The organism is Lederbergia ruris, from assembly GCF_018332955.1.
Taxonomy (GTDB): Bacteria; Bacillota; Bacilli; order Bacillales; family Bacillaceae_C; genus Lederbergia; species Lederbergia ruris.
In genome coordinates, this window is sequence record NZ_BORB01000020.1 from 1 (window position 1) to 57,671 (window position 57,671).

55 protein-coding genes, 2 tRNA genes and 1 pseudogene (1 of these 58 running past the window's edge) are annotated in these 57,671 nt (G+C 39.9%); 35 read left to right on the forward strand and 23 right to left on the reverse strand.

Annotation, left to right across the window (positions count from 1 at the left end):
• The first annotated feature begins 130 nt into the window (after window positions 1-130).
• Window positions 131-490, forward strand: coding sequence for an HAD family hydrolase (locus KI363_RS12235; protein ID WP_191967382.1), 360 nt, complete (start codon window positions 131-133; stop codon window positions 488-490).
• Window positions 484-1,089 (forward strand): nucleotidyltransferase family protein, encoded by a 606-nt coding sequence (locus KI363_RS12240; RefSeq protein WP_212966463.1) that lies wholly within the window; start codon window positions 484-486, stop codon window positions 1,087-1,089. The genes KI363_RS12235 and KI363_RS12240 overlap by 7 nt, the downstream gene beginning before the upstream one ends.
• 189 nt (window positions 1,090-1,278) lie before the next feature.
• Here the strand turns inward: KI363_RS12240 and KI363_RS12245 are convergent, their stop codons facing one another.
• Window positions 1,279-1,818 carry a DUF6241 domain-containing protein gene (locus tag KI363_RS12245; protein WP_212966464.1) on the reverse strand — a complete coding sequence of 180 codons (540 nt, stop codon included), beginning with the start codon at window positions 1,816-1,818 and terminating at the stop codon, window positions 1,279-1,281.
• A gap of 175 nt (window positions 1,819-1,993) precedes the next feature.
• Between KI363_RS12245 and KI363_RS12250 the strand changes: the two genes are divergently transcribed.
• The 6 genes and pseudogenes from KI363_RS12250 (at window position 1,994) to KI363_RS12275 (ending at window position 6,477) form a co-directional block, all read left to right on the forward strand.
• Window positions 1,994-2,713: a YebC/PmpR family DNA-binding transcriptional regulator gene (locus KI363_RS12250; protein WP_212966465.1), complete on the forward strand. Its 720-nt coding sequence runs from the start codon at window positions 1,994-1,996 to the stop codon at window positions 2,711-2,713.
• A gap of 224 nt (window positions 2,714-2,937) precedes the next feature.
• Complete coding sequence (locus tag KI363_RS12255; protein ID WP_212966466.1) at window positions 2,938-4,176, forward strand: GTPase family protein; 1,239 nt, start codon at window positions 2,938-2,940, stop codon at window positions 4,174-4,176.
• A gap of 124 nt (window positions 4,177-4,300) precedes the next feature.
• Window positions 4,301-4,831 carry a hypothetical protein gene (locus KI363_RS12260; RefSeq protein WP_212966467.1) on the forward strand — a complete coding sequence of 177 codons (531 nt, stop codon included), beginning with the start codon at window positions 4,301-4,303 and terminating at the stop codon, window positions 4,829-4,831.
• 14 nt (window positions 4,832-4,845) lie between these two features.
• Window positions 4,846-5,067 (forward strand): annotated as a pseudogene (locus KI363_RS12265) (metallophosphoesterase family protein); the annotation flags it as partial.
• 39 nt (window positions 5,068-5,106) lie between these two features.
• A complete protein-coding gene (locus tag KI363_RS12270; protein WP_212966469.1) occupies window positions 5,107-5,793 on the forward strand; it encodes an RluA family pseudouridine synthase in 687 nt (228 codons plus the stop codon).
• Between the two features lie 261 nt (window positions 5,794-6,054).
• Entirely contained in the window at window positions 6,055-6,477 is a 423-nt protein-coding gene (locus KI363_RS12275; protein ID WP_212966470.1) for a YugN family protein, read from the forward strand.
• A gap of 65 nt (window positions 6,478-6,542) precedes the next feature.
• Here KI363_RS12275 and KI363_RS12280 read toward each other — a convergent pair whose 3' ends face one another.
• On the reverse strand, window positions 6,543-7,400 hold the full coding sequence (locus KI363_RS12280) for a M15 family metallopeptidase (RefSeq protein WP_212966471.1): 858 nt from the start codon (window positions 7,398-7,400) through the stop codon (window positions 6,543-6,545).
• Between the two features lie 396 nt (window positions 7,401-7,796).
• Here KI363_RS12280 and KI363_RS12285 point away from each other — a divergent pair, with 396 nt between their 5' ends.
• The 9 genes from KI363_RS12285 to KI363_RS12325 all read left to right on the forward strand — a co-directional run bounded on the left by KI363_RS12285 (window position 7,797) and on the right by KI363_RS12325 (window position 17,105).
• Entirely contained in the window at window positions 7,797-9,041 is a 1,245-nt protein-coding gene (locus tag KI363_RS12285) for an ABC transporter substrate-binding protein (RefSeq protein WP_212966472.1), read from the forward strand.
• A 101-nt stretch (window positions 9,042-9,142) separates the two neighbouring features.
• Window positions 9,143-10,042 (forward strand): carbohydrate ABC transporter permease, encoded by a 900-nt coding sequence (locus KI363_RS12290; RefSeq protein WP_158321370.1) that lies wholly within the window; start codon window positions 9,143-9,145, stop codon window positions 10,040-10,042.
• A complete protein-coding gene (locus tag KI363_RS12295; RefSeq protein WP_158321342.1) occupies window positions 10,042-10,878 on the forward strand; it encodes a carbohydrate ABC transporter permease in 837 nt (278 codons plus the stop codon). The genes KI363_RS12290 and KI363_RS12295 overlap by 1 nt, the downstream gene beginning before the upstream one ends.
• Before the next feature lie 17 nt (window positions 10,879-10,895).
• On the forward strand, window positions 10,896-11,708 hold the full coding sequence (locus KI363_RS12300; protein ID WP_212966473.1) for an inositol monophosphatase family protein: 813 nt from the start codon (window positions 10,896-10,898) through the stop codon (window positions 11,706-11,708).
• Window positions 11,709-11,730: 22 nt separating this feature from the next.
• Window positions 11,731-14,013, forward strand: coding sequence for a glycoside hydrolase family 65 protein (locus KI363_RS12305; protein ID WP_212966474.1), 2,283 nt, complete (start codon window positions 11,731-11,733; stop codon window positions 14,011-14,013).
• The gene (gene pgmB, locus KI363_RS12310) at window positions 14,014-14,661 is read left to right on the forward strand and encodes a beta-phosphoglucomutase (protein ID WP_212966475.1); all 648 of its coding nucleotides are present in this window, start codon (window positions 14,014-14,016) and stop codon (window positions 14,659-14,661) included.
• Window positions 14,662-14,683: 22 nt separating this feature from the next.
• The gene (locus tag KI363_RS12315) at window positions 14,684-15,496 is read left to right on the forward strand and encodes an alpha/beta hydrolase (RefSeq protein WP_212966476.1); all 813 of its coding nucleotides are present in this window, start codon (window positions 14,684-14,686) and stop codon (window positions 15,494-15,496) included.
• 252 nt (window positions 15,497-15,748) lie between these two features.
• Window positions 15,749-16,327, forward strand: coding sequence for an RNA polymerase sigma factor (locus KI363_RS12320; protein ID WP_191967381.1), 579 nt, complete (start codon window positions 15,749-15,751; stop codon window positions 16,325-16,327).
• Complete coding sequence (locus KI363_RS12325; RefSeq protein ID WP_212966477.1) at window positions 16,320-17,105, forward strand: DUF4367 domain-containing protein; 786 nt, start codon at window positions 16,320-16,322, stop codon at window positions 17,103-17,105. Before KI363_RS12320 ends, KI363_RS12325 begins: the two co-directional genes overlap by 8 nt.
• Before the next feature lie 163 nt (window positions 17,106-17,268).
• Here the strand turns inward: KI363_RS12325 and KI363_RS12330 are convergent, their stop codons facing one another.
• The 8 genes from KI363_RS12330 to KI363_RS12365 form a co-directional block, all read right to left on the reverse strand.
• A complete protein-coding gene (locus tag KI363_RS12330) occupies window positions 17,269-17,772 on the reverse strand; it encodes a DUF6147 family protein (protein WP_158321335.1) in 504 nt (167 codons plus the stop codon).
• A gap of 115 nt (window positions 17,773-17,887) precedes the next feature.
• Window positions 17,888-18,679: an arylamine N-acetyltransferase family protein gene (locus KI363_RS12335; RefSeq protein ID WP_158321334.1), complete on the reverse strand. Its 792-nt coding sequence runs from the start codon at window positions 18,677-18,679 to the stop codon at window positions 17,888-17,890.
• 135 nt (window positions 18,680-18,814) lie between these two features.
• The gene (locus KI363_RS12340) at window positions 18,815-19,636 is read right to left on the reverse strand and encodes a hypothetical protein (protein ID WP_212966478.1); all 822 of its coding nucleotides are present in this window, start codon (window positions 19,634-19,636) and stop codon (window positions 18,815-18,817) included.
• 228 nt (window positions 19,637-19,864) lie between these two features.
• Window positions 19,865-21,214 carry an MFS transporter gene (locus tag KI363_RS12345; RefSeq protein WP_212966479.1) on the reverse strand — a complete coding sequence of 450 codons (1,350 nt, stop codon included), beginning with the start codon at window positions 21,212-21,214 and terminating at the stop codon, window positions 19,865-19,867.
• A 303-nt stretch (window positions 21,215-21,517) separates the two neighbouring features.
• Window positions 21,518-21,721, reverse strand: coding sequence for a CLC_0170 family protein (locus tag KI363_RS12350; protein ID WP_212966480.1), 204 nt, complete (start codon window positions 21,719-21,721; stop codon window positions 21,518-21,520).
• A gap of 47 nt (window positions 21,722-21,768) precedes the next feature.
• The gene (locus KI363_RS12355; RefSeq protein WP_212966481.1) at window positions 21,769-22,980 is read right to left on the reverse strand and encodes a Ger(x)C family spore germination protein; all 1,212 of its coding nucleotides are present in this window, start codon (window positions 22,978-22,980) and stop codon (window positions 21,769-21,771) included.
• Window positions 22,977-24,083: a GerAB/ArcD/ProY family transporter gene (locus KI363_RS12360; RefSeq protein WP_212966482.1), complete on the reverse strand. Its 1,107-nt coding sequence runs from the start codon at window positions 24,081-24,083 to the stop codon at window positions 22,977-22,979. Before KI363_RS12360 ends, KI363_RS12355 begins: the two co-directional genes overlap by 4 nt.
• 15 nt (window positions 24,084-24,098) lie before the next feature.
• On the reverse strand, window positions 24,099-25,724 hold the full coding sequence (locus tag KI363_RS12365) for a spore germination protein (RefSeq protein ID WP_246516852.1): 1,626 nt from the start codon (window positions 25,722-25,724) through the stop codon (window positions 24,099-24,101).
• A gap of 236 nt (window positions 25,725-25,960) precedes the next feature.
• Between KI363_RS12365 and selD the strand changes: the two genes are divergently transcribed.
• From selD to mnmH, 3 genes are all read left to right on the forward strand, one after another.
• Window positions 25,961-27,013: a selenide, water dikinase SelD gene (gene selD, locus KI363_RS12370; protein WP_212966483.1), complete on the forward strand. Its 1,053-nt coding sequence runs from the start codon at window positions 25,961-25,963 to the stop codon at window positions 27,011-27,013.
• Between the two features lie 261 nt (window positions 27,014-27,274).
• The gene (locus KI363_RS12375; RefSeq protein ID WP_158321327.1) at window positions 27,275-29,482 is read left to right on the forward strand and encodes a YhgE/Pip domain-containing protein; all 2,208 of its coding nucleotides are present in this window, start codon (window positions 27,275-27,277) and stop codon (window positions 29,480-29,482) included.
• Window positions 29,483-29,514: 32 nt separating this feature from the next.
• Window positions 29,515-30,564 (forward strand): tRNA 2-selenouridine(34) synthase MnmH, encoded by a 1,050-nt coding sequence (mnmH, locus tag KI363_RS12380; protein WP_212966484.1) that lies wholly within the window; start codon window positions 29,515-29,517, stop codon window positions 30,562-30,564.
• 440 nt (window positions 30,565-31,004) lie between these two features.
• Here mnmH and KI363_RS12385 read toward each other — a convergent pair whose 3' ends face one another.
• Complete coding sequence (locus KI363_RS12385; RefSeq protein WP_158321325.1) at window positions 31,005-31,766, reverse strand: DeoR/GlpR family DNA-binding transcription regulator; 762 nt, start codon at window positions 31,764-31,766, stop codon at window positions 31,005-31,007.
• Between the two features lie 306 nt (window positions 31,767-32,072).
• Between KI363_RS12385 and KI363_RS12390 the strand changes: the two genes are divergently transcribed.
• Window positions 32,073-33,080 carry an alcohol dehydrogenase catalytic domain-containing protein gene (locus tag KI363_RS12390; RefSeq protein ID WP_212966504.1) on the forward strand — a complete coding sequence of 336 codons (1,008 nt, stop codon included), beginning with the start codon at window positions 32,073-32,075 and terminating at the stop codon, window positions 33,078-33,080.
• Between the two features lie 254 nt (window positions 33,081-33,334).
• Here KI363_RS12390 and KI363_RS12395 read toward each other — a convergent pair.
• The 3 genes from KI363_RS12395 to KI363_RS12405 all read right to left on the reverse strand — a co-directional run bounded on the left by KI363_RS12395 (window position 33,335) and on the right by KI363_RS12405 (window position 34,530).
• Window positions 33,335-33,424 (reverse strand) — tRNA-Ser (locus KI363_RS12395).
• Between the two features lie 11 nt (window positions 33,425-33,435).
• A tRNA-Thr gene (locus KI363_RS12400) sits at window positions 33,436-33,508 on the reverse strand.
• Between the two features lie 122 nt (window positions 33,509-33,630).
• Entirely contained in the window at window positions 33,631-34,530 is a 900-nt protein-coding gene (locus tag KI363_RS12405) for an EamA family transporter (protein ID WP_158321324.1), read from the reverse strand.
• A gap of 279 nt (window positions 34,531-34,809) precedes the next feature.
• Here KI363_RS12405 and KI363_RS12410 point away from each other — a divergent pair, with 279 nt between their 5' ends.
• The 3 genes from KI363_RS12410 (at window position 34,810) to KI363_RS12420 (ending at window position 38,855) form a co-directional block, all read left to right on the forward strand.
• Window positions 34,810-35,760, forward strand: a complete 951-nt coding sequence (locus KI363_RS12410) for a hypothetical protein (RefSeq protein WP_212966485.1) — start codon at window positions 34,810-34,812, stop codon at window positions 35,758-35,760.
• A gap of 127 nt (window positions 35,761-35,887) precedes the next feature.
• Window positions 35,888-37,570 (forward strand): hypothetical protein, encoded by a 1,683-nt coding sequence (locus KI363_RS12415; RefSeq protein WP_212966486.1) that lies wholly within the window; start codon window positions 35,888-35,890, stop codon window positions 37,568-37,570.
• Between the two features lie 475 nt (window positions 37,571-38,045).
• Window positions 38,046-38,855 carry a patatin-like phospholipase family protein gene (locus KI363_RS12420; protein ID WP_212966487.1) on the forward strand — a complete coding sequence of 270 codons (810 nt, stop codon included), beginning with the start codon at window positions 38,046-38,048 and terminating at the stop codon, window positions 38,853-38,855.
• A 45-nt stretch (window positions 38,856-38,900) separates the two neighbouring features.
• Here KI363_RS12420 and KI363_RS12425 read toward each other — a convergent pair whose 3' ends face one another.
• From KI363_RS12425 to KI363_RS12455, 7 genes are all read right to left on the reverse strand, one after another.
• Window positions 38,901-39,257 (reverse strand): Na+/H+ antiporter subunit G, encoded by a 357-nt coding sequence (locus tag KI363_RS12425; RefSeq protein ID WP_212966488.1) that lies wholly within the window; start codon window positions 39,255-39,257, stop codon window positions 38,901-38,903.
• Window positions 39,235-39,519 carry a Na(+)/H(+) antiporter subunit F1 gene (locus KI363_RS12430; RefSeq protein ID WP_158321319.1) on the reverse strand — a complete coding sequence of 95 codons (285 nt, stop codon included), beginning with the start codon at window positions 39,517-39,519 and terminating at the stop codon, window positions 39,235-39,237. Before KI363_RS12430 ends, KI363_RS12425 begins: the two co-directional genes overlap by 23 nt.
• Entirely contained in the window at window positions 39,519-40,001 is a 483-nt protein-coding gene (locus KI363_RS12435; protein ID WP_212966489.1) for a Na+/H+ antiporter subunit E, read from the reverse strand. Before KI363_RS12435 ends, KI363_RS12430 begins: the two co-directional genes overlap by 1 nt.
• A gap of 658 nt (window positions 40,002-40,659) precedes the next feature.
• Window positions 40,660-42,147 (reverse strand): Na+/H+ antiporter subunit D, encoded by a 1,488-nt coding sequence (locus tag KI363_RS12440; protein ID WP_212966490.1) that lies wholly within the window; start codon window positions 42,145-42,147, stop codon window positions 40,660-40,662.
• The gene (locus KI363_RS12445) at window positions 42,140-42,478 is read right to left on the reverse strand and encodes a Na(+)/H(+) antiporter subunit C (protein WP_158321316.1); all 339 of its coding nucleotides are present in this window, start codon (window positions 42,476-42,478) and stop codon (window positions 42,140-42,142) included. The genes KI363_RS12440 and KI363_RS12445 overlap by 8 nt, the downstream gene beginning before the upstream one ends.
• 3 nt (window positions 42,479-42,481) lie before the next feature.
• Window positions 42,482-42,904 carry a Na(+)/H(+) antiporter subunit B gene (locus KI363_RS12450; RefSeq protein WP_158321315.1) on the reverse strand — a complete coding sequence of 141 codons (423 nt, stop codon included), beginning with the start codon at window positions 42,902-42,904 and terminating at the stop codon, window positions 42,482-42,484.
• On the reverse strand, window positions 42,891-45,302 hold the full coding sequence (locus tag KI363_RS12455) for a Na+/H+ antiporter subunit A (RefSeq protein WP_212966491.1): 2,412 nt from the start codon (window positions 45,300-45,302) through the stop codon (window positions 42,891-42,893). The genes KI363_RS12450 and KI363_RS12455 overlap by 14 nt, the downstream gene beginning before the upstream one ends.
• Before the next feature lie 390 nt (window positions 45,303-45,692).
• On the opposite strand from KI363_RS12455, the gene KI363_RS12460 reads away from it, so the two are divergent.
• From KI363_RS12460 to KI363_RS12505, 11 genes are all read left to right on the forward strand, one after another.
• Window positions 45,693-46,367 (forward strand): adenine nucleotide alpha hydrolase family protein, encoded by a 675-nt coding sequence (locus KI363_RS12460; RefSeq protein ID WP_158321313.1) that lies wholly within the window; start codon window positions 45,693-45,695, stop codon window positions 46,365-46,367.
• A 228-nt stretch (window positions 46,368-46,595) separates the two neighbouring features.
• Window positions 46,596-47,306: an EcsC family protein gene (locus KI363_RS12465; RefSeq protein ID WP_158321312.1), complete on the forward strand. Its 711-nt coding sequence runs from the start codon at window positions 46,596-46,598 to the stop codon at window positions 47,304-47,306.
• A gap of 26 nt (window positions 47,307-47,332) precedes the next feature.
• A complete protein-coding gene (locus KI363_RS12470) occupies window positions 47,333-47,845 on the forward strand; it encodes a GNAT family N-acetyltransferase (RefSeq protein ID WP_158321311.1) in 513 nt (170 codons plus the stop codon).
• A gap of 138 nt (window positions 47,846-47,983) precedes the next feature.
• Window positions 47,984-49,954 carry a PrsW family glutamic-type intramembrane protease gene (locus KI363_RS12475; protein ID WP_212966492.1) on the forward strand — a complete coding sequence of 657 codons (1,971 nt, stop codon included), beginning with the start codon at window positions 47,984-47,986 and terminating at the stop codon, window positions 49,952-49,954.
• A 17-nt stretch (window positions 49,955-49,971) separates the two neighbouring features.
• Window positions 49,972-50,667, forward strand: a complete 696-nt coding sequence (locus KI363_RS12480) for a hypothetical protein (RefSeq protein WP_158321309.1) — start codon at window positions 49,972-49,974, stop codon at window positions 50,665-50,667.
• Window positions 50,668-50,907: 240 nt separating this feature from the next.
• Window positions 50,908-51,360: a hypothetical protein gene (locus KI363_RS12485; protein ID WP_212966493.1), complete on the forward strand. Its 453-nt coding sequence runs from the start codon at window positions 50,908-50,910 to the stop codon at window positions 51,358-51,360.
• Window positions 51,361-52,181: 821 nt separating this feature from the next.
• Window positions 52,182-52,304: a hypothetical protein gene (locus KI363_RS22245; RefSeq protein WP_281414120.1), complete on the forward strand. Its 123-nt coding sequence runs from the start codon at window positions 52,182-52,184 to the stop codon at window positions 52,302-52,304.
• Complete coding sequence (locus KI363_RS12490) at window positions 52,301-52,909, forward strand: P-loop nucleotide/nucleoside kinase family protein (protein ID WP_212966494.1); 609 nt, start codon at window positions 52,301-52,303, stop codon at window positions 52,907-52,909. The genes KI363_RS22245 and KI363_RS12490 overlap by 4 nt, the downstream gene beginning before the upstream one ends.
• Before the next feature lie 13 nt (window positions 52,910-52,922).
• Complete coding sequence (locus tag KI363_RS12495; RefSeq protein ID WP_212966505.1) at window positions 52,923-53,795, forward strand: aminoglycoside 6-adenylyltransferase; 873 nt, start codon at window positions 52,923-52,925, stop codon at window positions 53,793-53,795.
• A gap of 134 nt (window positions 53,796-53,929) precedes the next feature.
• On the forward strand, window positions 53,930-55,189 hold the full coding sequence (locus KI363_RS12500; RefSeq protein ID WP_246516853.1) for an Rpn family recombination-promoting nuclease/putative transposase: 1,260 nt from the start codon (window positions 53,930-53,932) through the stop codon (window positions 55,187-55,189).
• Window positions 55,190-55,462: 273 nt separating this feature from the next.
• A complete protein-coding gene (locus KI363_RS12505; RefSeq protein WP_158321307.1) occupies window positions 55,463-55,858 on the forward strand; it encodes a VOC family protein in 396 nt (131 codons plus the stop codon).
• A 148-nt stretch (window positions 55,859-56,006) separates the two neighbouring features.
• Here KI363_RS12505 and KI363_RS12510 read toward each other — a convergent pair whose 3' ends face one another.
• Window positions 56,007-56,936, reverse strand: coding sequence for an aminoglycoside phosphotransferase family protein (locus tag KI363_RS12510; protein ID WP_158321306.1), 930 nt, complete (start codon window positions 56,934-56,936; stop codon window positions 56,007-56,009).
• A 200-nt stretch (window positions 56,937-57,136) separates the two neighbouring features.
• Window positions 57,137-57,671, reverse strand: the final stretch of a protein-coding gene (locus KI363_RS12515; protein ID WP_212966507.1) for a Vga family ABC-F type ribosomal protection protein. Its footprint extends 1,031 nt past the window's final position; the window shows 535 of its 1,566 coding nt (coding positions 1,032-1,566); its start codon lies off the right edge, out of view; its stop codon occupies window positions 57,137-57,139.

A 57,671-nucleotide genomic window follows, 5' to 3' on the forward strand; every position in this document is an offset into this window, starting at 1 on the left:
TTTGGCTTCATTCATTAACTTACATCAGGCGCTTAGTGCCAATGGCAACTAAACATGCGTGACGTAAGCTGTATTTAAGTCAAGGGAAGCCCCCACCAAATCTTTGATTTGGTGGGGGAGGGTTCACCAATTGCAAGGTAGTCTCTTGCTTGGAATGATCACGAATGGAAAAGGCGCATTTCAGATGAAAAATATACAAGCCCTAAAAATCGAACGCTACTTTAGCTCCATTCTTATTTCAGAAACGGAAGGAATGAGTAAACCCAATCCCAAGCTTTTTCGAAAATCCGCTTTCGAATTAGGAGTACCTGTTGGTGAATGTATTTATGTAGGTGACCATCCTAGCAATGATATAAAAGGTGCACAAGCTATTGGGATGAAGACCATTTGGAAAAGAGATTCCTTTTGGGAAAGGGCAGAAGCCGATTATATCGTAGATGATTTATCGGAGATTCCCATACTATTAGGAATGGAGGGGAGGAAATGCTAGAAACAGAGGAAGATATTATTCAGTGTATCCAAGAAGACGAATGGATGATGGATATTTTACGAACAGTTCAAACCTTAGAATTACCTGATTGGTGGATCTGTGCCGGATTTGTTCGCTCAAAAGTATGGGATCTATTACACAATTTCTCGGCTCGCACCCCCCTTCCAGATGTGGATGTTATTTATTTTGACCCAGCCAATACATGTGAGCAAATGGAAAAGGAATATGAAAAACAGCTTAATTCCATGTCTTCCCATATCCCTTGGTCGGTAAAAAATCAGGCAAGGATGCATCACGTAAGCGACATGCCACCGTATTCTTCAAGTGTTGATGGAATTGCTAAGTTTCCGGAAACAGTGACAGCATTAGGAGTGAAGCTGAATGGGAGTGGGCATGTGGTTTTAACAGCTCCATGGGGTGTAAGGGATGTTCTAAAAATGGAGGTAAGACCAACAACGTATTATTTGGGAAGCAAAAAGGCAGTCTACAACCAACGTATAGCTGCAAAAAAATGGCCGGAAGTATGGCCGAAATTAAAAATTTTCGATACGGACGGAAAGTTAAGCATAGCCCATAAGCCAAACGTTAGAAAAGGATGAAGAATTGTTCATTTGAAAGAGGGGGAGTCCGATGGAAATCCGCTTGTTAGTACCAGCAGATACGGAAAGCTACCTTCTGACTATTGAGGAATTTTTCAAAGGATCCGGACTGAACTTGTTTCTTATGGCAAGCAAGGAGCAATCTATTTCATTTTTCAAGAAATCAATTGCTCCTTTCCCAAGCTGTCACTATTGTTCTTCTGTTTCCTGTAAAAAGGCTTCTTCTTCCTCAGCATTCAAAATGCCTGTTGCTTTTCCAATTGTACCTCCTTGTAATTGCCAGATGGCATTATGATCTTGGTCTACTTTGGAAAAGTCTTCAGCCTTCCATCTTTCTAAAATGTCCCTGTAGACATCTTCACTTTTTAAGTTCACTTGGTCTAAGCCTTGTAATAACCAGTCAATTCGCTCGGGGGTGATTTCATAGAATCCCCACTTTTCATCAGCCTTAACCTTTTGGTGAGACATTTTATGAATATAATTTCGGTAATCTTCATCTGTTAATTCTGCTAGCGTACTTTTTTGACCAAAAGGATTAGGGGCTTCTGCTTCTATTTCGGCATCTGCATCATTTTCTTCAACCGTCGCTGCAGCCTGAACCGCTGTTTCTTTCTTTTCTTTGTCTGCCTTTTCCGGTGATTGAGGTGAATCTGTGAATACAAGAATAAGAAACACTCCCACCAGTACACCGATAAGTCCTATAAGGGACCAAATGATCTTTTTATACACGAAATAAATCCTCCTTATAAAGTAAATATAAATGCATAATCAGCTTATTAGAGTGTTACTTTTTATATTCGATATAAATCATGAATTACCTGCAAAATATTACTACTCGAAAATTGCCAAATCTAGCGTTATAATAGGATAGTTACGTATTCAAAGTTGAAAGAGAGTGTTACGTATGGGACGTAAATGGAATAATATTAAAGAAAAAAAGGCATTAAAGGATAAAAACACGAGCCGGATCTATGCTAAATTTGGTCGGGAAATTTATGTGGCCGCTAAACAAGGTGAACCTGATCCTGAAGCGAACCAAGCTTTAAAAGTCGTTTTAGAACGAGCGAAAACGTACAATGTGCCGAAAACGATTATTGATCGTGCGATTGAAAAAGCAAAAGGTGGATCAGATGAAAACTACTCAGAACTTCGATATGAAGGCTTTGGTCCGAATGGTTCGATGCTGATTGTCGACGCCCTAACAAATAACGTAAATCGTACAGCCTCCGAAGTTCGAGCAGCTTTCGGCAAAAATGGCGGCAATATGGGGGTTAGTGGCTCTGTTGCTTATATGTTTGAAGCCACTGCTGTTTTTGGTGTCGAAGGGAAAACAGCGGATGATATATTAGAAATCCTAATGGAAGCTGAGATTGATGTACGTGATATTGTTGAGGAAGATGACACAGTGATCGTATATGCGGAGCCTGATCAGTTTCATGCTGTGCAAGAGGCATTAGAACAAGCGGGGATTACAGAGTTTTCGGTTGCTGAATTAACCATGCTTGCTCAAAATGAAGTGTTTTTATCCGAGGAGGACCAGGCACAGTTTGAAAAATTGGTCGATGTGTTAGAAGACTTGGAAGATGTCCAGCAAGTGCATCATAATGTAGCGTTGGATGATTAATATTTTAAAGGTTGTTCAAAAAGTTCGATTTTTATCCTTCTTTTTGAACAGCCTTTTCGTTCTAAAAGAGGATAGTTCCACATCTAACTGACGCCTCATTTTTCCGGGGATTTCAATTACTCCTTGAGCATACCATTTTCGCTAACATTAGACAAAATCCCTTTAGTAAGGGATAATTTTATATAAACGCTTTACTTCACTCTGAATATGGAGGTGCTGCAAAGATGAATAACGAACAGGAAAATAAAAAGCAAATAGAAGATCTGATTAAATCCATATATGAAGCTTTAGCGAAAGCAAAGATTCCGGGGAAAGTGAAAGATAAAATTCGTGTGGAATTGGATCATTTGAAATCTTTTACTTTGGATGCACGTCCTGCCCGGTTTGCGATTGTTGGTAGAAGGGGCGCAGGTAAATCAAGTCTCATTAATGCTATTTTTGGTGAAAAAAGGGCAGAGATTGGCGATGTGAAGGCACGGACTGGAGCCGGGAAATGGCATCGTTATCAATCGGATGCTGGTGCTCTAGAAATTCTAGATACAAGAGGATTAGGGGAAGCAGATGATCCGGAGGAGGCCTTTTCAAAGGGTACCGCTTTGGAGGAGGTACAATCCTCAATCAAGGAAAAATGCCCAGATGCGATTTTGTTTTTAAGTAAAGCAAAAGAAGTAAGCGCACGAATTGACGAGGATTTGGCTCAATTACTAGAATTAAAAAAGACGATTCAAGAAGTACATGAATTTGACGCTCCGATTATCGGTGTCGTGACACAAGTAGACGAATTAAGTCCAAAATCTGCGGACAAGCCACCATTTGATCATCCAGTGAAACAGGAAAATATTCAGGAGGCTATTCAAGTATTAGAGACGAAATTGCGAGAAGCTGTTTCTAATCCAGTTAAGGTCATCCCTGTCTCAGCTTATATGGAATTCGACAAGGACGACATTGCCTATGATATACGCTGGAATATTGATCGCTTATTGGATTATTTAATTGAACAGTTACCAAATGAAGCGCAAATGGTGTTAGCGAAATTATCAAAGATAAAATCTGTACAAAAGAAGGTGGCACGTAGACTGGGAAAGAGTATAGCCGGAATAACGGGGGCGATCGGAGCAAGCCCGATTCCAGGTCCTGATCTGCCGATTATTACTGGCTTACAAACAACGATGATTGCTTCGATTGCTTTGATTTCCGGGCAAAAACTTGGAAAAAAATCTGTTATTGAATTTATGGGCGCATTGGGAGTCAATGTGGCAACGGGATTTGTATTACGCCAAGTGGCAAGACAATTGGTGAAGTTTATTCCGGTTGCCGGAAGCGTGATCTCTGGGGCCATTGCAACAACGGGAACTTATGCCTTATGTGAAGCGGCCATTGCATATTTTATTGAAGGAAAGTCTATGAAGCAGGTTAAGGAAACTTATGACACGGAATTTGAGGAAAAGAAAAAGGAGCAATGAAATGGGACAGCTTATTGAGTTGCCCCATTTTTGTTGGAAAGGGTTCATTTTTGTAAAAATAGGCGAAATGCTGTAAAGGGAAGAGTATAATAAGGTGAAAACGGTAGGAACTTGAGGTGACCATATGACCTATTATGCTTATTTTGCGTCACATGCTCCATTATCAACAGAATCTATCGGATATCAACCGATTAGGGAAAATGTTTATGCCTCTGAGCTTGATTTTACGGGTCTTTGGTTTGAGGAAAATATGGATGAGGAGACTTTAAAAAGATTTTATTTTTCAAAGCATGTACGTCTTCGTTATCAAACAAGATGTACCTCTAACTATTTGCCCATTGAAGGAAATTATCGGTTCAATAATCCGTTTTCCCAAAAAATCTCTAACCTTCTTTTTGACTACATTATGAAAGCCTTAGAGGATAGTCCAGTTGTGATGTATTATATTTCTTTAGATGGTCATGAAGATGAAGAGTTCGCTACCTTTAAAACCATTCATCTTTCAGAAATCCAAACTCACGAAGATCTGCATATCAATGATCGGGAATGTCTACGGATTATTCGTGATGATCCGATTCTAGACTACTTAGAAGATGAATCTGGTTTTATTTATGTAAAGCATCCCGAATATTTACAAGGACAAATGAAAAAGTGATGGAAGGTGATCAGATGAAATTTGCAGTCCTTACCGATATACACGGAAATTATCCAGCATTACGGGCTGTATTGAAAGAGATTGATAGAAGAGACGATATAGAGCATATCTTTTGTTTAGGAGATATGATCGCGATTGGACCAGATACAAATGAAGTTTTGGAGACCTTGTTCTCAAGAAAAGATGTTTCCATGATTACCGGAAATCACGATGAGGCCGTATTGGCATTAGTGAATAGACGACGGCCTTTTATAAGAAAGGAGTTTTGATACATATTGGATATTCCCATTTTATACGAAGATAATCATCTGCTTGTTGTTGAAAAGCCAGTCAATATTCCTGTACAAGCAGACCAAACTGGTGATCCAGATCTGTTGACCATGTTAAAGGAAGATATAAAAATTCGCTATCAGAAGCCTGGTAATGTGTATTTAGGGCTAGTGCATCGACTTGATCGTCCTGTTGGCGGTGTGATGGTATTCGCGAAAACTTCAAAGGCGGCATCAAGATTATCGGATGCGATTCGACGAAGGGCTTTCGATAAAAAGTATGTCGCAGTTGTCAGAGGAGTCCCAAAGGAAAGGCAAGCTAAATTGGAACATCATTTATGGAAGGATCAGAAGAAAAATCAAGTGTATGTCGTTCCAGAAAATGATCCTCGAGGAAAAAAGGCGATACTGGATTATAAGATATTGGGGGAGGCGAAAGGTATGAGCCTGTTAGAAATCAATCTACATACAGGCCGCCCTCATCAAATTAGGGTTCAATTTTCCAATATCGGTTGTCCTTTATACGGAGATCAGAAGTATGGACAAGCAGTGAATAAGCCTGGGCAACAAATTGCTCTTTGGGCATCTGAGCTTCGATTTGAACATCCTACAACAAAGGAATGGATAAAGGTGAAACAAGCACCGCCTCATACTTTTCCGTGGAGTATATGGAATGATCAACCATCATACTAAAAAATGGGAGATCCCTTTTGCGTTTAGGATCTCCCGTTTTCCTTTTACTCTAAACTTTATGAAAACCATCTGTAGGGCATTTCTGAAAACATATAATATATGACTCCCAATAAGGGAGCCGCACATCGATATCCTAAAATCCCTCCTAATAACAGTCCACTGAAATAAAGAAATTATGCGTCATTTGATCACACAAGACATGTATATAATTTCCGGGTTGGTTAAGAATAGTATTCAATCTTATGCTGGAGTGGATGATCAATGATTATATTGGATACAGAAATTGAGGGAAAAACAGCAAAATTTGGCGAGATGATGGAGCATCTATGCCCATTAGGGTACTGTCTAGGGGGAAATTGGGATTATGATAAAGGCCATTTCGATTCCATTTTATGGCGAGAGGGCGGGGAAACGATCTATATGAGAATACCCTTTCACGTTGTAGAAGGGATGCTCGATGAATATCAAGCTCGTATTCGGTTTGATAAGCCCTATGTGATAAAACATGTTGTGAACATTGGTTTAGATCGTGATGAGAGCTCTTTGCTTACAACAACTGGTGTAAATCAGTTTCAAGAACCACTTGATCAAGATGGCAATATTCCTCGCCCACAAAAATGGGAAGAAGCTGGGGAAGCGGCCATCAACGAAATCTTAAACGGAATTCATCCAATCTCATCATAATCACAAAACCACGAAGAACCTTAAAAAAGAAGCTAATCATTTTACTTGATTAGCTTCTTAGGTATTTATTTCCTCTCGTTAACCGGAATGGCGACATTGTAATATTCTTCCAGTGTAATATCTTGCTCAAAGATTTCCTTTGCCATTTCCTTGCCAACATAACGAATATGCCATGGTTCATACATATAGCCGGTTAAGTTTTCCTTATCCTTTGGATAGCGGATAATATAACCATATTCGTGTGCATGATCCGCTAACCATTTGGCTTCCGCTGTATCTGCGAAGCAATCCTCCACAGCACATTCTGCAGAGATACCAGAAACATCAATCGATAAGCCAGTTTGGTGCTCACTATGCCCCGGTCTAGCACTATAACGATCGGCTTCCTCTTTCCCATCTTTTTTTACATAATTATCGTAAAGGGTAATCTGTGTTTCTTGAGAGCGATAGCCTGAAGCACCCGCCAAATAAATCCCATCTTTTTCAGCTGCCGCAAACATTTCCTCTAATGCTTTAGCAGCCACCTTCCGCATTTTTCGCTTTTCGATTTTTTCCGAGAAAATAAAGTGAACATCTGGGTAGACTAAATCATCGGGCTCATAATTATCAGGTAATTTGTACTGTTTATTAACAAGAATCGATACTTCATTAGGATTAGCCACAACTTGGATCGCTTTATCATGATACTTGGTTGGATCCACCTTAGGCGCATTCGCATAAGGATTATCTTTTTCTTTATCCTTGCTTTGGTCCTTTTTATCTTGATCGGGAGCTTTATCCTTCGCATTCTCTTGAATGTTCTGGTCGTCATGATCAGGAGCGAATTTATGTTCCCCATTTAAAAATCCGTCACACCCTGTAAGAATGCCTCCGGTTAAAAAAGAAATAAAAGTGATAGATAGTAGGGTTTTAAGTAATTTCATATTATTTTTCCTCCCAATATTCTATTTTACCTTTTTTTTCGACAAAATTCCAACCCCTTTTGATCGATAAAATTTTTACTAACCGTAAGTAAAATTTATAAAAATATTTCACTTAGTAAAAAACCGTCCATTCTCCCTTTTATACGAAAACTATGGACTTTATTTCTAGTTTTCATTCCCCGGAGTGTCTGCCAAGGCATGGTTGAACACGTGCATTAAGATATCAAAGTAAAATAAAACCTTATAAAATGTAAAAAATACTGGAATAATAAGCCGTAATTCGGGTAAAATAAACAAGTTAGAAATAAAGATCGATAAAATAATTGACATTTTTATTGAAAACGCTAAAATACTAGTATAGCGTTTTACTGAATAATGCATGAAGGAGATGAAAAAATGCGTAAAATAAATAAAATCTTGTTCAGTTTCATGTCTTTGTTGGTCATTTCTACCATTGTGTTGGCGGGCTGTGGTGCTTCCAATGATGAAAATGGGGAAGGTAAATCCTCAGGGCCGACGATCACGGTTTTCAATAGTAAGGTTGAAATTGTCGATCAATTAGAAGCTCTTGCGAAGGAATATACAGAGGAAACTGGTGTGAATGTAGAGGTATTGGGAGCTGCAGGAGATAATTATATGCAGCAACTCCAAACAAAGCTTACTAGTAATCAAGGGCCAACTATTTTTAGTGTGAGCCCAACAGATGCTGAGAAATTAAAATCATATCTTTATGATCAAAGTAATGAGGAGTATGTTCAGTACATTGCACCAAATATGGAATTGGAAATTGACGGGAAAATTGTCGGGATCCCATATGGTGTGGAAGGATATGGAATTATATATAACAAAGATTTAGTGGATCCAAAAGATGTAAGTGATTATAATTCCTTTGCTGGTACATTGGAAAAATTTAAATCTGAAGATATTAATGGTTTAGGGCTCTCGGAAGAAGCCTACTTTCTTATTGGTCATATCTTGAATACGCCATTTGCGTTACAAGATGATCCTGTAGCTTTTATTGAAAAGTTAAATAAAGGCGAAGTGAAAATGGCCGATACAAAGGAATTCCAGGATTTTGCGAAATTTATGGATGCCATAAAGGAAAATACGAAAAATCCTTTGGAAGTGACTTATGATGGTGTGATCGGAGATTTTGCAACTGGCAAAACAGCCATGATTCACCAAGGGAACTGGGCATATGATATGTTCAAGGATTACGATATAGATTTTGAATACGGAATGCTGCCTTTTCCACTTGATGGAAATGACAAGTTAGCAGTAGGTGTAGCGAGTAATTGGGCTATTAATAATCAAAAGGATGAGGATGAAATTAAAGCGGCTAGTGATTTTCTAAATTGGATGTTCACAAGTGATGCGGGAAAACGCTATATTGTGGAAGAGTTTGGTTTTATTCCAGCGATGACGAATATTGAACCGAAAGAACTTGATCCTTTATCACAAGAAGTTCTAGAGGCATCCAATAGTGGTGAAACAATCATGTGGGCAAACAATTATTTCCCGGCGAACGCGATTGTGAATGATCTGGCACCAGTTACACAGGAATATTTCCTTTCTAAAGATATGACAGGTCAACAATTCCTTGAAAATCTGGATGCTGCTTGGGCAAACAGTGTAAAATAAAGGAGTTTAAATAATTTTAAAACAATAAAAAGGCCCTTCGTGAAATGTATGATATCGCTAGTAAAAATACATTAGGCGATGGGCCTTTCACTTTGTTAATTATGAGGAAAGAAGGGTTTGACTTGAATAAGAAAAGGATGGACGGAGTTTGGTTTGCACTATTCACTGTCCCACTTCTATTAATTTTTGCTACGGTTGTCATTATTCCGTTTTTGATCGGGATTTATTATTCATTTTTTGATTGGGATGGTATCCCTTCTAATCCGAAGACCTTTGTGGGTTTTGGGAACTTTGTGCAATTATTTGATGATCCCCGTTTTCTTAGCTCTGCATGGAAAACGATTAAATTTACGATATTAGCCCTTATTTCTGTTAACGTTTTAGGGATTACTTTTGCGTTATTGGTTACTTCGAAGCTTCGGACATCGAAAGCCGCAAGAACGATGATGTTTATGCCTAATTTGATAGGCGGCTTAATCCTTGGTTATATTTGGCAATTTATTTTCACAGATGTTTTTAGAACGATGGGAGAATCAACCGGAATGACAGGTGTCTTCTTTAATTGGCTGCTAGATTCGAATTATGCCCTTTATGCGCTTGTGGCTGTTTTTACATGGCAAATGGCTGGTTACACCATGATTATTTACCTTGCAGGTATTCAGGGAATTCCAAATGAGTTAATTGAGGCGGCACGTGTGGATGGGGCTAATTTCTGGCAAAGGTTAACGAAAGTTATTTTCCCATTGTTAATGCCATCTTTCACGATTTCTTTATTTCTCACACTTGCCAACGCCTTCAAGATTTACGATGTGAATCTGTCTTTAACGAATGGAGGGCCAGTCAACTCCACAGAATTATTTGCGATGAATATATTCAATGAAATCTTCGGATACAGTCATTATGGATATGGGCAAGCGAAAGCGATTGTATTCTTTGTAGTTGTAGCGGCCATCACATTGACGCAAGTGTACATGACGAAGAAGAGAGAGGTGCAAATGTAATGAAAAAAACAAGTAAAATCGTTGCGGAAATTTTGCTCTTTCTACTTGCACTTGCCTTTTTATCACCTATTTATATCATGCTTGTCAATTCGTTTAAGAATCGGGAAGAGCTTTATAGTAATGCGCTCGCACTTCCTTCTCAATTTAGCTTTCAATATTACCAAACAGCAATGGAGAAGATGAATTTCCTACTTGCCTTGAAAAACTCTTTGTTTGTCACGATTGTCTCTATTATTTTTATTGTAATTTTGGCGTCGATGACAGCGTGGATGTTAGTGCGCACAGACAATAAGCTTAGTAAGGTTATTTTTATGACTTTCGTGGCAACGATGCTTATTCCCTTTCAAACTTTGATGATGCCTTTAATGGAATTCATGGGATTCCTTCGCGATACACTTCATATTCCAATGTTGAATACACATGGTGGTTTGATTTACATGAATATAGGCTTCCATGCGAGTCTTTCTGTATTCTTATATCACGGTTTTATAAAATCGATTCCTGTTTCCTTAGAAGAAGCGGCAACGATTGATGGTTGTTCGAAATTTGGTGTGTTTTGGCGGATTGTGTTTCCGATGCTTAAGCCGATCACTGTCACCGTCATGATTTTGAATGTCATTAGCATTTGGAATGATTATCTATTACCATCCTTGACACTCTCTGATAAGGCGTTGCGCACTATTCCGCTAACAACCTTCTATTTCTTTGGAGAATTTACGATCCAATGGAACTTAGCGATGGCAGGCTTAACGATGACGATTATTCCAGTTGTCATATTCTATGCATTTTCACAAAAATACATTATCAAGGGAATTGGTGAAGGAGCCATTAAATAAGGAAGAAGTGAGCTATTTTGGAAAAGTTTAATGAAATATATGAGACGGCGATATCCTGGACGAAGGAAGCTGGCAAAAACATAAAGGAAAGTCTGAGTGAGCAGTTACGTGTGGAATATAAGACTTCTGAAGCCGATTTGGTGACGGAGAAAGATCGCGAAATTGAAGAGTTTTTCATTCGTAAAATTAAAGAACGATATCCAAATCACCATATAATTGGAGAGGAAGGGATGGGGGAAGACACTTCCTTTAATCCAAGAGAAGAGATTGTTTGGTTAATCGACCCTATTGATGGGACGACAAGCTTTGTCCATCAAAAGGAGAACTTTGCTATTTCAGTTGCCGTATATGAAAATGGCAGTCCGAGAGTCGGGATTATCTATGATCCTATTAGAGAAGAGTGTTACCACGCCTTACATGGCTATGGTGCATTCAAAAATAAGGAAAGACTGAAGACAGTAAGAGAGACTACGGTAAAACATTCCCTTCTAGGGATTGATAGTAGTTGGCTTGTACCCAATGACCAATATGATTATCGAAAATTCCATTCATTAATTCAAGATATCAGGGGAACAAGAGTGATTGGATCAGCTGCTTTGGAAATGGCGGCCGTTGCGAGTGGGAAGTTAAATGGTTTTATAAGTTTACGGTTATCCCCATGGGATTTTGCCGCAGGCTTAGTTTTACTAGGGGAGTTGGGGGTTAAAGCTACCACGATTGATAATAAACCGATCAATCTATTTGAAAAAACATCGATTTGTGTAGGAAACCAAACTTTTCATAGGCAACTCATGCAAGAGTATTTAGGAGAAGAGGACAAAAGTAAATAATTTTTCGAAGGGTATGTATGAAATGAATAATAAGTTAGTATATGAAATCACGGATTTTAGTCTGGAAAACGAGGAGCTATTAGTGAATGAAACTTTATTTCACAATGCGAACGGATACTTAGGTGTCCGTTCTAATTTTGAAGAAGGTTATCCTGAGCAGTTCCAGTCCATTCGTGGCAGTTATATTAATGGCTTTTATGACTTGGCGGAAATGAAGCAGGCCGAAAAACTTTATGGCTTTGTCGAAGAAAAACAGACAATGGTGAATGTGGCGGATACACAAGGTATAAAGCTGCGGATTGATCAAGAGCTTTTTAGTATGTTTGAAGGGGAAGTACTTAAGAGTTCACGGACATTGGATATGGAAAAAGGAGTCACGAAAAGAACCATACTTTGGCGTTCTCCTAAGGGGCATGAAGTGGAAATCATTGTAACAAGGATGGCATCCTTTGTGTTGCTCCCTCTATTTACGATCCAATATGATGTCACAGCTATGAATTTCTCGGGGGATCTTCAATTCCTTTCCTCACATATTGGGAATGTGCAAAACTATTTCAACCCGGATGACCCGCGTGTTGCGGGAGAAAGTTTTCGGCATATCCATGTGGAGAAGGTGGAAGAGAGGGATGGTGTTTCACTGATTAGATCACGAACTTCGGCATCAGGCTTACAAGTTGCCACAGCGGTTCAACATCACTTGTCAAAAGAGGGGGAAATCAAGCATCACATCTACGGTGACTCAATCGAATGGGATTTGAAAACATCCATTGAACTTAACGAGACAGTCTCATTAAGCAAATACACGATTTTTGCCGATTCGATCCGTGAGGAAAACCCATCTGCACATGCTTTACAATTAATGGAAGAGGCAACCGCTGAACCAATTGAGACGTGGTATCAAAAGCAAGAACAGTTTTTGGCCAACTATTGGGATCATGCCAGTGTGGAGATTGATGGTGATGAGGAATTAAGTAAGGCAATGTACTATAATCTCTATCAATTGCTGCAATCGGCTGGAAAAGACCGGTTTAGCAATGTTGCCGCGAAAGGGCTAAGCGGTGAGGGATACGAAGGCCATTACTTTTGGGATACAGAGATGTATATCCAACCGTTCTTTTTGCTGACACAACCAGAAATGGCGAAAAGTTTAATTCAATATCGTTACAATATCTTAGATTCTGCTCGGGAGCATGCCCGTATCATGGGCCATACAAAAGGTGCTTTATATCCATGGAGAACGATCTCTGGGAAGGAATGTTCGGGATATTATCCTTCAGGTTCGGCGCAATATCATATTAATGGGGATATCGCTTATTCTGTAATCAATTACTATCTGGTCACAAAGGACCTCGACTTTATTGCAAAATATGGAGCAGAAATGATCTTTGAAACGGCTCGATTATGGCTTGATGCTGGTCACTTCTATCAAGGTCAGTTTATGATTCATGATGTAACAGGCCCTGATGAATATACTTGTGTAGTCAATAATAATTACTATACAAATGCCTTAGCCCAATACCATTTACAATGGGCTGTGAAATTTTATCAGCTATTACAAGCAAATGGTCAGACAGCTGTATTGGAAAAAATTCAATTATTACCGAAAGAAATCGAAGAATTTTCAAAAGCAGCGGAGCAAATGTATTTACCGTACGATGCCGATTTGGATATTAATCCGCAAGATGATTCCTTCTTAAGCAAGCGGGTTTGGGATTTGGAGAAAACACCAAAAGATCAATTTCCATTGTTGCTCCATTACCATCCTTTATATCTTTATCGTCACCAGGTGTGTAAACAAGCGGATACAGTATTGGCTCATTTTATTGTCGAGGATGCGCAAAGCTTACGTACGATTGAAAATTCCTTCCACTATTATGAAAAAATTACGACCCATGATTCCTCCTTGTCTACCTGTATTTTTAGCATTATGGCCGCTAAATTAAAAGAATATGAGAAAGCGTACGATTACTTTGGGGAATCAGCGAAACTCGATCTATTTAATACCCATAAAAATACCAAAGATGGCATCCATACGGCGAATATGGGCGGAAACTATATGGCGATTGTCTATGGATTTGCCGGCTTACGCATCAAAGAATCGGGCTATCATTTTTCTCCATTCTTGCCAGACAAATGGACAGGTTATCAATTTAAAGTTCATTATGAAGACAGTGTGATCAAGGTGAAGGTTAACTCGGGGTCCTGTCAGTTCACACTTGTAAGTGGAAGAGAGAAAACGATTCATGTATATGGACAAGCTTATCAATTAGAAGAGCAATTGAGTCTTTCGCTGGAGGGGAAATAAATGAAGCATACATGCGCGATTTTTGATTTGGATGGTGTCTTAGTCGATACCGCAAAATATCATTATTTAGCATGGAAGGAACTCGCTGATCGATTAGGATTTTCCTTTACCCTTCAGGATAATGAGCGGCTCAAAGGGGTGTCGAGAATGGCCTCGCTAGATATTTTATTAGAAGTTGGTCAAATGACAGAGCATTTCACACAAGCGGAGAAGGAAAGTTTGGCAGAGGAGAAAAATAACCGCTATGTGGAATTTATTTCCAAGCTAGATGAATCGGAACTGCTGGAAGGTTCCCTCGCTTTATTGGAAACATTAAAAGCAAAAGGGGTAAAAATTGCTTTAGGTTCTGCAAGTAAGAATGCAAAAATGATTTTGGAGAATGTCGGAATCACCGCCTTTTTTGATGTGATTGTCGATGGAAATGCTGTCTCCAAAGCGAAGCCAGACCCAGAGGTGTTTACTTTAGGGGCCGATCAATTAAACGTGCCTTATGAACAATGTGTGGTTTTTGAAGACTCCCAGGCTGGTTTAGAAGCGGCGAAGGCGGTTGGAATGCTTGCGCTCGGAGTTGGTCAAGAACAGGATCTCCCCCAAGCAGATGTTGTTTTTCCAACTTTAAAAAGTTTCCCGGTCGGGGTATACTTTTAAAAAAGACTAGGGGTGTTGTGCATTGATCCATGAAGTGATTCGCATTCAGACAGAGCAATCAGAGGCAAAGCTTTACACGTATGTGTTGGATAACTCACCAGAGATTGACCAAAACCGAAAAAGGCCGGCTGTCGTCATTTGTCCAGGTGGCGGATATGTTAAGACTTCCGATCGTGAGGCAGAGCCAGTGGCAATTCGGCTGAACGCCATGGGGTTTCATGTCTTTATCTTAAGGTATAGCGTAGCGCCAGCAACTTTTCCAACTGCCTTAACCGAACTTGCTACGGCAGTCGCCCATGTGAGAAATCGGGCTGAGAAGTGGAATGTGGATTCAAATAAAGTGATCGTCGCTGGTTTTTCAGCAGGCGGTCATTTAGCCGCAAGTCTCGGCGTTTTCTGGGAAAAGGATTTTCTAGCTAAAAGTTTACAAGTCGACAAAGCAGCCTACAAACCAAACGGCCTTATTTTGAGTTACCCTGTCATCTCCTCGGGGATTCATGCTCACCAAGGCTCATTCGATGCCTTACTGGGAGATCAGCACGAAGAATTACGAGAGAAGCTTTCCTTGGAGAAGCAAGTAAATGCGCAAACACCGCCTACATTCCTATGGCATACGTTTGAGGATGCCGGTGTCCCGGTGGAAAACTCGATGCTGTTTGCCGTTGCTTTAAGGAAACACAACATCCCGTTTGAGCTCCATATTTATCCACGGGGTGGACACGGTCTTTCCCTTGCGAATGAAGAGAGTATGAGTGTTCAGAACAATTTCGGTATCCAAGAAGAATGCCAAAATTGGATTGATATGGCAGGAGTGTGGATTCGGAACCTAGAATAGAGGATTTGAGGAAAGAGTAAAAAGATTGGTCAGCATCACGCTGCACCAATCTTTTTTATTATATCTAAAATATTTTACAATCCTTTGCACTAGCTAAAACTTTCAAGAAAAAATGCTGGGATGCTCTTAGTGTCTTCCGCTATATAGCAGAAAAATGTCAGATTTTGCTAAATGCTACTTCTCTAATTGTGGTAATATTTACATAGATAGTTGAGTCGTAAAGTCGATAAGTGTTTGTTGGGAGGGACCAAGTTGCCTGAACAGGAAAATAATCAGCTGAGTACACCAGCTGATTATGAAAAACTTATATTTGAAACGCATTACCACGATGTTTATAAGGCTGTATTTTTTATCGTCCAGGATCAATACCTTGCTGAGGATCTTACTCAAGAGGCCTTTATAAAAGCGTTTCAAAATTTACATAAACTAAAACGTGGGGCGAAAATAAAAGCGTGGCTTGTGACGATCGCCACGAGAACGGCGATTGATCATATAAGAAAAGTAAAAAAGCGAAACGATTATCTCACAGATGACGTCTATATATTAGATAGAAATTCCAAACCAAATCATTCTGGATCTCCTGTAGAGGGAAAAGTGGAAAGACGGATGATAAAACAACTGATTAAGCAATGCATTTCTATACTAAAGCCCCCAGCTTATAAAGAAGTGCTACTGCTGAGGTTTGAGTACGACCTAAAGGAGGAGGAAATTGCAGAAGTGTTAAATATTAGTCCTAGTGCAGTGAAATCTCGCCTTCATCGTGCGAAGAAGAAGTTAAGAAAAGAATTGCAAAATCATGATGAGTTTAGGGATGGTGGTCATTTTGAGTAAAGGAAAAAGTGATTCTCTAGACCAACTGATCAAAGAAGCGATTCATGAAGAGATAGAACAGACGCCAACTCCTATGTATTCTGTGGGGGAGGCATGGGAGAAGCTAGAAGAGGCACGGAAGAAACATCCTGTTCGGCAGCCAAGAAGTTTCAAAAACGTGTGGATGTATGCTGTATCCATTTTTGTTATTCTTGCCTCCGTCGCGCTATTCTCGACCTCTCAAGGCTTAGCCTCTCCAACGCTAACCCAATTCCTCCAACAGGTTCAAGGGAAAATGGGTCATTTATTTTTGAAAGTGGGGCAGGATACAGGGTTTGGAGATCCTCCTCAAACGGGTGGATCAGAAGAGGATTCAGTGATAGTGGAATCTGAGTTTGAATCTGTGCAAATGAGCTTGCAAGAAGCACGGCAGGAAACCGCATTTCCAATTGTGTTGCCCACCTATATACCGAAAGCTTATCATCTGGAAAATGTGACCGTTATGAAGGGGGAAGATGAGTTAAGTACAGACATTCTTTTGCATTATGAAGGAGCGGACGAGGAGGGCTTTGTGATCAATCAGCAAGCAATTGGTGAAGCCTTTGGAATGGGAATGGTATTTGACAATGAAGACACCCAAATTGAGAATATAATTGTAAATGGGGAACAAGCACAGCTCCTAACGATCCAAGATGATCTTCGTGAATTATTATGGGTGAAAGGCGGCCAAATGTATTATTCCATAAGCGGAAATTTGTCAAAACAGGAGATTATAGAAGTTGCGGAATCGATGGAATAAGGAAAGAGATGAAATGACTCCCTCTCTAATCTTGGAGAATTATCTGAGATCAGCAGGGAGTTTTTGCTGTGCATAGCTCTAATTATCCGAAAAGAAAAAGAACTAGTATGAAAGAATTCTCTATCACTAGTTCTTTTTTATCATTTATCGCAAGCCTAGCTAATTATTTTACTTCAATAAAGGTTGAAATACTATAGGCACTTTCCACTTTGCTCCCTTTCTGTACCCAATGGAAGCACGAGGTTCGATATCTTCCTTTTGCTACGGTCACTTTTTGCTGCCCTGAGACAACAGTGGAACCATGAGACTTGTACTCGCCTAAATTGGATAGGTTGATCCAAGCCTTTTTTTGAGCGTCCCATTTTTGTAGAGTTATTCTTACACCAATAACATCAACTGATGTTCGGGCTGTTGTGTTGGCAGTGACTGTGACAGTCGTACCCGATCGGCTAATCGTACCTTTGCCGCCACTTAAATATTGATTGGCCATAAGTTGAAACGAAGAGTCTTCGATGGTTCCTTCCCCATAATTTGGATCAATTGAAGGCTCTCCTGTTGTTGGAATCATAGAAGCATCCTCATTTTCATCAGCGAAAGTGGGACTGGAAATAAAGACTACCATGAGAACAGCGGAAAACAATGATATTAAGAACCTACTTTTCCTCATTGTACTTCATCCTCTCCTATATATTCACTATAATTAACGAATAAGTAGAGAAAAGGTTACGACTTTTATGAAAGTTATTGAAAAACAGTTCTAAAGGCCCTATAAAAAACAGTATTTAGAAATGATCACCGGCTTCATCTGACAAAACAATCCCAAAATACGTTTGCAGTGCTTGCTTGTATTCTTGATTGGAAGATGGAGTAAAAGCGTGCACTTGATCATCTGTAAAAATACGAAACTCTTTACCTGAAACAGAATTTCGCCCCTCTTTTGTACGAATCGCTATCATCGCTTCTTTGGTGAAGATGGACTCAGGCGCATGTTCACACCAAAAAGAAGCCATGATATAATCCTTTGCCAGTTGAGGCTCCTCCGTGAAAGAGAATATTTCTCGCCATTGCTTTTGCTTTTTCTCATAGAGCATCCAGCCGAATTTGGGGACTTTCTCTAATTTATACACTTCATCACCTTGTGTCTGTACCAAGCCTTCCACCATTTTAATCGGCTTTCTTGGGACAATTCCGCCTACACCGACATCACATAAGTAGTTTTTTCCTTCGGCCTCTACCTTTAAAACATGATGGCGTCGCTTCGGAGGGGGATTGGGTTCATCACGCCAAAACCGCGCGAAATAATCGGTCACAGGGAATCCCAGTTCACGCAATAGCCAGCTGAATAATGCATTAAGCTCGAAACAATAGCCACCCCTTCGTTGTACCACAATTTTTTCATACAAATCAGGTATCTCTAATGATAACGGGACATTTTGCAAGATATCCAAATTTTCATATGGGACTGTATGTAAATGGCAATTCTGAAGCTGGGCAAGTGTCTGAGCACTGTTATCTAATGTCCCTTCATAGCCAATTCGTTCTAAATAAGCATTTACATCTAATTTTTCAACCATTCTCATTCCCCTTTCCCTATTTTCATCTTACGTTTATTGTAGAGAATGCCTTCTGAAAAGGGAAGGGGGGAAAGGAATTAGAAACTGATTTTCTATTTTCCGAAAGAGAGCTAACAAAAGACTGGCTAGTCTTTCTTATACACTGGAACAGGTTGGCTTTGGTTGTTGCTTATACTTTTCTTGAATCGCTAGCAATCGTTGCCGTCGGGCAAGTGCTTCTCCATCCCACACTTGTTCAGGTTCTTTTGAGCTTGACGGTTTATATTCCTGAAACCAGTCTGGTAATTTTTCCGTACGAATGGTTTTCCGCTTGGGAGCGGTTTTTTTATTTGTTAATAAAACTTTATACGCATATTTCCAGGCGAAAATAGCACGCTCGGCGGTTACCGTCAAAGCTTCAATAATTTGTTCAAGTGGGAATGTGCGGCAAGCGTGGGCGAGTTCTTCCTTCTGGGAGGTGCGTAATGGGTAAAAACGCAAATTCTTTAATTGTTTTTGGATGATGGAAATTTTATCGTGTATACCATTTTCCTCTTTAATGTGTGTGTGCGTTTCGATTTTTGTTGTGCTATTTCCATCTCTTTCTACGACGTCTTGCTGTTCTTCACGCTTTTCCCAATGACTGTTTTCAACATTTGTTGTGGTTTCTCTTTCCGAAAAGTGACGCATTCCTTCATTGGTAAACGCATACCAATTGGTCCGATCATAACGATGTTTCCCGTGCTGTTCCATGAGAATAAGACCTTGTTTTTTCAATGAAGAGAAGGTGCGCTTGATCGTGGAAATCGACCAAAACGGAAAAACCTCCTGCCATTTTTCATATGTGCACTCAATCCACACTTTTCCGTTCAGTGGAATTCCTTTTTGTTGAATTCGTACATAAAGTTCCTCTAAAACAATACTTTCATTTAACCCAAATTCCTTTGCAATCTCTTTTTGAAAAGTTATTTTCATCATTTTGCATCCCTCCTATCCCTCATATAGAGTCGATAGACGCAAAAGGACACCTTAATAAATAATTATTTTTATTATGTTTTTTTAAAGCTTTTAAAATCAAGTACTTAAAGAGAAGGGCAAAATGGTTTGATCGAGCAGATTTGCAACTGTCCCAGAATTAAGCAATTTGGCCCGATCGAAAGAATACATAGCCCCATGCGATTGGCTCATTACCACTTACTTATCATTTTACGAAAGACCTTGTTTCCTTCCCGGCAACCGAATCGCAAGGATAACAACCAATAAACAAAAGATAAGACAAATCAGCGCGACATTATGTAAATGCTGCGTATCTAAATGGCGATTAAAGGCGATACCAAGTAAGCTAGAGGAAAGAATCGACCCAAGATAGCGACTTGTTTGGAATAATCCTGAAGCAGAGCCAGTATCTTCTGGTTTTACATGTTCATATAACGCAGTCTGCATGGAAATATTATTAAATCCATTACTCATACCTAATACTGCCATAATCACGAGTAACCACAGAAGGGAAGAACTTTCTTGTAAAGTTAGCAGTAAAGCTGTCCCGATAAATAAAATGATCGCTCCCACAATGAGGGGCCTTTTGGAACCATGTTGATCAATCATTCTTCCCGTTATAGGGGCAATGATCACACCAGCTCCAGCAAGGGCCAGCATAATGAGGCCGGTATTTCTTTCACTGTAATGATGAACCTGTTGTAAAAAGGTTGGAAATCCAAAGAAATAACAATAATAAACCAGGTTTATGCTGATAAATTGTAAATAGATCAAGGAGACCGTTGGGTTTCTTTTTAATGACGGTAGATCAATAAAGGGTTCTTTTTGCCTTTTTTCATAATAATAAAAGCTAATCGCACCCAATAGGAAAATGCCTAATGCCCACCAATGAATGTTATTTTCCAACGATAGGAGAAATAAAATCAGTCCAATGATCGTGAAGATAAACAGGATAATGCCAATAAAATCGATCCTTCCTAATTCAATTTTTCCCTGTCCTGTGTTCGGTAAAATAAAAATAGCCATGATAAAAGCAGCTATAATAAATGGGAAGTTGACAAGGAAAATCGACGGCCAGTCCCAGCTCTCAATTAAAAATCCACCAATTGAGGGGCCAAAGGCGGCAGAAGTTGAGGCGAAGATAGATAGAGTTGCTAATGCTTTGGCCTGTCCCTCTGTAATATGTGTACGCACCATGCTCATTCCACTTGGAAACAGGGTTGAACTGCCGATGGCCATCAAGGCACGACAACCGAGCAAAAAGGGGAAATTAGGTGAAAAAGGAGCGAGCAACGCAGAACAGGCTACAAGAAATAAGCCCGTTAAAAATAATTTCTTCGGACCAAACATATCACTTAATTTTCCCATTACAGGTTGTCCAGCCGCACTGGCTAAGTAAAAGACAGAAATCAGCCACGAAGCATCTGCGAATGTCAAAGCAAACTCGTGCTGCATCCGAGTTAAGGCAACAGAGATCATTGATGAATTAAGGGGGTTGAGTAATGTACCTAGACCAATGGTTAGGACAAACAACCATGTTTTTTGTGTCTTTATTGCCAAAATTATCACACCAATGCTGTCAAAATAGTTTACCAAAAGAATGTAACGCATTCTGGTTATAATTTCAACTTTATCGTCATCCTTAGCAGGCTAAAGGGAACCGCGGTAAAGGAGTTAGGAACGGATTTAGAGACGGTTGCATAGCTGAGTCTATAAGCCCAAAAACGTAGAGAAGCCATTAAAACGGTCGCATAGCAAGGTTCTATAAGCCCGGAAACGCAGGAAAGTCATAGAAACGGTCGCATAGCTGGGTTCTATAAGCCCAAAAAACCGAGGAAAGCATTGGTGCGGTCAATAACTTGATTACCAGAACCATCTTTGATAAATCCAATTCACGATGTAGAAGGCTGTGCCAAAGACTATATTGGCCCATCCTAAAAATAACGCGAACTTTTTTTCCTTTTTCTGGTTGTTTCTTGAGTAGGCTTTTACATCTAACAGGAGGATGATAATCCCTGTTAAAATGAAAAGGCTAATAAGGTAGTAGCCATAGCTGATGTCCAGCATGCCGATGAACTCCTCTCACTTGAAATCTAAACAGAGTGGTATCCCGTTTAATTAGCTTTAATCCCAGCTTGCTGAATTTGGACGTCCATTTCAATTTCAATGTCGATGTCTTTAAAAACCTTCCGCCAATTTTCTTTTGTTTTTATATGCTTGTTCCAATAGGCGGGTTGTTTCGCTCGTACGTGTTCACCGAAACCAAAGATATCGGATTCCTCCTTTTGCATTTTTTGAATTAATCCTTTCAATGATTTGGTTATCCCCTTAGATGCTTGTTTTTCAATTTTTTTGATTAATTCTACACGGCCAAGATTTACCTTGTTTTTCGCATCTTCATCAATTTCGCTTTCGTAGCGAATTTTAACACGGATTTCCGGTTTTCCGTTTTTAATGCTTGTTTTCATCCTTGAATAGCGACGAATAGCACGTACCAATACTTTGTCATCTGAGCCTGGAACGTTGTAGAAGGCACCATATCCTCCTTCTTTCATTCCGAGGATCGACATAAGGTTGCCAATCTCAATCGGTTCAATTATTCCTTTCATTTTATCTTCATGAAAATAAGCAAAACCTTTGATCGCTATATTTTCTTCCTTGTGTATTTTTAAATACGGTAAGGCCCCATCTTGTCCTTTACTTGAGAGCGTTCTCCAGAATATCCCCATATCTGCTGATGGAAGTTTCCCTAATTGTTCAGCATTGCTCACCATATCTGTTAAATATAAAGCAGGTACCCTTTCTAATTTCGGCGCGATTTTCATATACTTTGCTGCTTTTTCTTCGGAAATGACCATCCACGTCGTTCTTCTCACTTGCGCATTTCGACGAAAATAGTCATTGATTTCTTTCACTCCTTCTTGGGCAATTTCTTTGCTGATCACGAGGACGCGCAGATGGCCTAAAAACAGCTGATCCGCTAGTTCCTGCTGTAAATTTAATAAAGCATCATCCACTGTATGTCCTAAAGCGGTGAGCACCCACACTGGCTCTTGTTCTCCCCCACCCGTTGTTTCAGGCCCTAGGGGAATTCGCCCTGGTACAGAAACTTGGGCAGTGAGCTGTAGCATCCTTTCAGCTTCGGGCTGGGTACCGGGCAGGTGGGTAACATAGCTCTGTTCTTTCTTTTCACCTAGCTCCACTTTATCGATAGCAATCGCCAGTACGGTTGCCCTTTTTTCAATATCCATACTGTCCCAGCATCCCCCGAGGAGTGGAGTCAATAGGAAAATCGTAAAAAAGGCAAAAATTGATTTAGGTCTCATTTCCCTGCTCCTTTCCCCTTCTTCTTTGGCCATTTACGGATTTTGGCAACAATCAAGATAATAAATGGAAAAATAAAAGTGAGGACAAGCCCATACTTCCCAACTACTTCTATGTATCGATACATTTCGATCGTTTCATCGGGAAACATTGCAATCAGGAAAATAATCGGTAATAGAAAAAGGGTCAGCATTTTATGATCTTGCAGGCGTAAAGATTGTTTCAGCGCCTGGACCGTCAACATATAATTCGAAAGGATCGTTGTAAAAACAGCCGTAACCCAAATGGCTAAGAAAACGACATCAAGACGTTGCAATGTATTGCCAGGAAGGGAGGTTGCCCGTGCAAGCCCTAGTGTCGGCCACATGATTGTTTTTATTTCTTCTGTCCCAAAGAGGGCGATGCAAGCGACAATAATCATAATGAAAAAGCCACCAGAAATGGCCACTCCCCAAAAGCTAGCTTTTACTGCTTTTTTCGGCTTCTGCATGAACGGAATTAGAATCGCCAAAATAAAGGCGCCTTGAAATAACGCAGCTATTTCTGGAATACCTGCGATCATTTTGAAGCCGTTTCCTAGGATGGGTTGGAGATAAAGGATTTTGGCATCCTTAAGGGAGACCAATGTAATAATCAATAGAGGCACTAAGATAACGGGCAAATAGAAGCTATGAATATAAGTAAAGGTATTCATATCCCCCCGAGTAAAAATCACGGCCATTAATAGCATCACAATCACGGTTACTTCAAGCGGCGTTTTTGGTAAAACAGATGTCACAACAACCGCTCCGAATTCCCTCGCAGCAAAACCAGTTAATAGTGTAAAAAAGGCAATAATCATAAAGGTATAGAGCCGTCCCAACCATTTTCCAATGACGCGTTCACTGTACTCCACGAACGTTTCATTTGGAAATTGACTCCCCAGCTTCGCTATGCCCCACATCCCAACAAAAACAATTACGGCGCTTAAAAGAGTTAAAAGCGGGGCGCCCGTATCAGCCAGCTGTACGGAAATAAGGGGAAGCCGTAAAACACCAACCCCAATAATGGTACTAATCAGTATCGCAGTTGTTTGGCCAACAGTTATATTTCGGGTTGGTTGCATGGGTTCTTCCCTCCGTTATTTTTTTCGCTTATTCAGTGGGCCAAAAATCTGCCTGGGCTGTGATTTAATCGCTTTTTTGCTCTCATTTACCCGCTTACTATTTTCGGATTGGAACATAATCGGTCTTTTCGGCATCCACCAAAACGGGAATCGAATCACACTGTCCTTCATTCCTTGCGTATGCCAAGGGGAGGTTGGACTAAGATAAGGAACACCGAATGATTTCAGAGAAAGCATGTGATTGATGACCATAATCAATCCAATCATTAGTCCGTATAATCCGAATAGCCCAGCGAGAATCGCTAATGGAAAACGGAGTAATCGCAAGGCAAATGCGGCATTATAGACCGGAGTCGTAAACGAGGCGATAGTAGTGATTGCTATGACTACGACTGTAATCGGACTTGATATGCCCGCTTGCACGGCAGCATCGCCAACAATTAAAACACCAACAATGGATAAAGCATTCCCGATTTGTTTCGGTAACCGTACGGTGGCTTCCCGTAATATTTCCATGGCTACTTCCAAGATCAGCACCTCAACAACAGCAGGATAAGGAACGCCTGACCTCCCACCTGCGACAGCAACCGCAAAATCCGTCGGCAATAATTCCGGGTTAAAGGAAATAAAAGAGACATATAAACCGGGAACAATTAGGGAAAAGACAAGGGCAAACATCCGAACGAATCGAGAAAAGCTTCCCATTAAAAAACGAGTGGAATAATCCTCCGTTGCCTGATAGAATTGGTTAAATACAGCAGGAACTAACATGGCAAAGGGAGAGCCATCGACAAGGATGGCGACCCTTCCCTCGATTAAGTTTCCAATCGTACTATCTGGCCGCTCCGTTAATAAAGTTTGGGTAAAGGGAGTATAATGGGAGTCTTCAATATATTGTTCGATATAGCCAATATCTAAGATGGCATCAATATCGATCTCCTTTAGGCGTTTTTCTACTTCGTCAACTAATGCCTGATTACTGATTCCCTTTACATAACAAATAGCGACTTTCGATTTCGTCAGTCGTCCCACTTTTAGCGTTTTTACACAAAAATCAGCTGTGGGTAATCGGTAGCGTAACAAGCCAATATTTGTTCCTAATCGCTCAATAAATCCTTCCCGCGGACCAATAATGACCTGCTCTGTATCAGGACTGTCGACAGCCCTCTTATCAATAGAACGCGTGTCAATATGAAATGCTTCTTGAACACCGTCCATTGCAAGGACCGTTTCTCCTGATAAAATGGCATCGACTAGCTTTACTAGATGGGTTTCCCTCTTAAGCTGTCCCTGATAGAGAATTTGTTCCGATAAAGTGGAAAGAATCACTTCTTTATCCAGTTCCTTCTTATCTATATGATTAGGCAATTCCATTAAAGGCTTTAACAGTTCATGATTAATGGTTTTCTGCTCAACGAGGTTGGAAATATAAAATAAAGCAGCAGAATGGGTACCATAAACGGAAAAACGACGGATGATAAAATCATCATTGTCCCCCAATAGTTCTTGGATGAAATCAATTGTATCCTGCAAGATTCCATTTAATTCCTCATCCTGATGCTGTTCCATGCGAGAATGTGGGATTTTTACATTGGACTTTTTTCTTTTTTGCCTTTTTCGCTTCCAAATCGACATAGACATACCTATTTATCTCCTTGTCATTGGTGGGTCTATTGTCAGTATGTGTAGTGAAAGGGGAAATATGTAAACAGAATCATGAATATATGACGGGGCTTTAGTAAAACCTTGTTCAAGCTGTTGTCAATACTTGGCGGCTTTTAATTTCCAAAATAATGGTAAAGGGATTGAAAAAAATAGATATTATAGTGCAATATCATTATACTGTATATATATTTTAAGAAGAAAGGTTGATTCTTATGACGCAGTCTGGTTCGGTAAAATTAACGTCGTTATCTTCAAAAGGAGGCTGTGGCTGTAAGATTGGTCCCGCGGATTTATCAGAGGTGATGCGGATGCTGCCACCTGCCAAGCATGATCCGAATTTGTTAGTTGGTCTTGATACGAGTGATGATGCAGGGGTTTATCGAATTACGGATGATTTAGCGATCGTCCAAACCCTCGATTTTTTTACTCCGATTGTCGATGATCCCTATGCATTTGGCCAAGTAGCGGCGACAAATGCGATTAGCGATATTTATGCGATGGGAGGGACTCCTATTACAGCACTGAATATTGTCGCTTTTCCCATTGCCACATTAGAGAAGAGTATTTTGGCTGATATTTTAAGAGGAGCCGCAGATAAGCTTCAAGAAGCGGGTGTCACTTTAGTTGGTGGTCATTCAATTGATGACCAAGAGCCAAAATTTGGTTTGGCTGTGACAGGAACCGTCCACCCGGATAAAATACGAACGAATGCTGGGGCTAAAGCAGGTGATCGATTAATTCTGACGAAACCAATTGGGGTAGGAATTTTATCGTCGTCTTTGAAAAAGGGCTTATTACATGATGAGGAAATTGCCGATCTAACAAAAGTGATGACGACCTTGAACAAGAAAGCGGCTGAGACGATGGCCCATTATGAAATTCATGCTTGTACAGATGTCACTGGTTTTGGCTTACTTGGCCATGCCTCAGAGATGGCTAAAGGTAGTGGGGTAGGCTTACACATTAGGAAAAACCAAGTGCCTGTATTAAAACGCGTTAGAGAGTTGGCTGAACAGGGTGTGATACCCGGTGGAACGAAAAACAACTTTGCGCATTTAGAAGGATCGGTTACCTTCCCGGAGTCTATGGATCAAGTAGACCAATGGATTTTATGTGATGCCGTTACATCCGGCGGACTCCTTATTAGTGTGGGTAGCCATGAATCAGAACAACTGCTTTCAGACCTAAAACGGAATGGTGTGGAAGCCAGTTTAATTGGTGAGGTCACAGCAGATCATCCTGGCCACGTGAAAATAGCCAATTAAAAAAGTAGAATAATGATTAAAATACGTGTTCAAAAAGGAGGATAAAAAGGACCAAGAAGTTCGAGGCGGCGCAGTTTCGAGCAGCGGAATGTATGCTTTTAAATACATGAGCAGCGTAGAAACAAGCCAACGAAGAAATTCGAAGTGTCATTTTTACCGGACTTTTTGAACATCCCTTAAAGAGGTGAGATGTCCTCGTAAAGATTAATCTTTGCGCAAGTGGGAATAATAGGCGAAATGCCGTAACGGAAGGACAAAGGTATGAAAAATAGCTTGAATATCTACAAAACAGACTTGAAAAATATTGTTACCAATTGGGCGGCTATGATCCTGATTGGTGGTTTGGCTGTTTTGCCATCACTTTACGCTTGGTTCAATATTGCCGCCATGTGGGATCCCTATTCCCATACAGGAAATCTTCCAATTGGTGTTGTGAATGAAGATAAAGGGGCAACGGTCAGAGATCAGAAGATTAATGCAGGGAAAGAGCTGATTGAAACATTAGAAGATAATCAAAGTATGCAGTGGCATTTTACCAATCGCAAAGAGGCCATGGATAAGGTCGAGTATGGAGATTATTTTGCCGTTGTGATTATTCCGGAAGATTTCTCGGAAAAATTAGGAACTGTTCTTTCCGATAAACCGGAGAAAGCCAAGATGGAATATTACGTGAATGAGAAGTTAAATGCTGTTTCCCCTAAAATTACGGAAAAGGGAGCTACGGTCCTCGCCGATCAAGTGAGCAGCAAATTTATTTCCACGGTCAACGGTGTGATTTTTGAGATGTTTAATAATCTTGGCATTGAATTAGAAGAAAATTTACCGGATATTGAGAAGTTTGAGAATTACATCTTTACCCTTGAAGAAAATCTTCCGGAAATTAACAAGATGCTAAATGAGTCATTAGGTGATGCGAATTCGGCTGGAGATATTCTGAATAAAGCCCAAGGAGCGATCCCGGAAGTAAAGGAATATACCAATAGTGGTTTAACTACGATTAATCAGACATTGAGTTATATGAATGAAGCGGAAAACCGTTTAAACTCTATTGCGCCTAAAGTTAAACAAGATGTTGCAAAGGTCCAATCGATTGCTGATCAAATCAATCAACTTTTAGACCAGGCCAAAAACAGTAAGATTGATATCAATGAAGGGAAAAAAGTTCAGCAAAACCTAGAAAAACAAATGGATGATGCGATTACGACGCTGAATACAGTTGAGAAGGCTTTACAGCAATTACAGGAGACCAATGCTCAGCTACCTCCTTCATCAAATGAAGAGACTGGGGAAGAGGAGCAGACATCGGACCAGCTTTCAAACGAGCAAATAGGCCGAGCGATTTCACAAACAGCTGATTTGCGAAAATCATTAGAACAACTACGAGCTGATGTCAATCAAATGGACCAATTCTTAAACAATACGGAAACTGCTAGTAAAGTGGTTGATCAAATCCATCAAGCTGCAGCAGATACAAACGTTAAGTTGGATGAGTTTGTGAAAGAATATCAAAATAATATTGAGCCAACGATCTTAGAAGAAGTAGGAAAAGCAAAGGGAACTTTAACAGGAGCAAAAGGGATTCTGGTAGAAATTCAATCTACCTTGCCTGAAGTGGAAAGAGTGCTAAATAGTACACAGAAGAATTTAAAAGAAGGCAAAGGGATGCTTGAATATGCTTCAGGTGAATTTCCTTATGTCAATGATAAGGTAAAACAATTGGCAGAGAAGATTAGGGATGTGCAAAAGGATACAGATATTAATGAGATTATCCAGTTATTGCGCAATGATCCTTCTGCAGAACGAAGCTTTTTTGAAGAACCAGTATTATTGAATCAAAACAAATTATTTCCAATCGAAAATTACGGGACAGGGATGACTCCATTCTATACTGTGTTAGCTGGTTGGGTAGGGGCGTTGTTACTTATTTCCTTACTAGCAGTGGATGTCCATCATGATGGTTTATATACAGGGAGACAGGTCTATTTTGGACGTTTTTTCACTTTCTGGACGATCGGTATTGTTCAAACCATCGTGGTGACACTAGGAGACTTATTTTTGATTGGAGTAAATGCCAAGCATCCTGTTTGGCTCGTCCTATTCGGACTCTTGGTTAGTTCCGTCTTTATCCTGATTGTGTATTCACTTGTATCGGTATTCGGGAATGTCGGAAAAGCATTAGCGATTGTGTTGCTCGTCTTACAAATTGCTGGTTCGGGTGGTACGTACCCAGTTCAGTTACTCCCTAAGTTTTTCCAAATCATTAATCCGTATCTACCTTTCACCTATGCTGTTGATTTAATGCGTGAGGCTGTTGGTGGAATTGTTTGGGGAAGGGCGTTAAGAGATATTGGGGTACTCGTTCTATGCGGCGTCATTGCGATCATCTTTGGTGCCTTCTTAAAAGAGCCGATTAATAAAAAGACCCAAAAATTCCTAGAGAAATCAAAAGAATCGGGACTAGTCCACTAAGAGGGTAATATGGAGGGAGTGAGGTAAAAATCATGGATCGAAACATAACGATTGAGGAATTGTTGAAATTAGCAAATCAAAACGAAATTACGATGATTGATGTCCGATCACCTTCAGAATTCCAAAACGCTACGATTCCAGGGAGTATCAATATCCCTTTCTTTACAGATCAGGAAAGGGCGGAGGTAGGCACTTTATATAAACAGGTGAGTCCAGAGGCGGCTCAAGAACGAGGATTAGAAATTGCCTCTGCCAAACTCCCTGCATTTGTCCAAAGCTTTAAAGAAATTGAAGGGGAAAAGGCTGTATTCTGCTGGCGTGGAGGAATGCGCAGCAAAACAACAGCTACTGTACTTGAACTGATGAAGATCCATGTATTTCGCTTAGAAGGAGGGTTCAGGTCCTATCGCAAATGGGTTGTCGATCGATTAGAAACAATGGATTTTACCCCTCACGCCTATATTTTAGATGGAAATACGGGGACCGGAAAAACGGCCATTCTTCGGGGACTTCAACAAGAAGGGCTCCCAGTTATTGATCTAGAAAAGTTAGCCAATCACCGTGGGTCTATTTTTGGGGGGATAGGCCTTGAACCCCATAATCAAAAGGTATTCGATTCTTTGTTGGTTCAGAGGATGGAACAGTTAAAAAATTCGTCTTTTGTTTTGTTTGAAGGAGAGAGTAGAAGAGTTGGAAAAGCCCTTTTACCTCCTGTGATAGAGAAATTAAAAGATAAAGGTACACATATTTTCATTAAATTGCCGATGGAAGAAAGAATCCAAACGATTTTAGATGATTATCAGCCCTGGGAACACCAGCATGAATGCATGGAAGCCTTTAGTCGTATAAAAACAAGGATCCATACACCAATCGCAGAAGAAGTGGAACAAGCTTTGAAAAACGAGGAATATTCCTTAGTTGTTCGTCGGTTATTGGAGTATTATTATGATCCTCGTTACCAATATGCAGCTGAGCAGTATCCAGAAGCACAAAAGATCACGATCCATGCACACAATATCGCAGAAGCAAAAGATAAGGTTAGGCAAATTGTGAGCAAACAGCGGATTCCCCAAAAGGGGTAAATCCGCTGTTCCATTTTTAAGCCAACAGGAAGTTTGGTCAAAACGGCATTGCCACAGGACGGAGGCCAACAGGAAGTTGGCCAGAACAGCGTTGCGCCAGGACGGCGCGTATTTAGCCGTTCAACCTTATTACCTTAAGTTTGTACGTCGCTAAACGAGCGCTTGCGCTTTTGTTATGGTTAAGGAAATTTTAAAATGGTCGCTTGTGGTAACTGTTTACGTTGCGGTTTGACATCCAGCTCCAGCGCCCAGCGACTAGCAAACTTTCAGCTTCTTCCTACGATAAGTCAACATCGGCTCATGCTTCGCCGTGTTTCCTTTATCTCAGGCCAACAGGATGTTGGTCAGAACGGCGTTGCGCCAGGAAGGCGCGCCTTTAGCCGTTCAACCTTATTACCTTAAGTTTGTACGTCGCTAAACGGGCTCTTGCGCTTTTGTTCTTAAGCTAGTTGAATTTGAACCCCCAATTCCTCCCATGCCCGCATATCTAGTTCCTCTGCCTCTTTCCCCGTAATAATATCATGTATTTGATTAGGGCTTGCTATCTTGTGCAAGGAAACATTGCCAATTTTTGTATGGTCTGCTACAACAATGACTTGCTTAGCTGCTCGAATCATACCTCGTTTCGCTGGTACAAGTGTTTCATCAAAATGTGTAAGCCCCTTTTGATGATGAAGAGCAGGAGTCCCGATAAAAGCTTTATGGACATGAAGTGTTTGTAACACTTCATCTGTAATCATCCCATTTAACATATAGCTGTCCGGAAATAAAGTACCTCCAGTCACAATCACTTTGATGTAAGGTGTCGATCGCAGTATGGCGGCAATATTAATATCGTTCGTGATCACAGTGAGATTCTTTTTGTTCGTTATGGATTTCGCAATATGGACAGTAGTTGTACCGGAATCAAGAATAATATTTTCGCCATCGCGAATCATTTGTGCAGCCGACTGTCCAATTCTTATCTTTTCATCCAGTTGAGCAGACTCACGCTCCTGAAAGGGAGGCTCTGAATGGACCTCTTCCTCCATAATGACGCCCCCATGTGTTCTTTTTAAGCGTCCTTCTTTCACAAGTGTGATTAAATCTCTTCGAATTGTCGCTTCATGAACTTGGAAATGTTCTGCTAGAGCAGATACAGTGGCGACATTATGTTCTTTAAGATACTGCAAAATATGTTGATGTCTTTCCAGTGGCAGCATTCCTTATCCTCCTAATCTTCGACATCTACTATACTCGTCATTTCTTCTATCATAAACAAATATGAATGAACATAAAAGTGCAAAAGGTGAATTTTTGAATTAAATCTTCCATTTACGCGGAGGTTTAATCGGTAAAAACATTCCCCCCTTTTTGTAATATTTACATTCTATGTTGATAATTTTCCCTTTTGTGCATATAATATACAAAAGTGAGCAAAAACGAACAAATGGGATGGAGTGATCTGATTGAATTTGATTGAATCGAAAGCTTATAGATTAATAGAGCCTGGGGAGATTACAGAGGTTATGCTCCAACATGAATTTCGCAGTGGAGAGGTGGTCATTCAACCGACCTTAGCCAGTGTATGTCACGCAGACCTTCGCTATTATACAGGGCAAAGGAGAGAAAATGCTTTAAAGGAAAAGCTACCAATGGCTTTATTCCATGAAGGGATTGGGGAAGTCGTTTTCACGAAAGATGATTCTGTAAAAGTCGGGCAAAGGGTCGTCATTGTGCCTACTATTCCGGAACGGCTTTTACATGATCGAGAGTCAAAGGAAACAGAAAGATCTATAGAGGATAATTATTCTAAAAATGGAGTTTTCCTTGGGAGCGGTTACGATGGGATTGGTCAAAGCCAATTGGTTTTACCGGCGGAGAATGCCATCCCGATTCCCAAAGAGATACCAGATCGAATTGCATTGCTTGCAGAATTGAATTCTGTATCATTACAAGCTCTTCGCCATGTTCAAGACGTGTTGCAAGAAGGAAGAGTAGCGGTATTTGGAGATGGACCTGTAGGGTATTTAACTGCGGCCATGCTCCATTATATGTTTAAAATACCAAAGAAGGATTTAATTGTTTTCGGAGCTGTTGCCGATAAGCTAGAACAGTTCGAGTTTGCCAGTACGTATCTCGTCGATCATTTCGATTTTAAACAGTACCCAGATGTGACAACCGTTATTGAATGTACGGGAGGGCGGTTCAGTGAACATGCGATCAATCAAGCGATTGATTTAATTGAGCCACAAGGGAAAATGGTTCTAATGGGTGTAACAGAGGAAAAAGTGCCGATTAATACGCGGGACCTTTTAGAAAAAGGATTGACCTTGTATGGGAGTTCTCGAAGTACAGCAAAAGATTTCCAGCAACTGATGGAGGCTTTTCGAGATCCGACTTACCAACGAGCTTTGGAAAAGCTATTACCAGAACATGACTATCCTATTCATCATGCAGGGGATATGAAAAAAATGATGGATGAAACCGCAAAACATAAAGGTTGGAAGAAAACAATTATGGCTTTTGAGTGGTAGCCAAAGCATTTCATCTTATATTCTCCATAAGTAAGAAAAGCGCAAGCGCCTTACTCAGCCCCGACAAGCAAATGTTCCTGAACCTATGAAGGGCGATCTTTCCCTTCATAGGTTCAGGGTTATTTGACCTCGAGGGGCTAGGCGCTGGAGCTAGATCTAAACATTGGCCAATTTTTATACTTTCCTATCCCGCAAGAAAAGACAGAGCCATCGTTCATTTATAGACGATGGCTCTGTCTTTCATACGTTAAATACGGAGAAGGTGGGATTCGAACCCACGCGACAGTTGCCCGTCCTAACGCATTTCGAGTGCGTCCCCTTCAGCCGGACTTGGGTACTTCTCCAAAATAAATAATGCTGGCGAGAGGACTCGAACCTCCGACCCCGTCATTACGAGTGACGTGCACTACCAACTGTGCTACGCCAGCATTCAATATTACATTAAAAATAATAATCCTTTTTCACCTAAATTTCAACAAAAAAGCAGGATTGGTTATATTCTCCAATTAGTGGTTTAGCAGGTTGAAAACTAGAATTCTGCAACAGCAGTTTATTGATTGATCATCGGCACTTGTCTCTTTTTCAAAATAAACGAGGCTTGCCCAATAAAGATACCAGCCAGCACACAGATGACGCCAAACCATTGTAGGAGCGTAACATTTTCTCGTAACACAACTGTTGACAAAATGACGGCCACAGGAAGTTCAGATGCGGACAAGATCGTCCCGAGCCCTGGTCCGACATGAGGCATACCAATCGAAAATAATAATGGTGGCAACATTACTCCAAAGAAGCCAAGTAATAGTCCATAAGGAGCCAAGCCAAGGAAGACGGAGCTATCCAAAATAAAAACCGGCGGAAGCAGAATCATCACCGTACATAAAGCGCCAGTTGAGAGTAGGGCGCTTTTAAAAATAGGATGAAGTTGATTTCCAACAGCCCCGCTAACTAATATAAAGGCGGAAAATGAGCAGGCAGCAAGCATCCCCCAGCCAAATCCAGCCCAAGAAATACTTTTACTTCCTCCAACCAGTAACCCCGTAGCCAGGACAGAACCAACAAGCAGAATGACAATGGAAATTAGCTTGTTCTTGTTTGGTTTTGTTTTATAAAAAATCCACTCCAGCACTGTTCCGATCCATACAAATTGGAAGAGGAAAATGATGGCGAGGGAAGCATCCACTGTTTGTAAAGATTTATAATAAAAGATCCCCGTTAGTCCCATTGGAATTCCGGACACCACAATCTTAATGAATTGTTTAAAGCTGATCTTATTTTTCTTTATGAAAAGAGTTAGCCCCCAAATAAAAATCGTTCCAAATAAATATTGGCTTCCTGAAACCTCTGCCATCGTAAACCCAGAAGCATAGGCCAATTTAACAAATGTCGATAAAATGCCATAACAACACCCACCGAAAAAAACGAGGAGTGCATAATGCCATGCCTTCATCCAAATTACCCCCTAAAAAATAGCAACCAACATTCATTATAAACATCCCTCTGAAAAAAAGGAAGATACCTGGCAACCTTGGATTTTTGTTGATTCATTCAATCGGGTTCTATGTAGGGTGGGTGACCGGGAAATCCCAGTTTACTATGTTTTTATTTGATAGAGTCGCCCTATATTTATTTCATGTTAAGATGACTGGACTTTTCAAAAAATCTTACTCTTCAAAGTGAATCCTCCCATCCCTTTTCCCCGTATGTTTATATATGGAGGTGTTTTTGCATGGAACGAAGAATACAGGAACGGCAAATGGAATTGACGATGCTTCGAAATGAGCGAAATCGGATTAGACGACGTTTGGAAGGGGCAGAAACACAACTGAAGGAAGCTAAGAGGAATCGGGACCGACTTCATACACAATTAACAAAAGAACAACAAGATGTGTTGGCGCTTGGGAAATTTTCTTTTATGAATAAAATCAATCAGTGGACGGGCAAATGGGATGAAAAAATGGAAAAAGAAATGGCTGAAGTAGCAGAGGCTGAGTTAAAGTATCATGAAGCTGAAAAGACCTACCTTGATATACAGGCGGAGACAGAGCGCTTACGTAAAGAATATCAGAATCCTGAATTTGCGTATGTTGATGAGGAATGGGATGAGTTTTTAAAAGAAAAAGAGGCTTGGATTCGTCAAAATGATTCGATTGCTAGCACAACCTTGCAAAAAATAGCCGATGAACGCGTGACATTGAGATCATTGTTGCGGGAGATTGGGGAAGCACATGAGGCCGGAAATAAAGCGATTCGCGCCCTTGATGCCGCTTTGGATAAACTTGGATCGGCGGAAGGATTATCGATGTGGGATACCTTTTTGGGTGGTGGACTGATTGTCTCCGCTTTGAAATATTCGGAAGTGAATAGCTCAGATGATTTGATTCATAGAGCCCAAAGAGCATTACGGCATTTTAAAACAGAATTAATGGATATCCAAAATGTGGCGACCGATTCGATGACCATTCAGCAAAACGATCTGCTGGCGATGACGGATATCTTTTTTGACAATATTTTTTCAGACTGGATGGTTCATACTCGGATCACCGATGCTAAGAAAAATCTGAATGGGATTCTACAAGACGTCAGACGGGTTCGCGACCAACTTGCACGTAAAGAAGATGAAATCAACCATCAATTAAAACAATTAGATATTCAAGAACAAGACATTATTATGTCTTAATCCATCATAAGCTTTTTTCTGCGAATAGGACAAAGGGCTGGTTTTCCGCGCTACCTAGAAAGTTTACAATAGGGACATGGGCTGTATATAGACATAGAAGAGAAATGTGAAGAACAGGGTGGGAAAATTGAAGGTTGAATTAAAATTGCGCAATATTTTAAGGCAGCTCAAAAGTGCGGATCCTAAAAAGAGATATGAGGCACTTGATGATCTGTATCAATATAAGCAGCAGGATGACCTTCAGGTACAAATTGAGGTGCTTTTGGACTGTATTAAAGCGGCGACCGCAAAGTTTCCAAAGCGTGTGGATCATTGGGATAATCCTTCTTACTATTTGATTGATTTCGTTTGTGATTTTCGAATGCCACAAATTATGGAGTCTCTCATGGAAAATTTCGAGAGATTGGATCTACTTGCTAAGGAACGGGCCATTGAATTCTTACTATCTACAGAAGATCAAAAGGCATTTTATTTTCTTGAAGAAAAGATGGTTCAGTTAATCCAATCAGACAAGCTTTTCAGATCGATTAGAGAACTGAGGGCTTATCCTGTTTTAGCAAGAAATATTTTAAACAAAACCTTTGATAAAATTCATACAGAGCCGTATAAATTCATGTATTATTCTTTGATCTCATCGATTAATGAATCTGGATTGGATCCGGGTTATAAAGAAGAGAAGCTTCTTCCCATCTTATTGGAAGATTATCAAACCGTTTTAGAAGATTATTTAAAGTATGATTCAGACTATTCAACGAAATTCGTCTATATGGCATGGAAAGACAGTTACTTATTAATTAGAAATAGATTGAGATTATTCATTAACTTAATGATGTATTATTTTTCTCCCGAGGTCGAGAAGGAATTACGGCGGGCTTTGCATTTCAAGGATCCCATTATAAGGACTGACGCCTTAATTATTTGCCTATCCAAGAGTCTGCCTTATGAACAGGGGATACTAGTCGAAACAGCCAATCACATTGAAAGTGCTGAATTGCTTTACTGGAAATTACTTGAGCGAAATTTGCAGCATTTATATCCGATCCAGGAAGAGGTCCAACCTCATTTAGCCAAAACAAGATTTTTTAATACCATGGTTGGGGATCCTGACGAAGAAGGGAATTTTCAATATCCCGAAGAGATTCAGATTGTGGATCAGCTGGATGCTGAAAATGTCCAAAGGCGACTTGTGCGTTATTATTTTATTCGCTTCCAGATGAACAATATAGATTATGTTGGTTGGGCGGGTGGCTATTCGTTGGAAAGCGAGGATCCGCAAGGGGCTATCTGGGATGAGACTTATACAGACTTTGTGGAATTTGACTCCTTAAGCATAGAGGAACATAAACAAGCATTCCTTGATGGAAAAAAGAAGCTAATGAATGTTCTTGACCAACATGTGTTTTATGAAAGTTCACCAAAATTGAGTACAGGTGCTTGGTTTGCAATAGCAGTCATCGTCCCATTTGCGATCAGATTTTCCTATTATTTATTTAACTTTCCTATATTAAACATCTTAATTGTCATTGGCCTAGCTTGTTCGTTCTCCTTTATTCAAGTACAACGAAATAAGAAAAGAAAGGTCTTAATTATCGGGGATCAACTGGTTGTGAAGAGGGGAGCTAAGCAAAATAGTATCGGATTGCGAAATATAGAGAAAGTCGAATATAATCAAAAACATGTTTTGATTTACAATAAGCACCATGAACTTACATTGAAATTTCCGCTTAGCTGGGTTCAGTATGATCTCTTCCAGCAACAAATGCATAAAAATGTTGCTCATTATGAGGATAAACCGTTTATCCAGTCTTAAAGCAGGAAACTAGCCGTTTCTTAAGTGCCAGACACTTTTGAAGCGTTTTTTTTATGTTTTGGCGTACTATAAAATCCTAGCTTGTGGGTAAGTTCTAACAGGAAGGTTTGACGTCCGGCTCCAGTCCCCAGCGACTAGCAAACTTTTGGTGCCTTCCTACGATAAATCAACATCAGCTGCAATCAAGGGCCAATTAAATGTATGAAATCATGTGCCAGAAATAGGATTTGGGTAACCGGGATTCCGGTTGGGGAACAATTTAGTGAAATAAAGAATAAAATGTTCTACACTAAACACAAATGGAAGATCCTTATTTCGGGAGGAAGTGTTGGACTAGGGAGTATTCTGAATCTACTAAAACCTATGGCTATATTGTGATTGTGCTCGAAATCGCCATTATAGGGTTGATTACATATAAAAAAGTAACTCTTAGAAAAAAGAATGTGTCAAGAATGAAAAAGGGAGGAGAAGAGAGTTGAAGCATACGGGGCTTTCACTAGGAGGAGGTTCTTTACGAGGGGTGGCTCATATTGGTGCTTTAAAAGAACTAGTTGATCAAGGAATTACCATTACACATATTGCAGGCACTAGTGCTGGGGCCGTTGTGGGTGGGCTATATGCCTGCGGAATTCAACCGGAAATGATGAGAAGTATGGTTCAGCAATTATCCATTCGCCGCTATCTTGATTTTGCTCTTAATCGGAAAGGAATGCTAAAAGGAGATCGGATTTATCAAAGTTTATTAAAGTGGACAGAAGGCAGGCATTTTTCAGATTTAGGTATTCCCTTTGCTGTTATTTGTGTCGATTTAATTACAGGGGAAATGGTTGTGATTGATTCAGGTGAAGTGGCTCTGGCCATGCGGGCGAGCATTGCGATCCCCGGGATATTTTCCCCGGTTGAAATAAATGATCAATTACTGGTGGATGGCTATATTTTAAATAATAATCCAGCTGATATTGTTCGTAAAATGGGAGCTGAAAATGTAACCTCTGTCAGAGTACGTAGTACAAACCCACATTATCCGACTAATCTATTATCGGTTGTGAATCGCTATATTGATATAGCAAGCCAAAAAAATACGGATCGTTGTTTAGAGCAGTATGCAGATCTTTTAATTGATATTGATTTACAAGATATTGGTAGATTTGAAATTAAATCCTTGTCCCGCTCGATTGCATTGGGACAACATGAAACAAAGAAAGTATTGCGCCATTATGAAAATAAAACCAACAGGGAAAATGTAATTTATATGGAGGATTGGTTGAATAAAATGCAAGGTTAATATTAAAGATACCACCCCATTTTCATAAGAAAAATGGGGTGGTACTCAATCTTCTTGATGAAGAGCGTCCTTTAACTCATCTTCAACAGTAGAATCGGCTAATTTGACATTGGAACGATAGGCAGCTCGAATGATCAGATGACCGGCAACCGGAGACGTTAGAAAGACAAAGACAATCCCCAAAATCAAGCGAACACTGACTAGAGATTCTGTGAAAAAAAAATAAAGAAATGCCCCTACCAAAGTGAGAAGGACTGCTAAGGTGGAGCTTTTTGTGGCGGCATGAGAACGGGTATAGACATCTGGAAACCGAATGATGCCAACAGCACTAATCACGCTAATGATACTTCCAATCAACATAAGGAAAACCGTTATAAATTCACTTATCTCGTTTCCGTTCAATGATAACACCTCTAACAATGAATTTTGAAAAGGCAATCGTGCTGATAAAGGATAGAATCCCCAGAACGAGGATTACCTCTAAAAAGGCCTTCGTTTTAAGCGCAATGGATATGACAGCTATGACGGCAATGAGATTCACACCGATCATATCAAGGGCAATCACTCGATCAGGAATCGAAGGACCTTTCATAATCCGATACAGGGCAATGGCAATGGCGATTCCGAATAAAGAGAGAGTGGTAATTAACATGATTTTAATCATTACCGTGTCACCTCCATGATGGCTTTTTCAAATTTCCCTAAGGAGCGTAAAAGAAAATCCTTATATCTTTCAATATCTAAAGCATGTATATAAAGTGTATCTCCTTCTGGAGAGATCTCCATGACAACAGAACCGGGTGTCAAAGTGAGGAGCATCGAAAGGGTGGTGACTTCCCAATCACTTTTCAACTCCGTTTTATAGGTAAAGATCCCTGGCTGGATATCAATTTTTGGACTTAAAATATGCTTCATAACAAGAAAGGCTGATTGGAATAATTCAGAATTAAAAATAAAGATTAGTTTTACAACGTAATAAATTCGTTGCAAATAAAATTGCTTTTTAAAAAAACGTTGCATGAGAAAGACAATGAGAATTCCTACTAGATATCCCGCAAAAAATGTAGAAAGCCTAAATTCATCTTCATCCGTGAGTACCATCCAAAGAAAGGCAATAAATAAATTCATAATAAATTGAGTGGGCATATTGCTTCACCTCTTTTTTAAAGAAAGTATAAACTTGGCTAGTATTGGGTCCAGCTCCAGCGCCCAGCGACTAGCAAACTTTCGGTGCCTGCTTGCGTAAGTCAACATCGGTTCGTCCTTCAATGTCTAGCTGCAGGCGGTAGGGGCTCGAGGTCAAATAACCTGGAATCCTGGAAGGGAAAGAACGCCCTTCCAGGATTCCAGAACATTTGCTTGTCGCCCCTGAACAACCGCCTTCCGCTTTTCGTGGCTCACCGTGTTTCCTTTATCTCAGGCCAACAGGATGTTGGTCAGAACGGCGTTGCGACGTACAAGGATGTACTAGTGCAGACGAAGCGACAGGACGTCGCGATTGAGTCTGCCGCCAGGACGGCGCGTCTTTAGCCGTTCATCCTTGGTATAAAAGTTTGTACGTCGCTGAACAGGCGCTTGCGCTTTTGTTCTGGTTAAGGAAATTATAAAATTTGTCGCTTGTGGATAACTGTTTACGTTGCGGTTTGACATCCAGCTCCAGCGCCCAGCGACTAGCAAACTTTCGGTGCCTTCCTACGATAAGTCAACATCGATTCACCCTTCGGGCTCATCGTGTTTCCTTTATCTCGTCAGGCCCCTAAAAAGTTTGTACGTCGCTAAACGGGTGCTTGCGCTTTTGTTCTCTCTATGGAATTTTTCCTTCAAATATCGCCTCTATATAAATATGTGGATTCATTAATGTGTGAGCTGCATCACGTACATATGGAGAAAGGTATTCTGTTCCGAATCCTAGTCCGATTGTACCGATTGTTAGAAGAACGCAAGGAATGATCCACCCTTTTCTTAACGGCATTTCATCTTCAATCTGAATAATGGTTTCCCCCCAAAAGCTATTAAGAAAAACACGCAGTAGGGAATATAGAACAAAGATACTAGAAATAATCGTGAGAGCTGTAAGGATATAATGGCCAGTATCAATGGCACCTTTTCCGACCAATATTTTTCCAATGAATCCACTTAGTGGCGGAACACCTGCTAATGATAGTGTGACAATGAAAAATAGCCAGCCTAGTAAAGGGTAATTCCCTATAAGCCCACTCATTCTATCCATTCTAGCCGTTCCCGTTAAAGCAATGATGGTTCCCCCTAACAAGAACAATAATCCTTTCACAATCATATCGTGAATGAGGTAATAGATGGACCCTTCCACCGCCTCTGGTGTCGACACAGCTAGTCCTACTAGTATAAATCCAACAGCAATGACGACGTTAAAAGAAATAATTTGGCGAAGATCTTTAAAAGCGATCGCGCCAATACTACCAGCTATTAACGTGAGACCTGCCATCACACCGATGATTGTGTGGGTAATCATCGGCTCATGGTAAAATAGTAAGGTAAAGATTCGAAATAGAGAATAGATACCCACCTTCGTAAGTAAGGCTCCAAATAACGCAGCAATCGCTGTAGGAGGAGCACTATAGGATCCTGGAAGCCAAAAGTAAAGCAATAATCCCGCTTTTAAGCTAAAGACAACGAGAAATAAAATGCTAATGACAGTTAAAATCGGCGTTTGGCCAACTTCTGCAATTCTGTATGATAAATGGGCCATATTCAGTGTACCCAATGTTCCATATAGATAGGCGATCGCCACCAAAAACAGCCAAGAGGATAAGACATTGATCGCAATATATTTAATCGATTCTCTTAGTTGCTTTTTTGTTCCTCCAATGGCAGCAAGTATGTAGGAGGCCAACAACATGACTTCAAAACATACATAAAGGTTAAAAAGGTCCCCTGTTAAAAAAGAGCCGTGCACGCCTGCAATCATAAAAAAGATAAAAGGATAAATAAATAACTTTTCCAATTTTTCTCCAACTGAGTAAAAAGCATATAATAAGCAGACAGCTGAAACGATGGAAGACGTCAATACAAGCAGCATCGAGAAGGAATCTGCGACAAAAAGAATCCCGAAAGGCGGTTTCCAACCTCCAAAATCCAATCTGAGAATTCCCTCCGATTGAATTTGATTTAATAAATAGATACTTATCCCAATGGTCAAGATCATGGATCCCATACTAAGCCATTTTTGCATTCGAATATGTTGCCGCAAGAAAATTAATAGAATGCCTGTTAGAATCGGGATGACCATTGGTAAAACAACGATATTATTCATCACGAATCCCTCTTAATTGATCGAGATTATCAGTACCTAGCTTACGGTACGTCCGATAAGCTAAAACAAGGAACAAAGCTGTCACAGCAAATCCGATCACGATCGATGTTAAGATGAGGGCTTGGGGAAGAGCGTCTGTATAGGCGATAGGCTTTTCCCCAATAATGGGGACACTTCCCGTTTTGAGCCCTCCCATTGTCATAATAAGCAAATGAGCGGCATGGGATAGGATGGCGGATCCTAGGATCACACGAATTAAATTTTTGGAAAGGAATAAATAGGTGGCGATCATAACTAATACCCCTGCCAGAACGATCATTAACGTTTCCATTAACTACACATCCTTACTAATACTTGAAATAATGGTCACAACGACCCCAACAACGACTAAGGCAACCCCGGCCTCAAATATCGTCACGGTTGTAAGCTCTGTCTCTCCAAGAAGAGGGAGGTGAAAGGAATGAAAGACCTGTTTTAAAAAAGGGGCACCAAATAGTAAGGCTCCTACACCAGTTGTGACAGCGATGAAGGCGCCTAACGCTGCTATTAATTTAAAATCAAATGGAATCCCTTTTTGAATTGTTTCAATATCAAAGGCAAGACAAAGTAAGACAACGGCAGCCGCCAGAACGAGTCCACCGATAAAGCCGCCTCCCGGACTATTATGGCCTGATAGAAAAAGGTAAACGGCAAGTGTCAATATTATAAACACAACAACTTTCGCGACCGTTTGTAAAATGACATCATTGATCTTCAAGCTTTTCCTCCCCCTTAACAGCACTTCGTTTAATTAGGCTATAGACACCAATTCCAGCAATGAAGAGGACGACAACTTCAAGCATTGTATCGAAGGCCCTAAAATCCCCTAAAATCACGTTCACAATATTTTTCCCACCCGTAAGCTCATAAGCTCCCTCAAAATAACGGGAGATGGTTGCAAATAAATTTTCACTATTCACGGCTAAAGCGACAAGGATGAATAGGCTCCCTACCGAAAATGAGATGAGCATGTTTGTGATTTTCGTTTTTCGTTCGGTCTTTTCTTTTTTCCATTCTGGTAGGAAATAATAGCAGAGTAAGAATAAGACCGTTGAGATTGTTTCGACAACAAGCTGAGTTAGAGCCAGATCAGGTGCACGAAATACAACAAATAGAATAGCGACCATATAACCAAGTACACTATTCAATAGAATCGCTGTAACGCGAGATTTGGCAAATAAGATAGAAATCCCCGCAATCGTCATGACAAGTACAACGATCCATTCATAGACCTGAATGGGTGCATCTCCTGACATATCAAATGAAAAGGCGTCTGTGTAAAAGAAAATTCCACCTGTTACCACAACCAGAAAGAGAAGGATATAAACTAAATAATCCCGCAAATATCCTGTCATGTAAAACTTTGTTAATGTTTTGGAGAGAGCTTCTGAATTTTCCAATAGACTGTCATATAAAGTATTAAAACTCCACTTTTGTGAAAATAATGAATAAACTCCCTTCCATTTTTGGAAGAAGATATATAAGAGTGTGCCGAGGATCACAACACCGACCGTCATCCCAATTTCCATTGTCCATCCGTGCCAGGGAGAAATATCCTGACTTAAATCAAGTGTTGGCGTAAAGGTTGGAAACACACTATTCATAGCTGGAGTGATTAAATACTCTCCTATAATATTAGGGAAAAAGAAAATACCAATCACCAAAATAGCTAAAATCACAGGCGCAATTAACATTCCTATTGGGGCCTCATGGGCCTCATGTTCAAGCTTTTTTGCCTGATAGGTTCCTGTAAAAGTTTTAAAGACAAAGATCATACAATAGACAAAGGTCAAAATGCTGCCGATCCAGGCAATGATTGGAAAAAGAAAGCCCCATGTGTCCAAGGAATATAGATCAAGCTGATGAATATTAAGGACAGATGTGAAGAACATTTCTTTACTTAAAAAGCCATTAAAAGGCGGTAATCCAGCCATAGAGAAACTCCCAGCTAAAGCGACTGTAAAGGAAACCGGCATAAAGGACATTAACCCACCAAGTCGGCGGATATCCCGCGTTCCCAATTGATGGTCCACGATTCCAACAATCATGAAAAGCGCACCTTTGAAGGTAGAGTGATTCATTAGATGAAACAGGGCTGCGAAAGTAGCTAATGTAAAGAGCACGGATTCCTCTTGCACACCTAAATGATAGGCGATAGATCCTAAACCAAGGAGGCTCATAATTAAACCGAGCTGACTAACAGTGGAAAAAGCAAGCAATGCTTTTAAATCTGTTTGCCTGATGGCTCGGAAAGATCCCCAGAACATCGTGATAAGTCCAACGCAACTGACCAACCAGAACCACAATGCTTCTCCGCCAAATATAGGAGTAAAACGGGCCACTAAATAAATCCCTGCCTTGACCATTGTGGCTGAATGCAAATAAGCACTAACCGGAGTTGGAGCTTCCATCGCATCAGGCAGCCAGATGTGGAATGGAAATTGAGCAGATTTAGTAAAAGCACCAATTAAAATCAATACTAAAGCCGGTACAAATAAAGGATGCCCTGCATACTGATCAATAGATGTAATAATCTCACGAATGCTTGCTGAAGCAGTCATGGAATAGAGCATGATAAAACCAGTTAGCATAGAAAATCCGCCGCTAACGGTAATCAAGAACGCCTTCTGAGCCCCATTTCTAGAACCTTTTCGATGATACCAAAAGGCGATTAACAGGAAGGACGAAATACTTGTCAATTCCCAAAACACATATAAAACAAATAAATTTTCTGAAAACACTACTCCCAGCATGGCAGACATAAATAAAAGTAAATACACATAGAAAGTGTGAAGGGATTCCTTTGCTGATAAATAATAAATGGAATAGAGGATGACCAAGCTTCCAATCCCTGTAATTAATAGCCCCATAATCATGCTAAGGCCATCTAGATAAGTCGTAAAGTGAATGCCATAGGAAGGAATCCAATCTATTGTCTGTAGGTACGTTTCCCCTTTCGCAACAGAAGGAATATAACTAGCTATAATCATAAATAGAAAAATGGGAACAGCAAGGACGAGCCATCCAATGTGAAAAGGAAGCTTTTTTTTAGCAAGGAAAGGTAAGAATGCTGCAACTAAAAAGGGGATTATCAATGTTACGTTGATTGATAACAAAAATGTAACCTCCAATCTGTTTCGTCTCTATGTTGGATAAATGCAATCTTCTTTTAAAGATAGTAAACCGATGGAAATGATAGGGATTGACTGCGGTAATCTGAAGCAAGACTACAAACCGAATGAATGAGATAACCTAAAGGGGACATCGAGAGCCGTTTCTTTTAAATATTTTCAATGGACGATTCGCCCCATATACATTTCATTCTTAATGTGTATACTATATACAATAGTATACACGAAACAAATTTCGAACGCACTTCAGATGATTTTAAAATAAGTAAAGTTTTTTTACTTGGACCTCGTTTTCTTCTTGAAAAGGTGTTATATTGTATCAATACTAAAATTTGTTTTAGATTGTGAAAAGTATATGAAGAGGTGAAATAACTCATGAAAAGAGTAAAGGGTCGTATGGATGAGTGTATTCTTGTCTGTGTTTATTACGGTCCGAATGGGGAACGTCTTATTAGGCGCGGCTCCAAAATAGCGAATATGTTAAATTGTCCTTTCTATATATTGACGGTAGATCCCCGTCCATTTGATGAATTTGACGCGGAAAAGTCAGACTATGTGGAACGGTGGAAGGAATTAGCAGATGAATTAGGTGCCGAAGAATTTATTTTACGGGATAATGAAAAACGTCCATCAGCGAAGGTCATTGCAGATGTGGCTTATCATTATAATGTGACCCAAATTATCATTGGTGAGACAGCGCAAAATCGCTGGGAGGAAATTACCAAAGGATCTTTTGTGAATGTTTTACTAAGAGAGCTTAGTTTTGTTGACCTGCATATCGTTTCGGTTGACCGAACAATTAAAAGCGAAGAAGATGCGATTTATGAAAAAGGTGTTCGCTGTTTTCTAGTGAAGGATGAAAACGGCGGTTATCAATTAAGCTTCACCTTGTCTAAACGATCTTGTTTTGAAGGAATTTTCTATAAAGAAATTGGCACAGACTTTAATACAGGGGTTTTTAAAATTGTTGTGAGCGGAAAAACCTGTCAGATTCATGTAACTGATAATCAAATTATGGAACCAGAAAAGCTTCCGGCTTGTTCGAAATAAAGGGCTGTTTCAAAAGGGTATAAATCTTTTGAAATGGCCCTTTTCCTATAGGGCAAGATTGACTAAAAAGTATGGGGCTTATAGCCCTTGAAAATTTGAGCGACACAAATATGGTTTTAGTCAAAATGAATCTTTTTTAAAAGAACGTCCGTATACTTCGTTATAAGCAGTTCTAGTGCAAAAGCATGCTAATTAAAATTTTATAAAACATAAAGGGATGTGTTGTGCTTGGCAGAATATGAAGATAAAGTGAGAGATGAACTGATCCTGTGGCAGAGAAAAATATTAAGACGATCGAGCCTGTTAAATCGAATGTCGAAAACCACGCAAACAAAAGTGAACAGCTTGATTCCGGAAAAAGTCCATAACGTGATCACTGAAAGTATCAAAAATATGGTGAAAGCCACGCTTGCTGGCTCCAATGTGACAACAAAGAGAGGGGAGTCCATGGAGGTCAATCTTTATGAACAAGACAAAAAATTGAAGCAGAAGCTCTCTACCTATCGAAAAACAGCTGTGGTCGAGGGAGCGGGTACAGGTGCAGGCGGTATTTTGCTTGGATTAGCGGATTTTCCTCTTTTGTTGTCGATCAAAATGAAGTTTTTATTTGAAGTAGCTACCATTTATGGGTTTGACACAAATAAATATGAAGAACGGCTATTCATCCTCCATGTCTTCCAACTTGCATTTTCTAGTGATGAGAAACGAAAGGAAACTTTTGCGACGATTAAAAATTGGGAGTTGAAAAGACGAGAGCTCCTTGATATGGACTGGCGCGTTTTTCAACAGGAATATCGAGATCATATTGATTTGGTGAAAATGTTTCAATTAATTCCTGGAATTGGTGCTGTTGTAGGTGCCTATGCCAATTATAATCTCCTTGATCAGCTTGGAGAAACAGCGATGAACGCTTATCGTATGCGGTTATTAGATTATTGAAATCAAGAGAAAAGAAGGTAAGAATAATGAACAAACATCCTATATCGATCCGTCTATTGACTAAAGATGACTTTAAAATCATCGAAACGGCCTTTAAAGAGCAAGGATGGGATAAACCAGCCTCCCAATTTGAACAATATGCTCGAGAGCAAGACAAAGGTGAAAGAATCATTCTTGTGGCCGAATACCTCAACCAGTTTGCAGGTTACGTCACAATAAAATGGCAATCTACCTATCCGCCATTTTTAGAAATGGACATTCCGGAAATTGTTGATTTAAATGTATTGATCGATTATCAAAATAAGGGGATCGCGACAAAATTGCTGGATGAAGCGGAAAAAATGGTCGCAGATACACATTTTACTATTGGGATTGGCTTTGGGCTTATAGAAGATTATGGTGCTGCTCAACGCTTATATGTTAGAAGAGGTTATTTGCCAGACGGGCGTGGAATCTCCCAAAATGGAAAACAATTAAAACGTGGCGATCAAGTGCAAGTGGATGATGATCTAGCCTTGTATTTGACGAAAACTTTATAGGTGTCTGGCACGCAACAGATTTTGTCGAATATTAAAACATCGACCCACTGGATTTACAACATTCTACCTATGTTAAATTTTGATCTATTCGTGTAGCATGAAGCCAAAATAGTTGTTTCGTGATAAGGAGGCGGATACATGTTAAAGACGATGGGGAAGTTTCGTCATGGAATTAGAGCTGCTTTAGAAACAGTCCAAACCACTTGGCAAACTTTGGTTGGTAAGTATCCGATCATCACTTATTTATACATGATTGTATCGTGGATTCTTGTTCTCTCCTTCATTGTTAGTCTCTCCTTCTTAAAGGATTCGCGAACAATGACTGTCCAGTTCCTATGGTCCTTTTACGTGATCGTGCAATTCTGGCTTCTTTGTCGAAGTAAAACGCTAACCTGGAAGCAATACACTCATTTTTTCCTCGCGGGTGCCTGGTTTGTCGTCCCATTGACGGCGGTTGTTGTTTTACTTATTACAAAGTTATTTGGCGGCTCAGCATCTGACTTTTGGAGCATGTCCATCTTAACTCCTATTATGGAGGAACTTCTGAAGTTACTACCGCTTGCTGTTTATTTGTATTTGTCTCGACGAGCTACTTCTCTCAGTCTCACAGATTATGCTTTAATTGGGGCAGCAACAGGTGCAGGCTTTCAGCTCATAGAGGAGTTTGTGAGGAGAATTGCAGCCGGTAATATGTATGGGTTTACTTTATTAGGAGGGAATGTCCTTCACTGGGATTTCTTTACACTTTTTCCTGGCTATATGGAGGAAAGTTACTTCCCAACGCAAATGACAGCTAGCCATGCTCTGTTAACAGCGATGATTACGCTTGGAATTGGCTTTGCTATAAGATTTAGAAAAAAACTTAGGAATTATATATTTATTGTGCCGGGTTTCTGTCTATTTGTTGCCATATTGGACCATGCTTTGTGGAATGGTAGCTACCAGTTTCCGGATTGGATTAGAGCCTTTCATGGTTTACTAGGAAGTGGTTACCAAACGAAAACATGGTTTTTAATTATGTTAGCCATTGCTTTATTGATTGATTATGCGGATTTTAATCGGGTGCGAGATAAGCTTCCGACGTTACCACACGAGAAGATGATCAATCCCATTACAGAAATATGGAGTCTATTGATCTCTTTAGTTAAAAGCAGACAGCAATATGGTTATTATCTGCATTTTTATCGAGAAAGAAGAGAACTTGCTTTAACTTTACTGTATGGGAATAAGGAAGCTACGGAAGAGCGACTTCCCGTTTTAAAAGAGAATACGCTAAAATACTTTGAAGTACTACTTGTTCTCCTAGCTTCTATCATGATTGTTTTCTATTATTTTGCCTGGAATCAAGTGTCATTTGGATATGAGTCATGCTTTGCTTGTTTATTTGATAATTTGCAAAACTGGTGGGATCGCTTATCCGGATGGGAAAAAGGAGCGATTTTTGCTGGTGCCTTTACCTTAGTCGTTCCATTCCTTGGTGTCTGGCCTGCTTTGATCGCTGTTTCAACGGGAATCGGGCTTGCCTCAAGTGGTAAAGAGCTTGCAGATATCATTCGAAATCCTAAAAAGCTGATGACCCCTGAATATGCAGCAGCTTCTTTACTTACCATTGGGATGAGTCGACTACCATTTGGAAAGATTATTTCCAAAAAAATATTGAAAGCGCCTAAAGGGATCGAGAGGTTGGAATTAACCACAGCTGGAGGCTTAACTTATCGAACATCGATCGGGGCAAATGGTGAGCTCCGTTCTGTTTTTGCCAAGATTGAAAAACATCATTTAAATACTGGTACAGTAACAAATCAAGCAGCACGTGATTACGTAAGACAACTTGGTAAGATGACAGATGATGCGGGCCATGCCATTGGAAATAGACTTGGTGGACTTGGTAATATGAGCTCCGGAAATCTTTTCCCACAAAATAGCCGGGTAAACAGAGGGGCTTTTCGAGCCTTTGAAAAATTGGTTGCCGAAGAGGTAAAAGCAGGGAAGAATGTATTTGTTCGGATTGTTCCTAAGTATGCGGCTGGTTCTACAAGGCCTTATGAAATTTTGTATCAAGTAAGAGTAAATGGAGAAACGATTACGCGTGTTTTTCCGAATCCATAAGCGAAGGAGAGGATCAGATGTCAGGCTATGCATTGAAACTAGATGATTCAGAGCAAATACAAAAAGAAAATGATCTTTCTTTTATTGGCGGTCAGCCGAGAATTCCAGAAGACCTAGATATTCCCCATTGCCAATTATGCGGAGCTGAACAGACTTTCTTTTTTCAAATCGCCTTTCCAGAAGGGCATTCATGGCAAGGGTTCTCAATGGCTGTATTCCAATGTACAAGTTGTGCGGATGAAGAAGAACAGATTCCAGAAATGCTGCAAGTTCCTTTAAAAGGGGCAGATATTCCAAAGGACTTTTTAAAAAATTATCAACGCCATTTTAAATTAGAGGTATTCCGTACGAAAGATGCTATAAAGCCTCGAGAGGATTATGAAGAGAAAATTCTGTTTAGACGTTGGCTTCTTGAGCCAACCACGAAAAATGATGAAATGAATAAAGTTGGAGGGCAACCAACATGGCTTTTAGAGGATGAAGCGCCAGCGACTTATAACGGTGAGGCCCCCATGACTTTCCTGATGCAATTATCTGAAGGATTTCAGTTTGATCTAGTTAAAGACGCCCCTGCACAAATACGGATTGGATTAAGGGGGAACCCGGAGCCTTCACCTAACCGATATTATGAGCTTTTCTTGGCCAATCAGCTTTACTTTTTTGGGACAATGGAAATGACGGATCCGTTGGTATATGTGTTAACACAAATTTAATCCCACGGCGGTTTGCCGGTAACCAAATCACTCCATTTTAAATGAGAAATCAAAATGGAGTTTGTTCATTTATCCCGCCTTAACTTGCAGTAAAATCCCATTTCAAGAATTCAAGGTAAAAATAAGAATGGATATTTCTTGACACACTGGTAAATCTATCTTTATAAACTTTTATTTGGAGGTTTACCAGATGGGTCAAGTTGTTTCATGGATACTCCTTGTTGCTCCTTGGTTGTTATTTTGCCCTTAGATTCCAAGCGTGTCAAACAGTTTATGCCTGTGGCGTTATTTATGGTCGCTTTATATACGATTCTATTTCAGATGGCGGAAAGATGGAACTGGTGGAATCTCAATGCCAATGTGTTTTTCCTTACAAATATTTCTTCTTTTGTATACGGTTTTTTGATTGTCGCCATCATTTATGTTTTTTACTTTACATATCCAAATGTATGGTTATTCCTCATTGCAAATTGGATGATCGATGCGATTCAAGCTTTTGTGATCAGTCCTTACATTTTTCAAAAACTAGGACTGTATTCCATGAAAAACATGTCTAATTTTGGCTTGTTTGTGATGATTGCCGTTACTGTCCCAATTGTTTATGCCTACCAAAAATGGCAGGAAACCATATTTGCAGAAAGAAACGAAGGATTTTTATCGAAGCAATTTTCAGAAAAAGATGGAAACCATTAGGCAATCGCTTAATGGTTTTCTTCATTCATCTATCTAGAAAGGAATTTTAACTTTTTTCGAGAATATTTAAAAGTATATAATATTCTAATCCCAGGGAAAGTAGAGAACGCGTAGATGGTTGCAAAGAATGAAGGAATGCCGCGGAATTGGGAACATACAGCAAAAACGTAGATCCAAAGTGTGTTTGGATGTACGAAAACGCGAAGGAACAGCAAAAATGTAGATCCAAAGTGTGTTTGGATGTACAAAAACGCGAAGGAGCAGCAAAAACGTAGATCCAAAGTGTGTTTGGATGTACGAAAACGCGAAGGAACAGCAAAAACGTAGATCCAAAGTGAGTTTGGATGCACAAAAATGCGAAGGAACAGCAAAAACGTAGATCCAAAGTGTGTTTGGATGTACGAAAACGCGAAGGAACAGCAAAAACGTAGATCCAAAGTGAGTTTGGATGCACAAAAATGCGAAGGAACAGCAAAAATGTAGATCCAAAGTGAGTTTGGATGCACAAAAATGCGAAGGAACAGCAAAAATATAGATCCAAAGTGTGTTTGGATGTACGAAAACGCGAAGGAACAGCAAAAATGTAGATCCAAAGTGTGTTTGGATGTACAAAAACGCGAAGGAGCAGCAAAAACGTAGATCCAAAGTGAGTTTGGATGCACAAAAATGCGAAGGAACAGCAAAAATATAGATCCAGAAGGTGTTTGGATGCACGAAAATACGAAAGAACAGTGATGAAGATATAAAGCAATACGTCAATGAACTAAATGAGCTGTTTGTAAGGACTTTAGGGAACGTATATATGGAAGAAGGTAGATTAGATGTTTAGTCATTATGGAAAGCTTTGTGCAGAACTTTATGATCTTACAAAATGGATTGGACAGTCGATCAATGGCGATAGTGCTCCCGATGAAATCACGACATTTGAGGCGGAAGTTCGGTGATTATTTGGATTAACGGTACATTTGGTAGTGGGAAAACGACCGCAGCCTATGAACTGCAAAGAAGAATCAATAAGGCTTTTGTGTATGATCCGGAGAGATTCGGCTATGTGTTGATGGCCAATGTGCCAAAAGAGATTGCGAAGGATGATTTTCAAGATTATTCGTTATGGCGAGAGGCCAATTACCGTTTATTAAAACAGACCGCGGAGGATTATGACGGAATAATCATTGTTCCGATGACATTAACGAATGAAAAATATTTTGACGAGATCATTGGGAGATTAAGAGAAGATGGGATTAGGGTTGCCCATTTTACATTGGTAGCCTCTAAATCAACCATTCAAAAACGTCTATCAAAACGCTGGGAAGGGAAGAATTCATGGGCTTATCAACAAATGAAGGATAGACTTCAAAGCTTGGAAAATAGCTTGTTCAAGAAACATATCCAAACGGATAATTTGTCGATTGAGGAAGTAGTGGAAACAATTGCCGGACTATCAGGGATCGAGCTAAAGCCTGATCATCGAAGCAGATGGAGAAAAAAACTAGATCGCCTTGCTGTGACAGCAAAGGAAATAGGGATCGTCAAGCAAGTGAAAGGATGAGACAAAATTGAAAATGAGGACGGAAGAAGAAATGATGGATCTGATTATCGGTACCGCCCAAGCGGATGAGCGCATACGTGCTGTCATTATGAATGGATCACGGACCAATCCAAAGGCACCGAAAGATTGTTTTCAAGATTATGATATTGTGTATGTGGTGCGGGAACTGGCTTCTTTTACGAAAGATCATCGATGGGTCGATCGATTTGGTGAGATGATGATTATGCAAATGCCCGAGGACATGTCTCTAATTCCTCCTGATGATAATGGGGTGTTTGTTTATTTAATGCAATTTACGGACGGGAACAGGATTGATTTAACTCTCATTCCCGAAGAAAAGGTGGATGAACTCATAGGCAGTGATAGTTTAAGTATCATCTTACTGGATAAAGACGATTTGATTCAGCCTTTTCCCCCTGCAAACGATCGGGATTATTGGATTCAACCGCCCACAGCCAAGCAGTTTGCCGATTGTTGTAATGAATTTTGGTGGGTGAGCACTTATGTCGCTAAAGGACTCTGGCGTGAAGAACTTTCCTATGCAAAAGAAATGATGGATATCCCCGTCAGGAATATGCTTATGAAGATGCTGGAATGGAAAATTGGTGTAGCTACTGGATTTTCACTTAGTGCGGGAAAAAGCGGAAAGTATTTTAAAGATTATCTTGATGAGGAAACGTGGAATGAATTTATACGAACGTATCCAGATGGCAAGTATGAAAATATGTGGAAAGCTCTTTTTACAATGGGGAACTTATTCCGCAAATCTGCTAGACAGGTCGCCGATCATTTTAACTTTGTATATTCAGAAGTAGAGGATGCAAAGGTAACGGCTCATTTACACCATGTCCGGTCCTTGCCAAAGGATGCCAAAGCCATGTATTAGCTGGAAGGGAAGGTGAATGAATAAATGATTGAAAATTCAGTTCGAAACATTTGTTCCTTTGTCTATGATCTGCTATTCTATCATTAGACATTCACCTTGAAAAGTCCCCACAAAAATACAAAGGACGTGTTTATGTGGCTTTGGCTAAACCATTATGTGAAGGAACGACTGTATATACGACACTCATCCACGAAGATTCTACTAATTACAACAAGAGACAACCCAGCCCAAAACTACTCAAACGAATACCACTAGGGAAATTAATGGATTTGAAGATTGATTATGCATTTAAGCAACTTTTTGGAAGTGAAAAAAACAAACACTTGATGATTGTGTTTTTGAATGCATTTTTGCAGAAGGCGGGCAGAGGTCAAATCAAAGATATTGCTTTTTTGAATACTGAAATCGGTAGAGAGTATGTGGACGATAAATTATCAAGATTAGACATTCTGGTCGTGACCGAGCATGATGAACGTATTAATGTAGAAATTCAATTTTCAAACAAATACAATATGATTAATCGCTCACTATTTTACTGGTCAAGATTATATACAGAAACGCTAAAGAAGAATATGGATTATGACGAATTAAGACCGGTTATTTCGATTAACATTCTTAATTATACAATGTTGGATCAAACCGATCGTTATCACACGATGTATCACTTATATGAGGATCAAGAAATATTTAAGCTAACAAATACGATGGAATTTCATTATATTGAAATGCCAAAGCTATTAAGGGATTGGAAAGAAGATCAATTGGATCCGTGGAATGATCTATTGGTGAGATGGCTATTGTTGCTTGGTATTGTAGATCACCGCAATGGGAAAGTCTATGAAGATATTTATAAAGAGTTGGAGGTGATTGCGATGGATGATAAAATATTGTACTCCGCATTTGAAGGTTGGGAAGAGCTAAGCATGACGGAAGAAGAAGTACGTGCTTATGAAAGCAGACTAAAACATATTTTGGATGAGGAAGCTTACCGCACAAAAATGGATAAATGGGAACAAAAGAATCGAGAGGCGGAAGAACGAAACCGGAAAGTAGAAGAACGGAATCGAGTAGCAGAAGAACGGAATCGAGTAGCAGAAGAACGGAATCGAGTAGCAGAAGAGCGAAATCGAGAAGCGGAAGAGCGAAATCTTAAGAAAGCGAGAAACTTGGAACAAAGGGAAAACGCGATCACACAAAAAACAAAAGAAGTAGAGCGGAAGGCAAAAGAGGTGGAACAGAAGGAAAAAGAAGCAAAACAAAAAGAAATTCAAGCAAAAATGGAAATTGCCATCCGACTTCTAAAAGCAGGCGTGAAAGTTGATTTGATTGTTGAATCAACCGGTTTTCGAAAGGAAGAAATTATGGAGTTGCAGCGTGAAATGAATAATTCATAATGTGAAACTTTAATCAGTGGATTAGCAGTAGGAGCTAGAGCCATTAACTTTAACACACTATCTGCTATTTCATACTGTTTACCATCATTAAGCTGCATATCAAATATTGAATTCATAAATGATGGAAAGAGGAATTAATTGAATTGTAGCCTTAAATAAGCCAATAGGTTCAATCTTAATTTTTTAGCTCATTTCCAATTTTATTTAAGGTTTTTTTGACATGAAAGTGCTAAAGGGGTATTCTATCTTCACAAAGATAGGAGGAGGGTTTTCGTGAAGCAAATTGTACCCCATTTAAGGATTAAGAACTGTAAAGAAGCGATTGAATTTTATCAGCAAGTATTTGGCGGTGAAATCAAAAATACACAATTAGGTGACGGGATGGAAATGTTCAAAGGTCATGAAGGGAAATATATTCATGCAGAGCTCCATATCAATGAAGCATGTGTGCTATATTTTGCTGATGTCTTTGATGATAAAATAGTGAATGGGAATGCGATTTTGCTTGGGCCCGATCTAGATAGTGAAGAAGAAATCACAAGGATCTATCAAGAGTTGGCTAAAAAAGGACATGTCCAAATGGAGCTTCAAGATACTTTCTGGGGAGCAAAACACGCCATTGTGAAGGATCAATTTGGAATCAGTTGGGAACTAAATTATTCGAAGTAATAGTTAAGCGAAAGAAATGCGCGGTACAATTTAAAACGAGATCAAAGAATCATGGTGAGTAAATAAAATGATGCCTAGGGTGACTACCTTGTTGTTCCCCCTAGGTGTCATTGATTATCGTCTAAACAAAAGGGCGCTCTTTTAAATGTTACTCTTTAAGTAAATCAATCACTCTCCCCCGCATATAATCATAGGCATCCTTGTCGTTTTTCTTCGCATAGAAGCGAAGGCCATCAATCCCTTTAAAGAGCAAATAGCAGTGTAACCGCTCTTCAAAATAAGGAATGTCTTTTCCGCCTTCGATCCACGATTTTCTTACTCGCTGCGGAAATTCTAGCTGTGGCGCCCAGAAATGCAAACCAGCAAGATCAAACATAAAATCACCATACATTGCCATTTCCCAATCGACTATGCCTGTCACTCTCTGTCCATCAGAGAGCATATTGCCTAGATGAAAGTCGCCATGAACAAGATGGGGCTCAGAAGGAGAATAGTCAGCTAGGGCCATCATTTTGTCAAAGCCTTCCGTAAATAAAGTTTCCTCTAAAAAGCTATCAGCATACAATCGCGTCCAATTGTGATGGAAACCTTCTTGGGCTGGATCAAAAAAATGAACCAAGGTTTCCTGCCAATTCCTTTGACCAGTTTCTTGGTTTGCTGTGATTGTTCCAAAACCAACAGCCGGATCAATTGGAATTTGACTCATATATGTAAAATGAATGGCCAATTGATTTAAAATCGCCTCTACTTTATTTTCTTCATCCCAATCACTTGTTGGTTTACCCGCTGCCTTTTCGCTGATGGCATAATACATATCTGGCAGACTTCCAATTTTGACCACTTTCGGAATAGGAAGGGAGGGGGAAGAGTATTTTTCATATATATATTTTGCTTTATCGAACGATTCTCGATCATTTTTAAAATGAATCACATATTCTTTTTGTAGATGGCTGAAGCTAAATACTCGACTAAGCTCTCCCATCTCAATGGCCGCCACATTGGAAACTGGTTCTTTAAAAAGATCATTTAGTTTGCTGGTTGCCTCATAAACATCCATATGTAATTTGAAAGACTGCATTTTAAGGCTCCTTCCATATTAAGTTTTTGTTGCCATTTATAGGGTTTTCATTTAGAATGATAACTAGTTCTTTATTAAGAACGGATAAATAAGATATCTATAGAAAGAAGGCAAACCTCCCTTTTAGTAATATCATGCAAACAATACCCGTGATCAGATACATACCACGGATATTGTTCACGGTTACTTTCCTACAATTCCTATTCCAAATTGCGTTTTTGTTGCAATAATTGTTGGAATTCCTCTTCTAATTCTGACGAAGGTTCAATACTCAGTCGACTCAGGACATCGGTTATTTTCGTTTCGAGTAAAAGTCGCTTATCTTCTAATGCATCTCGCTCCGTTTTTACACTAGCTTGTTCATATTCCTTATAACTTCCATCAAAAACTTGTAATTCCTGCTTTTCGATCGCTAAAATTCGATTGGCTATCGATTCAATAAAACGACGATCATGGGAAACGAAGACGACTGTGCCCGCGTATTCCTGAAGCAAAGATTCTAATGCCTCCACGGCCTGAATATCAAGGAAGTTTGTCGGTTCATCCATGAAAATTGTGTTAATATCACTCACAAATATTTTGGCGAAGGCGACTTTCACACGCTCTCCACCACTTAAGACGGACACTTTTTTATACACATCCTCACGAAAAAAGTGCAATCTTGCAAGCACGGTTCGAATAAGGCTTTCCTCTTGCTTGGATGTCGAGCGAACATTTTCTAAAATCGATTGATTG

What these genes read in the sequence shown, in the direction of transcription:
- KI363_RS12240 (WP_212966463.1), top strand. Translation starts at nt 484, where the DNA reads ATGCTAGAAACAGAGGAAGATATTATTCAGTGTATCCAAGAAGACGAA.
- KI363_RS12250 (WP_212966465.1), top strand. Translation starts at nt 1,994, where the DNA reads ATGGGACGTAAATGGAATAATATTAAAGAAAAAAAGGCATTAAAGGAT.
- KI363_RS12255 (WP_212966466.1), top strand. Translation starts at nt 2,938, where the DNA reads ATGAATAACGAACAGGAAAATAAAAAGCAAATAGAAGATCTGATTAAA.
- KI363_RS12260 (WP_212966467.1), top strand. Translation starts at nt 4,301, where the DNA reads ATGACCTATTATGCTTATTTTGCGTCACATGCTCCATTATCAACAGAA.
- KI363_RS12275 (WP_212966470.1), top strand. Translation starts at nt 6,055, where the DNA reads ATGATTATATTGGATACAGAAATTGAGGGAAAAACAGCAAAATTTGGC.
- KI363_RS12280 (WP_212966471.1), bottom strand. Translation starts at nt 7,400, where the DNA reads ATGAAATTACTTAAAACCCTACTATCTATCACTTTTATTTCTTTTTTA.
- KI363_RS12285 (WP_212966472.1), top strand. Translation starts at nt 7,797, where the DNA reads ATGCGTAAAATAAATAAAATCTTGTTCAGTTTCATGTCTTTGTTGGTC.
- KI363_RS12290 (WP_158321370.1), top strand. Translation starts at nt 9,143, where the DNA reads ATGAGGAAAGAAGGGTTTGACTTGAATAAGAAAAGGATGGACGGAGTT.
- KI363_RS12295 (WP_158321342.1), top strand. Translation starts at nt 10,042, where the DNA reads ATGAAAAAAACAAGTAAAATCGTTGCGGAAATTTTGCTCTTTCTACTT.
- KI363_RS12305 (WP_212966474.1), top strand. Translation starts at nt 11,731, where the DNA reads ATGAATAATAAGTTAGTATATGAAATCACGGATTTTAGTCTGGAAAAC.
- pgmB (WP_212966475.1), top strand. Translation starts at nt 14,014, where the DNA reads ATGAAGCATACATGCGCGATTTTTGATTTGGATGGTGTCTTAGTCGAT.
- KI363_RS12330 (WP_158321335.1), bottom strand. Translation starts at nt 17,772, where the DNA reads ATGAGGAAAAGTAGGTTCTTAATATCATTGTTTTCCGCTGTTCTCATG.
- KI363_RS12335 (WP_158321334.1), bottom strand. Translation starts at nt 18,679, where the DNA reads ATGGTTGAAAAATTAGATGTAAATGCTTATTTAGAACGAATTGGCTAT.
- KI363_RS12340 (WP_212966478.1), bottom strand. Translation starts at nt 19,636, where the DNA reads ATGATGAAAATAACTTTTCAAAAAGAGATTGCAAAGGAATTTGGGTTA.
- KI363_RS12350 (WP_212966480.1), bottom strand. Translation starts at nt 21,721, where the DNA reads ATGCTGGACATCAGCTATGGCTACTACCTTATTAGCCTTTTCATTTTA.
- KI363_RS12355 (WP_212966481.1), bottom strand. Translation starts at nt 22,980, where the DNA reads ATGAGACCTAAATCAATTTTTGCCTTTTTTACGATTTTCCTATTGACT.
- KI363_RS12360 (WP_212966482.1), bottom strand. Translation starts at nt 24,083, where the DNA reads ATGCAACCAACCCGAAATATAACTGTTGGCCAAACAACTGCGATACTG.
- KI363_RS12365 (WP_246516852.1), bottom strand. Translation starts at nt 25,724, where the DNA reads ATGTCTATGTCGATTTGGAAGCGAAAAAGGCAAAAAAGAAAAAAGTCC.
- selD (WP_212966483.1), top strand. Translation starts at nt 25,961, where the DNA reads ATGACGCAGTCTGGTTCGGTAAAATTAACGTCGTTATCTTCAAAAGGA.
- KI363_RS12375 (WP_158321327.1), top strand. Translation starts at nt 27,275, where the DNA reads ATGAAAAATAGCTTGAATATCTACAAAACAGACTTGAAAAATATTGTT.
- mnmH (WP_212966484.1), top strand. Translation starts at nt 29,515, where the DNA reads ATGGATCGAAACATAACGATTGAGGAATTGTTGAAATTAGCAAATCAA.
- KI363_RS12385 (WP_158321325.1), bottom strand. Translation starts at nt 31,766, where the DNA reads ATGCTGCCACTGGAAAGACATCAACATATTTTGCAGTATCTTAAAGAA.
- KI363_RS12390 (WP_212966504.1), top strand. Translation starts at nt 32,073, where the DNA reads ATGCTCCAACATGAATTTCGCAGTGGAGAGGTGGTCATTCAACCGACC.
- KI363_RS12405 (WP_158321324.1), bottom strand. Translation starts at nt 34,530, where the DNA reads ATGAAGGCATGGCATTATGCACTCCTCGTTTTTTTCGGTGGGTGTTGT.
- KI363_RS12410 (WP_212966485.1), top strand. Translation starts at nt 34,810, where the DNA reads ATGGAACGAAGAATACAGGAACGGCAAATGGAATTGACGATGCTTCGA.
- KI363_RS12430 (WP_158321319.1), bottom strand. Translation starts at nt 39,519, where the DNA reads ATGATTAAAATCATGTTAATTACCACTCTCTCTTTATTCGGAATCGCC.
- KI363_RS12435 (WP_212966489.1), bottom strand. Translation starts at nt 40,001, where the DNA reads ATGCCCACTCAATTTATTATGAATTTATTTATTGCCTTTCTTTGGATG.
- KI363_RS12440 (WP_212966490.1), bottom strand. Translation starts at nt 42,147, where the DNA reads ATGAATAATATCGTTGTTTTACCAATGGTCATCCCGATTCTAACAGGC.
- KI363_RS12445 (WP_158321316.1), bottom strand. Translation starts at nt 42,478, where the DNA reads ATGGAAACGTTAATGATCGTTCTGGCAGGGGTATTAGTTATGATCGCC.
- KI363_RS12460 (WP_158321313.1), top strand. Translation starts at nt 45,693, where the DNA reads ATGAAAAGAGTAAAGGGTCGTATGGATGAGTGTATTCTTGTCTGTGTT.
- KI363_RS12470 (WP_158321311.1), top strand. Translation starts at nt 47,333, where the DNA reads ATGAACAAACATCCTATATCGATCCGTCTATTGACTAAAGATGACTTT.
- KI363_RS12475 (WP_212966492.1), top strand. Translation starts at nt 47,984, where the DNA reads ATGTTAAAGACGATGGGGAAGTTTCGTCATGGAATTAGAGCTGCTTTA.
- KI363_RS12480 (WP_158321309.1), top strand. Translation starts at nt 49,972, where the DNA reads ATGTCAGGCTATGCATTGAAACTAGATGATTCAGAGCAAATACAAAAA.
- KI363_RS22245 (WP_281414120.1), top strand. Translation starts at nt 52,182, where the DNA reads ATGTTTAGTCATTATGGAAAGCTTTGTGCAGAACTTTATGATCTTACA.
- KI363_RS12495 (WP_212966505.1), top strand. Translation starts at nt 52,923, where the DNA reads ATGAGGACGGAAGAAGAAATGATGGATCTGATTATCGGTACCGCCCAA.
- KI363_RS12510 (WP_158321306.1), bottom strand. Translation starts at nt 56,936, where the DNA reads ATGCAGTCTTTCAAATTACATATGGATGTTTATGAGGCAACCAGCAAA.